The organism is Akkermansia sp. NBRC 115031 (assembly GCF_030268505.1).
Lineage (GTDB): Bacteria > Verrucomicrobiota > Verrucomicrobiia > Verrucomicrobiales > Akkermansiaceae > Akkermansia > Akkermansia massiliensis.
In genome coordinates, this window is record NZ_BSQU01000002.1 from 400,573 (window position 1) to 458,243 (window position 57,671).

At 59.2% G+C, this 57,671-nt stretch carries 45 protein-coding genes and 1 tRNA gene (2 of these 46 only partly in view); 22 read left to right on the forward strand and 24 right to left on the reverse strand.

Annotated elements, in window-relative coordinates; all coding sequences use genetic code 11:
- The 5 genes from QSJ36_RS04435 to QSJ36_RS04455 all read right to left on the reverse strand — a co-directional run.
- Positions 1 to 4,190 carry the 5' portion of an insulinase family protein gene (locus QSJ36_RS04435; protein ID WP_180972992.1) on the reverse strand. It extends 241 nt beyond the left edge of the window, so the window shows 4,190 of its 4,431 coding nt (coding positions 1-4,190); the start codon lies at positions 4,188 to 4,190; the stop codon falls past the left edge of the window.
- 107 nt (positions 4,191 to 4,297) lie between these two features.
- Positions 4,298 to 5,503, reverse strand: a complete 1,206-nt coding sequence (gene lpxK / locus QSJ36_RS04440) for a tetraacyldisaccharide 4'-kinase (RefSeq protein ID WP_102729021.1) — start codon at positions 5,501 to 5,503, stop codon at positions 4,298 to 4,300.
- A 31-nt stretch (positions 5,504 to 5,534) separates the two neighbouring features.
- On the reverse strand, positions 5,535 to 6,254 hold the full coding sequence (locus tag QSJ36_RS04445) for a C4-type zinc ribbon domain-containing protein (RefSeq protein ID WP_146021192.1): 720 nt from the start codon (positions 6,252 to 6,254) through the stop codon (positions 5,535 to 5,537).
- A gap of 457 nt (positions 6,255 to 6,711) precedes the next feature.
- Positions 6,712 to 8,019, reverse strand: coding sequence for a carbohydrate porin (locus tag QSJ36_RS04450; RefSeq protein ID WP_215443748.1), 1,308 nt, complete (start codon positions 8,017 to 8,019; stop codon positions 6,712 to 6,714).
- Positions 8,020 to 8,202: 183 nt separating this feature from the next.
- On the reverse strand, positions 8,203 to 9,261 hold the full coding sequence (locus QSJ36_RS04455; protein ID WP_180971010.1) for a ribonuclease D: 1,059 nt from the start codon (positions 9,259 to 9,261) through the stop codon (positions 8,203 to 8,205).
- 125 nt (positions 9,262 to 9,386) lie between these two features.
- Between QSJ36_RS04455 and QSJ36_RS04460 the strand changes: the two genes are divergently transcribed.
- The 3 genes from QSJ36_RS04460 to QSJ36_RS04470 all read left to right on the forward strand — a co-directional run bounded on the left by QSJ36_RS04460 (position 9,387) and on the right by QSJ36_RS04470 (position 16,685).
- A complete protein-coding gene (locus QSJ36_RS04460) occupies positions 9,387 to 9,716 on the forward strand; it encodes a hypothetical protein (protein ID WP_022397624.1) in 330 nt (109 codons plus the stop codon).
- A 275-nt stretch (positions 9,717 to 9,991) separates the two neighbouring features.
- Positions 9,992 to 10,597, forward strand: a complete 606-nt coding sequence (locus QSJ36_RS04465; RefSeq protein WP_285467207.1) for a hypothetical protein — start codon at positions 9,992 to 9,994, stop codon at positions 10,595 to 10,597.
- A gap of 184 nt (positions 10,598 to 10,781) precedes the next feature.
- Positions 10,782 to 16,685, forward strand: a complete 5,904-nt coding sequence (locus QSJ36_RS04470) for an autotransporter-associated beta strand repeat-containing protein (RefSeq protein WP_285467208.1) — start codon at positions 10,782 to 10,784, stop codon at positions 16,683 to 16,685.
- A 106-nt stretch (positions 16,686 to 16,791) separates the two neighbouring features.
- Here QSJ36_RS04470 and mazG read toward each other — a convergent pair whose 3' ends face one another.
- Positions 16,792 to 17,601: a nucleoside triphosphate pyrophosphohydrolase gene (gene mazG / locus QSJ36_RS04475; RefSeq protein WP_102729025.1), complete on the reverse strand. Its 810-nt coding sequence runs from the start codon at positions 17,599 to 17,601 to the stop codon at positions 16,792 to 16,794.
- Positions 17,602 to 17,686: 85 nt separating this feature from the next.
- Here mazG and QSJ36_RS04480 point away from each other — a divergent pair, with 85 nt between their 5' ends.
- From QSJ36_RS04480 to QSJ36_RS04495, 4 genes are all read left to right on the forward strand, one after another.
- Complete coding sequence (locus QSJ36_RS04480; RefSeq protein WP_022397620.1) at positions 17,687 to 17,989, forward strand: hypothetical protein; 303 nt, start codon at positions 17,687 to 17,689, stop codon at positions 17,987 to 17,989.
- 30 nt (positions 17,990 to 18,019) lie between these two features.
- Positions 18,020 to 18,769 carry a ComF family protein gene (locus QSJ36_RS04485; protein ID WP_285467356.1) on the forward strand — a complete coding sequence of 250 codons (750 nt, stop codon included), beginning with the start codon at positions 18,020 to 18,022 and terminating at the stop codon, positions 18,767 to 18,769.
- A gap of 39 nt (positions 18,770 to 18,808) precedes the next feature.
- Entirely contained in the window at positions 18,809 to 19,240 is a 432-nt protein-coding gene (locus QSJ36_RS04490; RefSeq protein WP_102722839.1) for a thioesterase family protein, read from the forward strand.
- 85 nt (positions 19,241 to 19,325) lie between these two features.
- A tRNA-Lys gene (locus tag QSJ36_RS04495) sits at positions 19,326 to 19,401 on the forward strand.
- A 187-nt stretch (positions 19,402 to 19,588) separates the two neighbouring features.
- Here QSJ36_RS04495 and QSJ36_RS04500 read toward each other — a convergent pair.
- The 11 genes from QSJ36_RS04500 to QSJ36_RS04550 all read right to left on the reverse strand — a co-directional run bounded on the left by QSJ36_RS04500 (position 19,589) and on the right by QSJ36_RS04550 (position 31,661).
- Positions 19,589 to 20,479 carry a hypothetical protein gene (locus tag QSJ36_RS04500; protein ID WP_022397617.1) on the reverse strand — a complete coding sequence of 297 codons (891 nt, stop codon included), beginning with the start codon at positions 20,477 to 20,479 and terminating at the stop codon, positions 19,589 to 19,591.
- Between the two features lie 625 nt (positions 20,480 to 21,104).
- A complete protein-coding gene (locus tag QSJ36_RS04505) occupies positions 21,105 to 22,676 on the reverse strand; it encodes an arylsulfatase (protein ID WP_285467213.1) in 1,572 nt (523 codons plus the stop codon).
- A 167-nt stretch (positions 22,677 to 22,843) separates the two neighbouring features.
- Positions 22,844 to 23,455 (reverse strand): hypothetical protein, encoded by a 612-nt coding sequence (locus tag QSJ36_RS04510; protein WP_102722842.1) that lies wholly within the window; start codon positions 23,453 to 23,455, stop codon positions 22,844 to 22,846.
- A 128-nt stretch (positions 23,456 to 23,583) separates the two neighbouring features.
- Positions 23,584 to 24,267, reverse strand: a complete 684-nt coding sequence (locus QSJ36_RS04515) for a prepilin-type N-terminal cleavage/methylation domain-containing protein (RefSeq protein WP_102729028.1) — start codon at positions 24,265 to 24,267, stop codon at positions 23,584 to 23,586.
- A 148-nt stretch (positions 24,268 to 24,415) separates the two neighbouring features.
- On the reverse strand, positions 24,416 to 25,180 hold the full coding sequence (gene tpiA / locus QSJ36_RS04520; protein ID WP_285467216.1) for a triose-phosphate isomerase: 765 nt from the start codon (positions 25,178 to 25,180) through the stop codon (positions 24,416 to 24,418).
- A gap of 52 nt (positions 25,181 to 25,232) precedes the next feature.
- Entirely contained in the window at positions 25,233 to 26,471 is a 1,239-nt protein-coding gene (locus QSJ36_RS04525) for a transcription antitermination factor NusB (RefSeq protein WP_022397612.1), read from the reverse strand.
- A gap of 31 nt (positions 26,472 to 26,502) precedes the next feature.
- On the reverse strand, positions 26,503 to 28,122 hold the full coding sequence (locus QSJ36_RS04530) for a sulfatase-like hydrolase/transferase (RefSeq protein ID WP_285467358.1): 1,620 nt from the start codon (positions 28,120 to 28,122) through the stop codon (positions 26,503 to 26,505).
- Between the two features lie 99 nt (positions 28,123 to 28,221).
- Entirely contained in the window at positions 28,222 to 29,514 is a 1,293-nt protein-coding gene (locus QSJ36_RS04535) for an argininosuccinate synthase (protein ID WP_250715706.1), read from the reverse strand.
- 187 nt (positions 29,515 to 29,701) lie between these two features.
- Positions 29,702 to 30,610: a hypothetical protein gene (locus tag QSJ36_RS04540; protein ID WP_022397609.1), complete on the reverse strand. Its 909-nt coding sequence runs from the start codon at positions 30,608 to 30,610 to the stop codon at positions 29,702 to 29,704.
- A gap of 14 nt (positions 30,611 to 30,624) precedes the next feature.
- Positions 30,625 to 31,227 carry a hypothetical protein gene (locus tag QSJ36_RS04545; RefSeq protein ID WP_285467220.1) on the reverse strand — a complete coding sequence of 201 codons (603 nt, stop codon included), beginning with the start codon at positions 31,225 to 31,227 and terminating at the stop codon, positions 30,625 to 30,627.
- Between the two features lie 110 nt (positions 31,228 to 31,337).
- Entirely contained in the window at positions 31,338 to 31,661 is a 324-nt protein-coding gene (locus tag QSJ36_RS04550; RefSeq protein WP_285467222.1) for a hypothetical protein, read from the reverse strand.
- A 315-nt stretch (positions 31,662 to 31,976) separates the two neighbouring features.
- Between QSJ36_RS04550 and rpsN the strand changes: the two genes are divergently transcribed.
- The 5 genes from rpsN (at position 31,977) to QSJ36_RS04575 (ending at position 35,074) form a co-directional block, all read left to right on the forward strand.
- Positions 31,977 to 32,246 carry a 30S ribosomal protein S14 gene (rpsN, locus tag QSJ36_RS04555; protein WP_022397607.1) on the forward strand — a complete coding sequence of 90 codons (270 nt, stop codon included), beginning with the start codon at positions 31,977 to 31,979 and terminating at the stop codon, positions 32,244 to 32,246.
- Positions 32,247 to 32,318: 72 nt separating this feature from the next.
- Positions 32,319 to 32,579, forward strand: a complete 261-nt coding sequence (locus tag QSJ36_RS04560; protein ID WP_022397606.1) for a regulatory protein, FmdB family — start codon at positions 32,319 to 32,321, stop codon at positions 32,577 to 32,579.
- A 54-nt stretch (positions 32,580 to 32,633) separates the two neighbouring features.
- On the forward strand, positions 32,634 to 34,046 hold the full coding sequence (locus tag QSJ36_RS04565) for a hemolysin family protein (protein ID WP_215443518.1): 1,413 nt from the start codon (positions 32,634 to 32,636) through the stop codon (positions 34,044 to 34,046).
- A gap of 28 nt (positions 34,047 to 34,074) precedes the next feature.
- Positions 34,075 to 34,689, forward strand: coding sequence for a ribonuclease HII (locus QSJ36_RS04570; RefSeq protein ID WP_249853113.1), 615 nt, complete (start codon positions 34,075 to 34,077; stop codon positions 34,687 to 34,689).
- 28 nt (positions 34,690 to 34,717) lie between these two features.
- Positions 34,718 to 35,074 carry a YraN family protein gene (locus QSJ36_RS04575; protein ID WP_102727550.1) on the forward strand — a complete coding sequence of 119 codons (357 nt, stop codon included), beginning with the start codon at positions 34,718 to 34,720 and terminating at the stop codon, positions 35,072 to 35,074.
- Here QSJ36_RS04575 and QSJ36_RS04580 read toward each other — a convergent pair.
- From QSJ36_RS04580 to QSJ36_RS04590, 3 genes are all read right to left on the reverse strand, one after another.
- Positions 35,069 to 37,441 (reverse strand): heavy metal translocating P-type ATPase, encoded by a 2,373-nt coding sequence (locus tag QSJ36_RS04580; RefSeq protein WP_285467227.1) that lies wholly within the window; start codon positions 37,439 to 37,441, stop codon positions 35,069 to 35,071. The two genes, QSJ36_RS04575 and QSJ36_RS04580, sit on opposite strands and share 6 nt — an antisense overlap.
- A 141-nt stretch (positions 37,442 to 37,582) precedes the next feature.
- A complete protein-coding gene (locus QSJ36_RS04585; RefSeq protein ID WP_022397601.1) occupies positions 37,583 to 38,368 on the reverse strand; it encodes a glycerol-3-phosphate responsive antiterminator in 786 nt (261 codons plus the stop codon).
- A 3-nt stretch (positions 38,369 to 38,371) separates the two neighbouring features.
- Positions 38,372 to 39,343 (reverse strand): uracil-DNA glycosylase, encoded by a 972-nt coding sequence (locus QSJ36_RS04590; RefSeq protein WP_285467232.1) that lies wholly within the window; start codon positions 39,341 to 39,343, stop codon positions 38,372 to 38,374.
- Between the two features lie 168 nt (positions 39,344 to 39,511).
- Between QSJ36_RS04590 and QSJ36_RS04595 the strand changes: the two genes are divergently transcribed.
- The 9 genes from QSJ36_RS04595 (at position 39,512) to QSJ36_RS04635 (ending at position 49,324) form a co-directional block, all read left to right on the forward strand.
- Positions 39,512 to 40,057: a hypothetical protein gene (locus QSJ36_RS04595; protein WP_285467234.1), complete on the forward strand. Its 546-nt coding sequence runs from the start codon at positions 39,512 to 39,514 to the stop codon at positions 40,055 to 40,057.
- A 388-nt stretch (positions 40,058 to 40,445) separates the two neighbouring features.
- Positions 40,446 to 41,117 (forward strand): 3D domain-containing protein, encoded by a 672-nt coding sequence (locus QSJ36_RS04600; protein ID WP_240454353.1) that lies wholly within the window; start codon positions 40,446 to 40,448, stop codon positions 41,115 to 41,117.
- Between the two features lie 96 nt (positions 41,118 to 41,213).
- On the forward strand, positions 41,214 to 41,852 hold the full coding sequence (nth, locus tag QSJ36_RS04605; protein WP_022397597.1) for an endonuclease III: 639 nt from the start codon (positions 41,214 to 41,216) through the stop codon (positions 41,850 to 41,852).
- A gap of 93 nt (positions 41,853 to 41,945) precedes the next feature.
- Positions 41,946 to 42,737, forward strand: a complete 792-nt coding sequence (locus QSJ36_RS04610; RefSeq protein WP_022397596.1) for a MotA/TolQ/ExbB proton channel family protein — start codon at positions 41,946 to 41,948, stop codon at positions 42,735 to 42,737.
- A 78-nt stretch (positions 42,738 to 42,815) separates the two neighbouring features.
- On the forward strand, positions 42,816 to 43,322 hold the full coding sequence (locus tag QSJ36_RS04615; protein WP_022397595.1) for a biopolymer transporter ExbD: 507 nt from the start codon (positions 42,816 to 42,818) through the stop codon (positions 43,320 to 43,322).
- An 11-nt stretch (positions 43,323 to 43,333) separates the two neighbouring features.
- Positions 43,334 to 43,792 (forward strand): biopolymer transporter ExbD, encoded by a 459-nt coding sequence (locus QSJ36_RS04620; protein ID WP_022397594.1) that lies wholly within the window; start codon positions 43,334 to 43,336, stop codon positions 43,790 to 43,792.
- Between the two features lie 79 nt (positions 43,793 to 43,871).
- The gene (locus tag QSJ36_RS04625; protein WP_285467239.1) at positions 43,872 to 44,198 is read left to right on the forward strand and encodes a hypothetical protein; all 327 of its coding nucleotides are present in this window, start codon (positions 43,872 to 43,874) and stop codon (positions 44,196 to 44,198) included.
- Between the two features lie 801 nt (positions 44,199 to 44,999).
- Positions 45,000 to 48,233 (forward strand): tetratricopeptide repeat protein, encoded by a 3,234-nt coding sequence (locus tag QSJ36_RS04630; RefSeq protein WP_022397592.1) that lies wholly within the window; start codon positions 45,000 to 45,002, stop codon positions 48,231 to 48,233.
- A 26-nt stretch (positions 48,234 to 48,259) separates the two neighbouring features.
- The gene (locus tag QSJ36_RS04635) at positions 48,260 to 49,324 is read left to right on the forward strand and encodes a hypothetical protein (RefSeq protein ID WP_253231937.1); all 1,065 of its coding nucleotides are present in this window, start codon (positions 48,260 to 48,262) and stop codon (positions 49,322 to 49,324) included.
- 766 nt (positions 49,325 to 50,090) lie between these two features.
- Here QSJ36_RS04635 and QSJ36_RS04640 read toward each other — a convergent pair.
- The 4 genes from QSJ36_RS04640 to QSJ36_RS04655 all read right to left on the reverse strand — a co-directional run bounded on the left by QSJ36_RS04640 (position 50,091) and on the right by QSJ36_RS04655 (position 55,903).
- The gene (locus QSJ36_RS04640) at positions 50,091 to 51,764 is read right to left on the reverse strand and encodes a hypothetical protein (protein ID WP_285467243.1); all 1,674 of its coding nucleotides are present in this window, start codon (positions 51,762 to 51,764) and stop codon (positions 50,091 to 50,093) included.
- Positions 51,765 to 51,895: 131 nt separating this feature from the next.
- Positions 51,896 to 53,017, reverse strand: coding sequence for an Lrp/AsnC family transcriptional regulator (locus tag QSJ36_RS04645; protein ID WP_285467245.1), 1,122 nt, complete (start codon positions 53,015 to 53,017; stop codon positions 51,896 to 51,898).
- A gap of 62 nt (positions 53,018 to 53,079) precedes the next feature.
- Positions 53,080 to 54,675 (reverse strand): Rne/Rng family ribonuclease, encoded by a 1,596-nt coding sequence (locus QSJ36_RS04650; protein ID WP_022397588.1) that lies wholly within the window; start codon positions 54,673 to 54,675, stop codon positions 53,080 to 53,082.
- Between the two features lie 196 nt (positions 54,676 to 54,871).
- Complete coding sequence (locus tag QSJ36_RS04655; protein ID WP_012419593.1) at positions 54,872 to 55,903, reverse strand: rod shape-determining protein; 1,032 nt, start codon at positions 55,901 to 55,903, stop codon at positions 54,872 to 54,874.
- Between the two features lie 275 nt (positions 55,904 to 56,178).
- Here QSJ36_RS04655 and QSJ36_RS04660 point away from each other — a divergent pair, with 275 nt between their 5' ends.
- Positions 56,179 to 57,671, forward strand: the 5' portion of a protein-coding gene (locus QSJ36_RS04660) for a glycoside hydrolase family 2 (protein ID WP_022397586.1). The gene runs 1,246 nt beyond the window's last position; only the first 1,493 of its 2,739 coding nucleotides appear in the window; it begins with the start codon at positions 56,179 to 56,181; its stop codon lies off the right edge, out of view.

Consider the following 57,671-nt stretch of genomic DNA (forward strand, 5'->3'; position numbering starts at 1 on the left):
CACGGGGACGGAGCGCGGGATTCGTCCAGGCGCGCCGTCCAGGCGGGATCCCCGTAAAAAGCCACGGTATCCCGGTCATGGATGAGGCCCATCTGGTCCTTGCCCATGCCGTAGCCGGCGGAGTTCATGCCCTTGGCAAAGTCCGGGTCGTCCTTGATGCCGTTGATGTCCGGCGCGTTAAAGTTGACGTTCATGAGCTTGGGGAAGCGGGTCATGGTTTCGTCCAGAATGAACTGGTTGTTCAGGTACCAGGCTTCCGCCAGGCTGGAGGCGTCATGGTTGCTGAACAGGAGTCCCAGCGTTCCCCAGCCGCCCTTGCCGTACCAGGAGGGGACGGTGTAGCCCACCAGCTGGTTGAAGCCGTAGTGGCTCAGGGCGGTGACGGCCATGGAATTCTTCGTTTTTTTAGTGTCCCCTACCAGGCAGTTCCCCGCGGCTACCCAGACGGCGGGAACCGGCTTGATTTCAATCTCCGGAGCCTTGATTCTCTCAAGGAAGGAGAGCAGGTCGTCCTCCTTCCCGTTGAAGATCGCGCCGCGCAGGAAGGTGGTGAATTCCTTGAACTGCTTTTTGTCCAGCACGTGGAACCGGTTGTTGCCGGAGACGATGATCCCCTTGCCGAAAGGCATTTCCAGATTGAACTGGGTGGCGTGGGAGGCCGTGACGAAGAGCTGGGGAGCGTAAAGTTCCCAGTATTCCACGAGCTTGGGCGTCACGCCCAGCGTGGTTTCATCCCCGCGGTCCTGTTCCTTCAGGCCCTTCACGTAAAAAGCGGGCGTTACCTTGCCCTTGGAATTGTGCTGTTCCAGGTACTGGAAGGGCTGCCAGTCCGTGATGCTCATGCTGTCGGTGAAACGGGAGGCGTCCACGTTGGTGGTTCCCATGGAGCGGCTGATCACGAGCGGCTGCGTTTCAGAGGCTATCCTCATGGCGTCCTGCGGGGTGTAGCCCGTGACGATGCCCCAGATGCAGTCCCCGTACGGGTCGTCGTCCAGGCGGCGGGTCAGGCGGTGCAGGTCATTGACCAGCACCCGGTCTATTTCCTCCGGTCGCGCGACCACGGCCATGAAGCGGGGAGCCATTTTCTTGAGCGTGTCCAGCTTGGCGAACATGGAGTCCTTCACGGTGACGATGGAGCCTCCGTGCTTTTCAGCCAGCTTGTCCGCCACGGCCTTCCATTCCGGCATGGCGGCGGTTTCCTCGGAGATGATGATGGCGTAGTCATTCTTGCCGGAGTCTTTTTTTATGGTTTTCACGGCAGTGGCGTGAATGCAAAAAGCCGCCGTGGAGACGGCGGCCTGGGTAGCATCGGGTTTGTCCGCCTGCTTTTCAGCAGGCGGAGCTTCCGCGGCCGGATGGTCCGGCAGGATGTTCAGGTTGAGATGTTCTCCCTTGCCGAAGATGTCTTTGGCAAGCTTGTTGACCTCTTCCACGGTGATGGCTTTCACGTCCGGAATGCTTTCCCTCTGCTGGGCCAGCCGTTCCGGTTTGGCCTGGGAATCCCTCAGCACGGAGGTCCAGTAGCCGTTGTCGCGCTGGGCGCGGTCCATGGAGTTGAGAATGGGGTTGCGGGCGCGGTCCAGTTCCTCCTGGGTGACGTTCCCCTTGCCGAGGTCGTCCGCAATCCTGGCAATCGCATTCCGCACGGCATCCTTGTTGCGCATCACGCCGGAGCTGAGGGTGATGATGTAGCCGTCGTCCGGGTAGGTTTCACTGATGTTGAGCCCGGTGGAGGGGGAGTAGGTTTCCCCCATGTCTTCGCGCAGGCCCTTGAACACGCGGTCATAGAAGACGGCCTTGAGCATGTTCAGCCTGCGGGCCAGCTTCTTGTCTTCTCCGCCGGGCGTTTTCCAGAAGAGGCAGACCAGCGTCTTGTCAATGGAGGAATCATAGGTCAGGTCCTTGGAGAAGTTGAAGTCCGCCATGGCAGGGTGGCGCAGTTTTTCATCCAGCTTCGCAGGGGCGTCCGCACGTTTGGGCACCGCGCCTACGGTGCGTTCCAGCAGGGGAATGATGTCTTCCGTCTTGAAGTCCCCCGTGACGGTCACTTCCATGTAATTGTTCTTCAGGGGGGCGTCCACCCAGTCCTGCACGTCCTTGACCTCATAGGAAGCCAGTTGTTCCTGCGCGGGGAAGGTGAAGCGGGGATTGTTCTTGTACAGGATGGCGGGCACCTGCATCTTCATGGCTCCCTGAACCTCATGGTTCAGCTTGTTGTAAAGCATGGGGATGGCGCGGCGGAGCAGGGTGACGCCGTCCTGGCGGTAGCCGGGGTACATCAGGTAGGCCGTCTGGAGCTGGAGCTGCGTTTCCAGGTCTTCCTTGCTGGTATTTCCGGAGAGCAGGAAGGAGCGGTCCGTCATGGAGAAGCCCACGCCGACTTTCTTGCCTGCCATGATGGCGGCCAGTTCGTCGTTGGAGTGGTCCTTCAAGCCGCCGCCGTTCATCACGGCGCCCGCAAAGAGTTCCAGCCCGGAGGCTTTTTCCGGCCTGCTCAGTTCCCCGCCGTCCACGGCAAAGGTGATGTTGATGGAATCCTTGTCGAACTCCGTGGGCTTCAGGTTGACGCGCACGCCGTTGGAAAGGGTGAGCTGGGTGACTCCCAGGTCAGCGGCTTCCGCGCGGGCCGTCACCTTGCCGGGTTCCCCGAATTTGTAGGAGAAGTCCTTCCGGCTGTCCGCCTGGTAGGGCTCCACCTTGGAGGCCCGGGCGTCCTGGTACGTCTTCATGATTTCAGCGCTTCCCTGGGCGTTTTCCTTGTTGGAGGTGACGATCACGCGGGGGAAGGCTCCGGTCCAGGCTTCCTTCAGAGCGGCCTGGCATTGTTCGGGCGTCAGGTTTTCCACGACTTCCCTGGAGATGGCCCAGTCTTCCTGCGGCGTGGTGAAGACCTTGTCCTGCGCGGCGCTCTGGGCGATGGCGGAGGCCACGTCTTCCGACTTGACGGTGGGCCAGGACTTGATGGCGTTTTCCGCGGCGGCAGTGATGTTGCTGCGGGCTTCCGCCAGCTCCTCCTTGTTGAAGCCGAATTCGATGGCCCGGCGCAGCTCCTGTTCAATGGCGGTCAGGGCCGGCTTCCAGTTCTTGTAGTCCGCCTGGGTCTGGATGGCGTCCACTTGCGCCGCTTCCATCACGTCCATGCGTCCGCCTTCCGCGGAAATGAAGGGGCAGTCCGCATTCTTCGCCATCTTTTCCAGACGGCGGTTCAGCATGGCGTAAGCCACGTTGAGGGGAATGTCCTCGTTGCGGTTGGCGACCGTGTCCGGCTTCTTCACGTAGGGACGGGCGATGTTGACGCTGACTTCCGTGCTGGTGGCCTCCTTGTTGGTGATCCAGTGGGCGGTGGTTTCCGTGGCCGTCTTGAGCGCGCCCCGGTCCGTCTGGAAGGAGTAATTGTCCTTCTTCATGGAGCCGAAGTATTTTTCCACCCAGGCCTTGCCCTGTTCCGGCGTGATGTCTCCGGCGATGACGAGCTGCATCTGGCTGGGGACGTAATGGGTCTGATAGTAGTTTACAAATTTTTCCCGCGGCGCGGTACGGATTACTTCCAGCGTGCCGATGGGGTAGCGGTCGGGAATCCTGGTGCCGTCAAGCATGATGGAGAAGACCTCCTTCATGACCCGGTAGCCGGCGGAATCCCGCGCCTTGTATTCACTGGTGATGATGCCGCGTTCCGCGTCAATGGCGCTTTCCTCCAGCAGGGCGCCGTCCGCAAAATCCCTCATGATGGTGAAGGCCAGGTTCACGGTGGACTCCTTCATGCTGGGCACGTCCATCATGTACACGGTTTCGTCAAAGGCGGTGTAGGCGTTCGCGTCCCCGCCCAGGCCCAGGCCTTCCTTCTGCATGGCGGGAATCATTTCCCCGCGCTTGAAATGCGTGCTTCCGTTGAAAACCATGTGTTCCAGGAAGTGGGAGATGCCCTGGATGTCGTCCGTTTCATTCAGGGAACCCGTATTGACGCGCAGGCGGATGCTGAACCGGCCCTTGGGCTCTGCGTTCGGGCGGATGAAGTAGGTCAGCCCGTTGGGGAGCTTTCCCTTGATAAGCCGGGGATCCTGCTTGGGAATGCCTGCCGCCGGTTGGACAGCGGCGGCCTGGGTCTTGTTTTCTGCTGCGGCTTCGGCCAGCGAATGGGCCGGGAGTAGGCACGCGGCAGCCAGAATGGAGGTGATGGTAAATGCCTTCATGGAAAAATACTGCCCTCTTGTTTCACACGATTTTCCGGGCAAGTCAAGCGGCCTTCTCTGCATAAAAGAGGTGAATTTCCGGAGAACCTCCGGAAACGGAAGCCATATCAAAAGGATGAGGAAGGCATCCATTCATCCCGCGGGCGCGGCTCTGAAATTCCGCAGATGCGGTCCACGCAGCGCTCCCACGCCTCCCGGCCCTGGTAGATCTCCACCTCAATGCGCAGGAAGTAAATGGGAACCTCCGGGTCTTCCTCCGGTTTTTCCAGCCGCACGGCGTCCTTCTCCGTGGTCACGATCATGTCCATGGCCCGGTCCGCGCAGCGGTCGTAGAACTCCTGCAATTCCGCTTGTTCAAACCAGTGGTGGTCCGGGAACCTGCGGCAGATTTCCACGTGGGCGCCCAGGGAGCGCAGGGAATCTTCAAAGCTTTCCGGGCGCGCGATGCCGCTGAGGCACGCCACCCATTTCCCCTGGAGGGCCTCCAGGGGAAGCCGTTCCCCCGTGAACACGTTTTCTAGGTACCGGGGGCCGTGGTCGCTCACGATGATGTCCGCCACGGGATTGTACTTCCTGATGGCGGCGATCAGATCATCCTGGGGCTTGCCGCCGCATTTGGTCAGAACGATGTAGCTGGCGCGCGCCAGGCTGCCCCTGGGCTCCCGCAGGGTGCCGCGCGGGAGCATGGCCCCGGTGCCGAAGGGCGCGCCGCAGTCCACCAGCACGATGTCCAGTTCATGAGCCAGTTTCAGGTATTGCATGCCGTCGTCCAGCAGCAGGGTGTCGCACCCCAGGTGTTCAATGGCGAAGATGCCGGACTTGATGCGGTTCTTGTCCACCAGAACCGCCACGCCGTCCAGGTTCTTGGCAAGCATGAAGGGTTCGTCTCCGGAATGCAGGGGGCCCAGGTAGCGCGTTTCCCCGTCGCTGGCGATCTTGGGCAGGTTTTCCGGCTGGCGGCCGTCCTTGTCCTTCCACTCCTGGGGCTTGTCCAGGTCCGCGCTCTTGTAGCCGCGGGTCAGGATGGCTACCTTGCGGCCGCGCTGGGTGAGGGTGCGGGCCAGCAGTTCCACCACCGGAGTCTTTCCGGTGCCCCCCACGGTGATGTTCCCCACGCTGACCACCAGCGTTCCCAGCCTGGCCTGCTTCGCGATGCTGGAGTGGAACAGGTACAGCCGCGCCAGCACCACCAGCCTGAACAGCCAGGAAGCCCCGCGCAGGACCATGCGCATCATGGAGGCGCGGAACCCCTTGGCCCGGCCGAAGATGACTTCCGTCCCCCACTCTTCAAACTCTTCCGATCTGGATTTCATGATAAGCCCGGCGGCGCGCCTGGAAACTCCGTCAGTGGAGGATGCGGTGGCAGCTGTCGCAGTAAACGGTTTCGTGGCCGCCCAGCACCTTCATGCGGGCGTTGTCCGTAATGACCATGTGGCAGCCGCCGCAGTGGCCTTTTTCATCCATCGGCACAATGACCGGGACTCCCTTGCTTTTGGTCATCCGTTCGTATTCCCCCAGGGAATCCTCCGGAACGGCGGCGGCCAGGTCCGCGCGTTCCGCATTCAAGTGGTCCAGAAGCTCCTTGTCCGTTTCCGCCGTCCGGTCAAAGCGGGCCAGCGTTTCCTCCATCTCGCGCTGGGCGTCCCGCGCGCGCCGGATTTTCTGCTCCATATCCGTTTTCGCGGCTTCCAGACGTTCCATCAGCTCCAGCTCGGAGGTTTCCAGGGCGTCAATGGCGGCTTCCGTCTTCTCCACCTCCTGAATGCACATCTGGTATTCCTCGTTTTTCCGGGTGTTGGACTGGAGGGTTTTCATCTTGCCGACGTAGGCGCGCTTGGTTTCAACGGCGGCTTCCACGTCCCGTATGCTCTTCTCAACGCTCGCGACTTCCTGCTTGGCGGCCAGGGCCTTCTGCTTGATGGCCTCCATCTGGCGCAGGAGGCGCGTTCTCTGTTCCGGCAGAGAGGCCAGCTCCTTCCGGAGTTTGGAGATCCGCACGTCCTTTTCCTGAAGGATCAGCAACTGGTCTAAATCGGCATGATTCATCGCCTGCCACCCTAGCATGCCCCGGCGGGGTGGAAAAGATTTTTTCTCGGCTCCGGGGCGGCGGCCCTTCCGTCTTTTTACGGTGCAGGGGAGCGGCGTCCCGTGTTTCGGGGAAAAGGAGGTTTTCCTGAGAAACGGCCTCCCGTTTCCCGCTGAGTATTTCAAGCAGGGCCTTCTGCTGCGCCGGAGTGCCGCCCTGTGCGGGCGGCGGCATGGAAAGTTCCGCGTACTGCCGCGCCAGTTTGTTTTTCTTCTGCCGGTTCTGCCAGAAAAGGAAGGCGCACACGGCAAGCACGCAGGCGCAGGCGGCTGCCAGGACCGTGTATGAATGGCGGTTGGAGGGCATGACGGGAGAGACTAGCCGTGCATTGTAGAGAAAGACGCTCCCCTGTTCCAGGTAAATCAACAACGGGGAAAAGAGAGTCTGCCGTGCCGCCATGGGGGCGGAAGCCTTCCGCGGCGGTTTCGGCGGCTCTTAAAACGTCAGGATGGTTTGGAGCCGGAAGACGCTGGCGTTTCCGGTGTCGTCCCGGCCCGCGGGGTTGGAAATCCACAGCAGGGAGGGCTGGATCAGGAACCAGGGAGTCACGGAAATGTTATAGTGGCATTCCATCACCACTTCCTTTTTGCTTCTGGAACGGCCTTCCGCCATGCTCCCGTCGTCCGGGCGGGTCACGGCCAGGGCAATGCCGAACTGGTTGGCTTCCCCCTCCTCGCAGACGCCCAGGTGCTGGAGAGGCTGGCTGCAAACGAAGCCGCCGGACCATTGGACGGCGGCGCCGCAGAAGTTGTCCCGCGTGGAATCGCTCCAGCCCGCGCGGCAGAAGGCCTTCCACGGGCTGCCGCCAAGCTGCTGCTCCACGTTCAGGGCGATCCCGGCCACGGTGTGGAGGTTCTTCCTTTCCTCCCCGTCCGGCAGTTCGTTGATGCGGGCCATGAAGGGGGTGAGCTTGACGGCCCCGGAATCATGCACCCACGCCAGTTCCGCCAGGACGTTGAAATTCTTGCCGTCCGTGTGTTTCAGCGGGGAGGCGTTCTGGGGGCAGCTGGTGAAGTTGCCGCCCAGCATGGCGTACCACTGCTCATGGAACTGGTGCTGGAAGATGACGCCCAGGTTGGAATCCGCCATGGGAATCACCTGGTTGTTGACGAAGGGGGAGGCGCAGAACTGGCCGAAGGAGGAATTGGCGTAGCTGTTGGTGTCAAAATAATTCGTCTGGTTCACCACGCCCGCGATTATGGCGCTTTTTCCCCGGTTGAAGGTTTGCAGGAGCGCTATTTCCGGCAGGAAGAAGATTCTTTCCCCGAAGATGTCCGTATGCGTGTCTCCCGTCAGGCCGATGGCGTCATTCATGTTGCCGCCCCTCCACGTCTTTCCGGTCAGCGCAGTGGAGCCTGAAAGCTCCAGTTTCAGCCACGTTTCCCGGTTGCTGGGCGCCTGGATGAGGCGGTAATTGGCGTGGGCGTGCAGCAGGTACCAGAGCTGGGTGCCGGGCTTGTCCGGAGCCGGGTGGTGGATGGAGTTGTAGGAAAAGGCGTTTTCCACCAGGAATTCCAGTCCGGCGCGGTGCGCTTTGGAGTGGAGGCCGGTCAGGGCCTGCGTAAGGGAATCGTTGGGGATGGGGGCCGTCTCGTCCCCGTAATCCCCGCCCAGCAAATTGATGTCCGCCAGCAGGTGGGCCGGAGGTTCCGGCTGGTCCGGGCGGAGCATTTCGGTTCCTGCCTGCCTGCCCTGGGCGGCGAAGGCTCCCAGAAGGCCGAGGATGATGAGGGGACGGTACATGTTGTCAGGTGAATAGGTAAGCGGTGCAGGGGGCGGAGGGGCCCTATCCTAAGGGATGGGGCAGGAGGAGGAAAAGCGGCAAATCACCCCCGTTGAGTCATGACGCAGCCGGCGGGGCATTTCTGACGTGGAAGGTCCGGTTCAGGGGGAAATGCCGGAAGCGCGCCGGAAAGACGGGGCCGGTTAAAAGCCCAGGGCTTCCTTCTGCCAGTTCAGCAGGGTGGAGACGCCTTTTTCCCTGTCTTCCGCAATGGCTTCCAGGGAGGCCCGGGTAATCAGGAAGGAGCCTTCCATGCCCAGTTCTTCAGCCTTTTCATCCCTGAGCTTGCACAGGCGCGCCAGATTGGCCTCAAACTGGTCGGAATGCTGGCGGCGCTGGATGCGCGGGCGGCAGGGATAGTCGTCTTCATCCAGCAGGTAAAATTTCTGGAGGGCGTCCATGAACCGGCTGCGCCTGTGGGAGTGGAAGCGGGGCGGAGGAGTCACGGTGCGCTGTTCCTGAAGGGCCAGGCTCCACTGGATGAGGTCCGCGTTGGAGCAGACCATGAACGCGGGCTTGTCCCACGCTTTAGCCTCCGCATCGCGCCATGTCCACAGTTCCCGGAGGGCGGCCAGCCCTTTCCTGTTCAGCTTGCCGCAGCCTTGGATGCGCCAGGGGTCCTGATGGCCGGCCAGATGGCGTTCCCGGGCTCGGTCCATGGAGTGCCTGCAAATCTCTTCAAACCAGCCCATGCGTCCTTTTTCCCGGAGGGCGGCCGTCAGTTTGTCCGCCATGTCCAGCATGTAATTCACGTCGTTCAGGGCATAGGTGACCATGGTCGGGGAAAGGGGGCGCCGCGCCCAGTCCGCCTTTTGGGAGGACTTGCTCAGGGCTACGCCGTGGAAATGTTCCACCAGGGCGGCCAGCCCGAACTGGCGGAAGCCCAGCAGGCGCGCCGCCGTCTGGGTATCCCAGATCATGGCGGGCAGCGTTTCCCAGGCGTTCTGGAAGAGGCTCATGTCATAATCCGCCCCGTGCATCCAGACTTCCGTTTCCTTCAGCCAGTTGTAAAACGGCCCCATGTCTTCAATGGAGAGAGGGTCGATCAGGCAGGAGCCCGTTTCATCCGCGTACTGGATCAGGCAGATCTTTTCCTGATAGCGGTGCAGGCTGTCTGCCTCCAGGTCCAGGACTACCCGTCCCGTGGGCTGTGCGGTGGCGCGCTTGCGCCATTCCAGTAATTCCTCTTTCTCGCTAATCATCTTATTGCAACAGAGCGGGATTGAACCATGTATCAGCACGCCGGGCAACTGGAAATGCAAAAAAAGTGCTGATGGGGCAATCATGTATTGCCTATTTCCCGGAAATAGGGCACGAAGAAAGGCGCATGGAAGAGGAAGCTACAGAAACCGGACGCAACCACGGAGAACAGCCTTTGGACGAATTGATGAAGCGCTGGCATCTGACCAACCACGACCTGGTGGAGATTTCCCCGGAACAGCTTACCCACAAGCAGGTTCAAAAGGCCCGGCAGGGACGCCAGCTTACCTTGAAAATGATGCAGAAGGTGTGCCGCGCCTTGAACGTGGCCATCTGGGAGCGGCTTACCCCCATGCAGAAGGAGCAGTATTTTGAATACATGCACAAGCATGTGTTCAGCTATGCCAAGGGGTATGACCCGGCCTGGAAGGATCCGAACATGGACATGATGGCCTGATTCCGGGCCTCTTTTCCGCCGCGGAGGCACGCATTCCCTTTTCCGTTTCTTGTTTCGCGCTTCCGGGGGAAACCGGGCTGCGGCAGGGAATTTTTTTACAAGGCTGGCGGTTTTTATGAAGCGTCCTGATGCCCCGTTTTTTCCCGTTTTTACGGGAGATGGGCAGATCGTCCCGGGTATGGTATTGTGTTCCAGCGGGATGGAAAAAAACAGACATTCCATTTGACAGCCAGAAAACCAGGGTGTATACGCCGCGCTCCTTTTTATCCGTCATCATGATGAATATTGCTTTTATTACCTGTTTCGTCGGTGTTCTGGGGATGTGTGCGGGAGCGTCCCTGGCCGAGGGCAAGCCGTGGTCCGGAGAAAAAGTTCCGCTGGCGGAGGACGGCGCGGTGGTTCTGGATGACAATGAATACCTGCTGAACCTGGCGGATTATGAAAAACTGGAGCAGGGAGGCGGTTTGCTGGTGCGGTATGCAGCCGGAAAGAACGGGCTCCGGGAAGACTCCGGCGCGTTCTATTTTGAAAACAGCCATGGAAAAATGGTGAGCGCCGCCGTGGAGCCGGTATCCGGAAATGCCGGAAAAACGGAACCGGAGCGTCTGGCCCTGGTCAGTCCCGCTTTCCCGCTGAATCCGGAAGGTAAGTGGAGCCTCAAGCGGAAGAGCAGGCCAGCCGAACTTTACCGGAAGAAGGTGGCCGTCTCCCACATGGACCAGGAATACACGTTCCAGAGCCACGAAGATGCGCAGGTGAAACTGGTGCACGGCGTGCTGGCAAATGCCCTGGTATCGGGAAATAACCGCTCCAAGAGTTATAACTCTTTCAAGGTAAGCCGTCCTACCCCCCCCCCCCCCCCCCCCCCCCCTTCTTTCTGACTCGCTGAAGGAAAATTCCGGTTCTTCAGACGGGGAGGAAGAGGCAAGGGAGGAGGACGGACAGGCGGAAAGCCATGGGGACCGGGAGAAGCCGGAATCCGGGCTGCATCTTGCGGAGAACGCCGTTGCGGTTTCCGGCCCCGGCAGCCTTGCCGCGGTCCCGCGCGCGGGGCAGGACATCACCGTGACCGGAGGTGGAAGCGTTGCCCTGGAGGAAGGATTTGACGGAACGGTGCGGATGGAAGGTTCCGGAGATATTTTCCTGGACAGCGTCAATGTCAGTGACGGCGGCAACAAGGAAAAGCATTACGGCCTGAATATCCGGATGGACGGCGGCCCCGGCTCCAAGGTGTATCTGGGCTTCACGAGCTCTACGGCGCGCACGGCTTTTTTAGAGGGTACCGTTTCCGGTACGGGGACGCTGGTGTTTGAGAACACCAGCCGCAGCCGGGTAAGCATTTTTGACCTGACGGGCGCGGACATGAGCGGTTTCAGCGGCGTGGTCCAGGCGGCGGCGCCGCGTTCCAGCCTCTCCTCAGAAGGGTATAATACGCCCGTCCAGCTTCAGGCGGCGGGGAATATGAACGCCACGGTCATGGACCTGTCCGTGATCCGCCAGGGCGGCAAGGACCCCGCCGGGCTGGGAGGCTGGCTGACGGGCAGTGCAGGGACTCCCTCCATGGTGATTCTGAAGCTGGAGGGGGATTTGACCATCTCCGGCCTGGAAGGGGCCACGGCCGGTTCCTCCTCCCGCGTGACGGTGGGCAATGGGACTGCCGCTACCCTGACCATTGACGGTGCGGAGAACCATGAATTCAAGGGAATGATCGGCGCCGCGGGCGCGGACGGCGGCTACTACGTGGGGACGGAGAAGAATGAGAGCTACAAGAATACCCAGCTTGTGGAGGCGGACGGCACCGGAGTCATCAATCTGGTCAAGAAGGGAAGCGGGGAGCAAACCGTTTATTCTGGCCGGCTGGGCAGTCTGGACATTCAGGGCGGCGTTTTCCGCCTGGGGGCGGATGGGGCCCTGACCGTAGGGAATTCCTTTTCCACTTCCTCCGGCGGCTTGCTGGACATTGCGGCAGGGGCCACCCTCGCGCTGGATTACCATGAAGCGGCTTCCCGGCTGGGGGGAATGAACTGGCGGTCCGCCGGAACGCTTGTCTTCAACAAGGGGCTGGTTCTGGATGTGGACGGAACGTTTCAACTGGATTCTTCCGTGCAATTTGCGGAGGGCAGCCTGCTGACGGTAATCATGCCTGGCTCCGGCATTCAATCCGGAGAATCCCGCAAGCTGGTTTCCGTGACGGAGGGGAACACCCTGTCCTTTGCGGACGCCGTGCAGCGGGAAAAGGTCAGGTACGCCACGGGCAGGGATGCCGACGGCAGCTGGATTTACCGGGAGCTGGACGTTTACAGCGGACTGACCCTGAATGTGCAGGGGGGCGGCCAATGGCAGATGCTCGTAACCGGGCTGGATTCCACTTCCCTGGAAGGCACCTATTTTGACGCGGACAAGTTCAATTACTACGTCTGGCAGGGGAACGGGTCCAAGGTTCCGGACGGCAGCGTGTGGTCCGACGGGGCGGCGGGCGCCAGCCCGTGGGAAGGCGGCCTGACGTTCCGCAACGGGGAGCGTGAAGTCTTCTTCGGCATGCAGGATTTATCCGGTCACGCCGTGGACGGCTTTGACGTCATCCTTGACGGAACGGTGCGCGTCTCCAGCCTGACGGTCTCCGTGGACAAGGAGGCGAACGGCGGCATGGGCTATGTCTTCCACGCCGCGGACGGCGGCGCAGGCAGCATTGCGGACGCCGGACCGGACCACGCGGGCGAGCTGGTCAAGGAGGGCGCAGGCATGCTTACCCTGGCTACCGGCAATACTTTTTCCGGCGGAACGGAAATCCGTGAGGGCAGTATTCTGGCCGCCCGTGAAGGAGCCCTGGGCGCCGGGGACATCCGCATGGCGGACGGAACGGAGCTGTATGTCAACTACCCCTTTGCCACGGAGCTGGATTCCTCTTACCGCAACCCCTCCATTGCCAACAACATCCGGATCGGGACGTCCTCCAAGGACACGGCGAAGGTGGTCATCGGCTACTCCCCCCTTTCCCTGGCGGAGAAGGAAGACCTGCCCGGCGCAGGTTCCTCCGGCTACCAGTGGGATTACCTAACTTCCCGCCACTGGCGCACGCTGTCCCTGACCGGCAGGCTGGACGGCTATGGGGAACTGACGCTGATGGGCTATACCTCCACGACGGCGGGCGGCCAGGACAAGTGGGTAAGCATGTTCCACATCTGCGATGAAAGCCTGGCCCCGGGGGAAAAGTCCAATTTCACCGGCACGGTCAAGCTGGACAACTACATTCTGTATTCCGAGGCGGACTCCCCCGCCAATGCGGATGCCAACAACGACATCCTGGCCATCCGGAAGCCCGGCGCCGTACAGCTCATCGTGGAAGACGATGCGCTGCGGAACGCCAAGGTGGACCTGACCCGCGCCCATACCGTGAACGCGGCGGACAACGGCACCGTTTTTGAAGGAAAGGAACGCATGGACCTTTACCACATCCTGCTGGTGCAGAAGGATGCCGTTCTGGCGGGGCTGCAAGGGGATTTGATCGGGAAAACGCAGGACAGCGAGTATTACGGCAAGACTTGCACCGTGGGGAGCGAAGTGGATACGCTGCGCGTGCTGACCAACTCCAACAGTACGCTGACGCTGGATGTGGATGGTACGGAAAAACTGTATTTTGCCGGTGTCTTCGGGACGGCATCCACGTATGGTTCCGCTACCTCCGGCAAGGTGACGGCCGCAAGCAGGGAAACCCTTTCCCTGACCAAGACGGGCACGGGAGCACAGTACATCCATACGGCCGCGGTCAACCGCCTGGTGCTCCAGGAGGGGACGCTGGGCTTCAACAGCCTCAACGTGAAAACGAGCGCCGTCCTGTACGGAGGAACCAACTTGAATCTGGGAGTGACGCGGGGCATCGCCTCCGACGGCACGGCGCAGGAGTGGGGCGCAGCGGGGGGAGGCATGACCATCAATCCCGGTTATGCGCTCCACATCGTGACGGACAGGACCGTAAACGCCGGTACGGGGGCAGGGGCCGTTGCGGTTCCTGAAACGGCGGTGGTGAACGGTTCCGTGACGGTATCTGATTCCTCCTTCCTGTATTTTGACTGCTCCATCCTGCCCTCCGAGCTGCAGGAGCATCCCCTGCTGGCCGTCAAGGGGCTGGAGGACATCGCTGATTCCGGCAGGTTGAACCTGAACGGCGATATTCTGGTGCGTTTCGGGGGATACGATTTTGGAGAAGCGGACACGGTTGACAAAAAATACTACCTGGCGACGACGGAAAGCGGCATTTACGTGGACGGGGCGCTGGGCGGCTTTCAAACCCGCACGATTTCCATCGGGAACGGGTGGTTCGGCATCATCAAGGTTTCCGGGGACAACATGAACCTGGTCATGACGGTGACCAATACGCCCATCCGCACCTGGTACAACGGGGAAAACCGGAGCGAGGGGGAATACGTGGCCGCCACGGACAACGTCTGGTTTGCCAATGAATTGCCCGAAGGGGAGGGGACCGACCGCAACCACTGGCTGGAGGGCCTGGACAAAAATCTGGGCCTTAACGGCTTTTACCGGGATACCTACCATGTGGCCTTCGGCGCGGAAGGAGCCGGGAAAACAGGAATGGTGGAAAGGGAGGAAGGAAAGGATTACAACGTGGTGCTCATCAGGGGGGAAGTGCGCCCCGCCTCCATCCGCGTGAAGGATGACGTCAACTACATCTTCCGCGCCCATGCGGACGGGGGCCTGATTGCGGACGGGGAGCTTCCGGATGACTATGAAACCAGCAACTGGAAAACCATTCTGACCAAGGACGGAGCCGGAACCCTGGTGATGGAGACGGCCAACACGTATTCCGGCGGAACGGAAATCAACGGCGGCAGGGTAGTCATGAGGGATGCCGGAGCCCTGGGGACCGGGGAAATCCGGATGTTTGACGGCACCTCCCTGGCGCTGGACTACCAGAGCGGGGGCTTTATCCAGAAGGTGGCTCTGCTGAATAACCTGCTGACGGTGGCGGAGGATTCCGTGGTGACGGTGTCCCATACGGACAGGGTGATCGGTGGCGTCATTTCCACGGTCCGGGGGGATTCCACCGCCAACCTTGTCCTGCAGCATGCCAACGGCAGCGGCCAGACCGTTTTCCAGCTGGATGACGGCTCCAAATTCCATGGAAAGATCAGCATGAGCGGGACGCAGAACGGCCAGGGAACGGTGCAGGCCTGTCTGGACCGGAACACGTGGGAAGAAGCCGGTTTTGATTTAAGCCTGAATGGTGTACAGAGCACGATACTGCATCTTGATTCCGTGGAGGACGTCCATCACATCACCCTGGCCGGCATCATGGGGCAGGATGAGGCTTCCTTTGTGACCACGGAAGCCAGCGCGGGGCGCGATTCCTCCACCACCCTTTTCCTGGCGGTGGGGACGCAGGACCGGATTTATTGCGGCAATGTGGGCTTTGGGCAGTACATCGACATGTATGATACGGGCCTGAGCCATGATTCCGGCTACATCAGCCTGGTGAAGACGGGCATCTTTTCCCAGACGGTGGGGAATGCGCGCCTGGCTTCCCTGCAAATTGACGCGGGTTCCCTCAAGGTGGTAAACACTCTTCTGCTGGCCGGGGAATTGAGCGTGGCGCAGGATGGCAACCTGGTGGTGGGCCATGACGAATGGCAGGGGCTGTACGATTATGACGTGCAGGTCAACGACGGCGGCGTTCTGCGCCTGGGCTCCGGCTTTGGTTCCCTGACCGGGACTCCCTACACGGAAGACGGAGTTCAGAAAACCGGCAATACGATTCTTCTGAACGGCGGAGGCGTGCTGGGCATGCTGGACGCGGACTGGAGCAATGAGAATGAAATGGTGGTGAACGCCGGAGGGAAGGCCTTTGTGCTGGATACGACGGGTTACGATCCGGACTCCATGACGGCCTCCGGAAACAGCCATGTCATGACGCTCAACGGAACCGTCAAGCCCGGCGGCGCCTCCGGGATCATCATCGTCAAGAACGGCAATGCGGGCAAAAACGGCCGCGTGGTGCTGGGCGCGGCCAACACCTGGGACGGGGTCTACCAGGTAACGGACCATGCCGCGCTGGAGCTGGCGCATGCGGGCGCGCTCAATACGAAAGCCGGAGTCGAACTCCAGGGAGCGGCTTCCCGCCTGGACGTGAAGGCCGGAACGGTTTCCTACGCCGCTTCCGTGAAGCTGGCGGGAGCGGGAGCCTCCGTCAATACGCTGAATTCTTCCTCCCTCTCCGATATTTCCGTGGCGGTGACGGCCCGCACCGGGGCCGCCTCCTCCACGGTGGAGCGGGCTTTTCTAGGTTCTTCCGCCGGAACGGGAATCGTGCAGGGAGCAGGCTCCGCGGCCCGCGCCCTGTTCAACGGCGTCAACGTGAACGTCAGGACGGGAGCGGCGCTGGCCCATACGGAATTCTCCGGCTCCGTGCTGGAGGTGGCCGCAGGGCAGGAGGCCCGCGTGACGGACATGCTCATTCATGCGGCGGATTCCGGCATCAGGCTGGGCGCGTTTTCCTCCCTGGCCGTCACTGGCGTTTCCACAACGGATGCCGTGCCGAACCTGAACATCAGCTATGCGGACGGCAACTTTTCCATGACAGCTCCCGATGCGTGGACGACCAATGCGCTGATTACCGGGGCCGGGCAGGCCTCCGTGGACTTCTCCGGCGGCGTGAACCTGCTGCTGACGGAGTGCTCCGGCAGCCTGATTGAAAAACTGGTGGAAGCCCGTGTGAGCACCATCAACTTTGTGCTGTATGACGGCTCCCTCACCAATGCCTTCAGCGGGGATTACTCCCTGGCCTCCGTCCTTTATGACGCCGCCCTGAAAAACGCCGGCTTCATCCTGGCAAACGGGGACTCCTGGATGCGCGACGGCGTGGTGACGCTGGTGCGCACGGTTCCCGAACCCGGCACGGCCTCCGTGGCCTTGCTGGGCCTGGGCGCGCTGCTGCTGCGCCGCCGCAGGAGCTGAACTCCTGAAAAACATTCCGGCGCCGCGCGCATGAATCATGCAGACGGCGCCGGAAAAGGCAAAGCGGAGAACCGGAACAAGGCCCGGTCCGGGAAATGGAAATACTTTATTGGGCGGACTTCGCCTGCTGCCAGCGTTCCTCCATGGCGTCCAGGGAGGCTTCTTCCAGGGAAAGGCCGTCTTTGGCAAGCAGGCGTTCCATTTCATTGAAACGCCGTTCAAACTTCCTGTTCGCCCCGGCCATGGCCGTTTCCGGGTCTATTCCCTTCTTCCGGCACAGGTTGACTACGGAAAACAGGAGGTCCCCCAGTTCCTCCGTGACGTGCGGATCTTCCTCCGGCACGGGAAGGATTTCCTCACACTCCGCGGTTTCCTCCTTCACTTTATCCAGGGCGCCCTGGGCGTCCGGCCAGTCAAACCCCGCTTTGGCGGCTTTTTTCTGGAGCTTCCAGGCGCGGAGCATGGGAGGCAGTCCCTTGCCCGTTCCATGAAGGTACGGGGTGGTCTCCGCGCCTTTTTCCTGGCGTTTGATCTTGTCCCACTGGGTCAGCACGGCATCCGTCGTGTCCGCCGTGGACTGGGCAAACACGTGGGGATGGCGGCGGACGAGCTTTTCACTCACTTCCGCGGCCACATCGTTGAAATTGAAACGTCCGGCTTCCTGGGCGATCTCCGCATGAAAAACCACTTGAAGCAGAACGTCGCCCAGCTCCTCCCGCATCTGCTCCCAGTCATCCCTCTGGATGGTGTCCACCACCTCGTAGGCTTCCTCAATCATGTTGGAAATCAGGGAGTGGTGGGTCTGTTCCGCATCCCAGGGACAGCCCTGGGGAGCGCGCAGGCGTTTCATGATGGCGATGAGGCGCTGCATTTGAAGGGCAGGCTCGCGGCATTCGATCATTTCAGTGTCGTTCATGACGGAGCCATACTAATCGCGCAAGGGCGGATGACTAGCAAAAATTCCTCTTTACCCGGAACGGTTCTTCCCTACACTCGCCCCCATGGAAGTTCACACGTGGAAAGAACGCACGGAAGAAGGTACCCTGGTATACAGGGCATGCCACCACGCCAGCAAATGGAAGCTGGAATGCGCCCCCAAGGTGGGCCGTGCGGAACGTGACGATGTGGAGTGGGAACACGTGGAATTCACGCGGGCGCACTGGGTGACCCTGCGCGACGTGCTCTGGCGCAAGTACCAGCGCAAACGCTGCCCGTGGCGTTTTATTGAAGCCATAGACAAGCTTCTGGAAGACATGCCGGAAGAGGAGGAAACCGGTTCTCCCCATGGGGAGGACGGGCGGTAGGAACGCCCTTCAACTTCTGCCGTGCCGGGGATGCTGGGAGCGGTTTTCAGGGAATGGCTCTCCTGGGTGTACCCTTTCGTCTGCGAGTTGTGCGGACGGGGCGGACTGGACGGCTGTCATGTTTGTCCGGAATGCCGGGAGCGTTTCGTGCCCATTGAACCACCCTGCTGCGCCGTTTGCGGAGAACCTGCGGAAGGTTCCTTCATCCCGTCCGGGTTATGCGCCCGCTGTGCGGAAACGGCTCCGTCCTTTGAGGAAGCCCGCGCCGCATACGTGAACGAAGGGGTATTGAGGGAGCTTCTGCTGGCCTTCAAATATGCGGGGGCCGTTCATCTGGCCGGAACCTTCGCGCGGATGATGGCGGAGGCCGTGCGCGGAAATCCCCACTGGTTCGGAGGAAAAAAGCGCCTGCTCGTTCCCGTGCCCATGCACCGCCGCAAGCTGGTGCGGAGGGGGTACAACCAGGCGCAGGAACTGGCGGCGCTGCTGGGGAGAGAACTGGGCTGGCCCTGTGCCGGGGTGCTGAAACGCCTGCCTGACCGGCTGCCCCAGGCCAGCCTGGCGCGGAAGCAGCGGCTCAGGCACGCCCGCAGGATTTATGCCGCGGATGAAAAAAGAATCAAACGTCATCCCGTCGCGGGAAGGGACGTGCTGCTGGTGGATGACGTTTTTACGACCGGGGCCACGGCGGACGCCTGCGCGCATCTGCTGCTCCGGGCCGGGGCGGCTTCCGTTTGCGTGCTGACGCTGGCGCGGACGCACCATGCATGGCATGGCTGAACCGGAATTTCCTTTCAGCTTCACCGTTTCCTTCCTACAATGGCAGTCATGAATCCGGAGCTGATGTTTCATACGGAAGACGAAGTCATGTTTTATGATACGGACTGCGGCGGAGTGGTTCATAACCTGGCCTACCTGCGCATGATTGAAGCCTGCCGCACCAAGCTGGGAGCCAAATTGGGCATGGATTACAAAACCATGAGCGATTTGCAGCAGTTCGCCGTGGTGGTCCGCCATGAAATCGACTACGTACGCCCCGCCGTGCTGGGGGACACCATTCTGACGACGGGATGGCTGCAATCCGTGGAACGGGCCCGGTTCTGGTGCGATTTTGAAATGCGCCGCGCCTCCAACAACGATCTTCTGGTGAGGGCCCATCAACAGCTGGCCCTGGTCCGGATGCCCCAGGGGCGCCCCGCGCGCATTCCAGCTGAATGGCGTGCGCGGTGGCAGGAATACATGGAATCCTGATCTTTTTTTGTCCGTCTTCCATTTTGCGCTTGCCATGAAAGGGGGCGTGGTGTTTACTGCCTCCGCCCTTCCAGCAAGGGTAAGTGCTTGGGTAGCTCAGTTGGTAGAGCAGTAGACTTTTAATCTATTGGTCCCGGGTTCGAGTCCCGGTCCAAGTACCATTCCCTTTCATACGTTGAAACTCCGCAGGAAGTATTTCCGGGCGGAGTTTCTTTTTTGAGGTAGCCGGAAAACGGGCGGGAACGTGGTGTTCCACCATCCAATGAGCATGGGAATGGGTATTGCCGTGCTGCCCGGTCCGTGAGGCCGCCGGCGGAACGGAAAGACGGAACCGGGCGGGGATGTCCATCAGGGCAAATCATGCCGGACGGCGCGTTCTATTTCATGGAACAGCAGGAAATGGTCTTTCAAATGGTACAGCCATGATCGGATGTCGGCCAGTTCGTGGGTTTCCAGCATGACCACCGGGAAGATGAACGGATTTTTTTTAACGGAGACTTCAATGAGGCCGATGATTTCATTCCTCCTGCTCAGGACGGGGATGGCGAGGTATTGCATGTATTTTTCCTCCGGGGGCTGGTTGCGCTTCCGGAAGAAGCTGCGCCGCACTTCCGCCGGGCCGGAGAGGACTACGGGGCTGAGATGGCGTTCAGCGAACAATTGTTCATCCAGCATGGAGGGAGTTCCCGTCACGGGCCGCGGAGGCTGGGCCAGCAGGGACGGGATGTCGTTATTGTGTTCTCCCTGCGCGTAGCCTGTGACGCGCAGGAAGGTCTGGCCCTGCTGCCGCTCCGCCTGGATGTAAAGCACTTCAAAGATGAGGGAGCTTTTATATTCGGCCAGGGCTGCGGCGATGGTGGAACACAGGAACAGGCAGGCGGAGTTGAAGCTTTCCGTCGTTGCGCGGGAGCCGTCCGCTTTTTTCTCCCGGCGGTCTTCTCCATTCAGCTTGTTGGCGAAGTTTTCATATTCCCCGCTGAGGGCGGCGTAGGTTTTTTTGTAAAGAGCCGCACTGCGGTTTTTCAGGGTGCAGGCCTGTTTCTTCATCTCCCGGTTCCTGTTGATCAGCCTCTGGCATTCCACGTGCCACACGATGAAAGCGGCGCCCAGGATAACCAGCAGGACGATTTTTCCCGTGTTGGCGCCTTCCATGGGCGTCCCTCCGATGATGGAGATCACAACGACCAGGATGGGCTGGAACAGGTTTGCTTTTTTGAGGAAGGAGGGCTCTTTGAACATAAGAAAGATGCGGGAGAAAGGTTGGTTGAAAAGAAGGTGATGCTGTACAAGTCTTGTTAAAGGTGTGTTATTTGTTGATTATCAAAAATATTCCATATTGAAGGTTGAAATGGTGCGGAATGAAAGCAGGAAGCGGAGAGGTTTTTTCTTATGCCATCTTAAATTAAGTTTATTTATAATCAATGAGTTTTTTGTTAATTTAGAAGCATTCTAATACGATATTTCTTTGAATGATAAGGCTTCCTTTGTTCCAATAATTGTTAGGAAAAAATAAGAGTTTTCCATTTGGGAAACGATTTGTTAAATCGCAGTGTTTTGATGTGTTTTATTTTGATTCATGGAATATCTTTGTTTACAGGGTAAAAGCATGGAGAGCCGGAGCAAGCTCCGTCCGGAGGGCCGGACTCCTTGCGGAATTGTCCGTCAATATCCGGATGGGGAAAAGGAATGGTGAATGGGCCCCCGGATATCAAGGGGGGAACAAATATTATTCCGGCTTTTTACCGGAAATGATGCGGGTTTCGGCTCCGGTGGCTGCGGTGCCGGAACGTCAGGGCTTGCCCCTGGAAAAACCCTGCCGCGGTAATGTTCCGTGCGCGCCTGCCAGGCTACCCGCCGTGCCGCATTATTCGGCATGGTTTTCTTCTGCCCACTTCCTGTACTGTGCGGACAGTTGTTCAATAAGCGGCTGGTGCCTGGAAGCGAGGTTTTTTTGTTCCGTCCTGTCCCTGATGTCGTATACCTGCCAGGGGCCGCGGTTGGGAGCCACCAGCTTGAATTGGCTGGTCAGGGCCGCGCGGTTCCTCTGGTGCTCCCAGAAAATGGTGCGGGAAGGGCAGGTGCCGGGAATGTAGTCCCATACCCTGGACGGAGGAAGCTTTCCGGGATTGGCCCAGTAGGCGTTGAGCGGCTTGCCGTCCATGTGGACGGGAACCGGAAGCTGGGCCCACGCCAGGCAGGTGGGGGCGAGATCCTGAAGCAGGAAGGGGGAGTGATAGCGCGCGCCGGGACGGATTCTGGAAGGGTAGCGGATGATGAAAGGCGCGGACAAGCCGCCGTCAAAGGTCTCAATCTTATACTGGCGGTAGGGAGTGTTGGACACGGCCGCCCACATGGGGCCGTACCCGTCCCGGCAGCCGGCTTCCCCCAGCGGACCGATGGGAAGAACGGTTTTCTTGTTCCTGTTGTTCTGGGGCATTTCCGCCGTTGCGCCGTTGTCTGACAGGAACATGACGATCGTGTTGCCGCTGAGGCGGTGGCGGTCCAGGGACGCAAGGATGCGGCCTATGCCGCGGTCCATGATGGAGATTTGGGCGGCGTAGGTGGCCATGCACCTGGAAAGGTAGTCCTTGCGCTCTGCTGTGGCCTTTTCATAGCCGGAAGGATTGAATTTTCCTGCCATGCCCAGCTTGGCGGAGGGAGGGACGATTCCGAGCTGTTTTTGTTTTTCCAGCCTCTTGGAGGCGATGGCATGCGGAGATTTTCCGCGGTAGGACGGCAGCATTTTTTCTATTTCCTCCCGGGGGGCCTGAAGGGGGGTGTGCGGGGCCGTGTAAGCTACGTAGAGGAAGAAGGGTTTTTTGCTTTTGGCGGCGTCGTCAATGTAGGCCAGGGCCGTTTGGGTGATGTCTTCCGTCATGTAGAAATCCTCCGGCAGGTCCTCCGGCCGGAGCAATTTTCCGTCTTCTCCGAAGGGGCGGTCCGGCATGGGCTTGTAGTAATCCGCCGCGCCTCCCAGCAGGCCGCGGGAACGGTCGAAGCCGCGGTCCCAGGGGTAGGTTCCGCGGACTTTCCCCAGATGCCATTTTCCGGAAAGGTAGGTACGGTATCCCGCTTTTTTCAGGAGTTCAGGGAGGGTGGGGATATCCGGATTCAGCCGCCCGCGGTAGCCGGGGCGTCTGCTGTCGTCGTCCAGCAGCCCTACATCCACCTTGTGGGGCTCGCAACCGGTCATGATGGAGGCGCGGGAGGGGGAGCAGCGGGAAGCCGTGTAGCACCGTGTAGCCAGCATGCCCTGTGCGGCGAGGGAGTCCAGATGGGGAGTGGGGATTTCCGAGCCGTAGCAGCCCAGGTCGGACCATCCCATGTCGTCAGCCAGGATGAGGACGATGTTGGGCTTGTCCGCCGGGGAGGGAACAGGGGAGAGCAGCCAGAGGGCCATGCAGGCCAGGAGGGGGAAACTTGGAATGAAACGCATGGGAGGAACGGGGTGTATGATAAAGCAGGCAGGCCCGCGGACGGATCCTGCCCGGAGGCTGGAAAAGGAAAGCTGTCTTCCCTGTTGGCCCGGACAGCTTGCGCGACCGGGAATTCCTCCGGAAAAAGCCGGGTGGGCGGATATGGTGCGCCGGAAAAATGCGTCTGCTACCACCACAGGACGGCGCAGAGCAGAATGGCGGCTCCGTAGGCCATGCCGCCCAGGCAGAGGGGCGTCCACCAGGCCGGTTTGGAGCATATCTTGTTCACCATGTCACGGTACAGGTAGGGCTTGCCTATCCAGAGGAGGGAAAGGAAAATGACAATGTAGCACCAGATGGGGATGAGCAGCCTGGTGACCGGATCCTGGAGGAAGGCCGCGCTGAGAAGAGGGGCCGCCACCATCAGGCCGAAGATGCCGAGCGCCCGCGGAAAGAGCAGGTTTTTCACCTGGGTGACCATCAGCACCAGGAAAACGGGACACGCAAGCTGGAGCAGCCAGCGGATGCCTTCAAACTCCGCCAGTCCTACCCGGAAATAACTCAGCACGCCCAGCCCTTCCGGAGCCACCAGCAGGAAGAACCAGAACAGGCCGATGGCCAGCAGAACCTGGGCCAGCAGGTGGTTGCGCGGGGAGGCCAGCAGAAAGGCCTGCACCTGCTGCCTTTTTACCAGTGCGTAAAGGTGAACCAGCAGCAGAACGGCGCCCAGGACATATCCCGCCACGGGCAACGGTATCATTCCATCATACGGATGCAGGAAGGGAGCGTGCTGGTTCATCTGAACGCTAACCTTAATGATTATCCCGGCTTCGTAAAGGCGAATCAGCGGGAGAGAGAAGAAAATTCCATCGGATTCCCGGCGTCAGGCCGCTGGAATTCCCCCGCAGCCGGCGGAGGAACGCAGGCTCAGGAGCCTTGGGTGACTTTTTCAAACGTGGGATCCTCCACAGGGGTGATTTTCCCGTCCGCGTAAAGCACCATGATGCCTCCCTGATGGCGTTCCAGGGCCGGGACCACGATTTCCTCAAAGTCCTGTTCCGTGATGACGCTGCGCCCGTCAAGCGGAATGCCGTCGCTGATCCAGGGCTTGCCGCGCAGGGCCTGACCGCGCGCCACGTTCATGGGGCGTCCCTTCCGGTTATCCAGCCAGCTAGTGTAGGAAATGGTGTCCGGGCTGGCGGGAAGGATGGAATCTTCCGCCGCGAGGATTTCCGGCCGGTTGTCATTCTTGCAGCGGAAGGTGTCCGGAAGCATGTTCGGCTCCTTGTCGTTCCGGGCGATCAGGTCGGGCTGTTCTGCGTTCACGATGGGGGCCAGGGCGTCCCACCAGTTCCGGCACTCCCTGGCGGTCAGAAGGCTGTCCTTCATGCCGCTGGAGGGCAGCTTCCCGCCGTTCTGGCCTGCGAATTCCTTGCCCCAGTCGCTGATGCGGCGCAGGTTGTCCGTGCAGCGCGTTCTGGCCGCAGTCTCCGTAGCATGGGAATAAATACTGTAGGATACGCCAGCCAGCAGGGCGATGATGGCGATGACCACGAGAACTTCAATAAGCGTGAAACCTTTGCTGCGTGAGGGGAGTAAGCGGGCTTTCATGATTTCCCGCCATTATGCACGATTGCCGCCGCTTGAAAAGGCAGAAACTGCGCCCTGGGGCGGAAAAGCGCCGGACGGAGCTCCGGAAACGAAAAGGGCCGGTCCCGTGAAGGACCGGCCCGCAGGAAAGGAAATGGCTGGATTGCGCTTACTTGGCGGAAGTGACCAGCGTGGCGAAGGATTCCGGCTTCAGGGAAGCGCCGCCCACCAGGGCGCCGTCAATGTCCGGCTGGGCCATGAGCTCCACCACGTTTTCCGGCTTTACGGAACCGCCGTACTGGATGCGCACCCTGGCGGCGGTGTCCGCGCCGAAGACGTCGGAAATGACCTTGCGGATGAAGGCGTGGGCTTCCTGCGCTTCCTTGGAGGTGGCGGTCAGGCCGGTGCCGATGGCCCAGACGGGTTCATAGGCGATGACCAGGTTGGCCACTTCTTCCGGGGTGAGATCCTTGAGACCGCCCTTGAGCTGGATTTCCAGCACGGGTTCCAGAATGCCGCCCAGGCGTTCATCCTTCGTTTCACCGATGCAGAAAATCGGGGTGATGCCGGCGGCGATGGCCTTCTTGATCTTGGCGTTGATGATGGCGTCCGTTTCTCCGAAGTACTGGCGGCGTTCGCTGTGGCCGAGCACGACGTACTTGAGACCCAGTTCATTCAGCATGCTGGTGGAGATTTCCCCGGTGTAGGCTCCGTTGTCATACTGGGAGACGTTCTGGGCGCCTACGGCAGTGCAGGAGCAGCCGTTCAGGGCGTTCAGCACGGAGGGGATGGTGGTGAAGGGGGGAATGACGACCACGTCGCATGCGACGTCTTTTCCCTTAACGAGGTTTTTGAAGCTTTCGATGAATTGGGCGCCTTCGGCGGGGCCGATGTTCATCTTCCAGTTGGCGGCAATGATGGGTTTGCGGGACATAGTGGAATGAGATTAATCAGGAGCACGCATTGTTGCCAAATTGGGGCCGAGGTCAAGCACAGATCAAAAGGGCCGCATACGCGCCGTCCGATTTTTCCTCATGGGGAAGGATGAGTTTTTCCTCCTTCAGGGTCCATTCCGGGTGGTTTTGCAGAAAATCCCTGACCACCAGGCCGTCTTCCTCCGCGTCAATGGAACAGGTGGAATAAACCAGCCTGCCGCCCGGCTTGACGGCCTGGGAGGCGTTTTCAAGAATGCTCCTCTGGAGGGCGGCCAGGCGGCGGATTTCCTGCGGGGTCAGGCGCCAGCGCACGTCCACGCGGCGCTGGATGACCCCGGTGTTGGAACAGGGCACGTCCAGAAGCACGGCGTCAAAACGGCGTTCCCATTCCGGAGGGCAGGGGAGGGACCAGTCCGCCTGCGCCGTCCGGACGGAGGAGGAACCCTGCCTGTCCAGGTTTTCCTTCAAGGTGGGCAGACGGTGTTCATGGAGGTCCGTGGCGGTCAGGCGCGCCTTGCCTCCGGTAGCGGCGATGATGGCGGCGGATTTGCCGCCGGGGGCGGCGCAGGCGTCCAGGATTTCCTCGCCGGGCCGGGGAGCCAGCAGGTCGATGGCGTAGCGGGTGGAGGGGTCCGCCACGTAAAGGGAGCCCGCTTTGATCTCTTCCAGCGGCAGGGCGCCGTCTACGGAGAACCAGCCGGGAGCGCGGTCCAGCGGAGCCAGGGAGGCTGGCATGCCGTTCACGGGGACCAGCGGATTGGCGCGGACGTACAGGCGCGGCGTGGTGTTGTTCCAGTGGAGCAGGGCGCGGACCGTTTGCGGCTCCATCTGCTGCGTCCACCGCTGCACCAGCCACGCCGGGGTGGAATAAAGAACGGGAAGCGGCAGTTTTTCCCGTTCCTCCAGGATGGCTTTCTCCCGCCGAAGCGCGTTGCGCAGGATGGCGTTGACAAGCCCCCGCAGGCGTGCGGGCGCAAGATTGACGGTTTCATACACGGCGGCGTGGTCTGCCATCCCCAGCAGGAAAAGCTGGCACAGCCCCAGTTGGAGGATAAGGCGCATTTCCAGGTCCAGCCTGCCTTTCCGCAGGGAGTCGATCACATGGTCCAGCCAGGTCTGGTTGCGCAGCACGCCGAAGACGAGGGCCTGCACCAGATGCCTGTCCGCCGTGGAAAGCGCAGCCCGCGAACATTCCCGGTCCACGAGGGTTTCCGCAAAGGAGCGGCCTTCATGCCAGCGCATCAGGCAGGTCAGGGCTGTCTGGCGGGAGGTGGGGGGATTGTTCTTCACCGGGGAACTCTACATGCGGAACGTTCAAGTTTCAACCTGCAAAAGCAAGCGGCGGAAAAAGGGCGGTTTTCCGGGGTTGTTCCGGCTTTTGCCTGTCTTTTCTGGGGCTTCCCGCTTCCTTCCTGTAAATGGCCTGGAGCCTTTCCAACTGGTCTTTCCTTGTTTCCGCCAGATTGTGCCTTTCCTCCGGGTCGCTGCTGATTTGAAAAAGGAGCCACTTGTCCTGCTTGTGCGTGAGCTTCCAGCCGTCCCCCGTGATGACCGTGTGGTCCGCCACTACGTAATCGCGCTGGCTGGAAGGTTTGCCGAAGAGCATGTTTTTATAGGAAACGGAATCCTTGCCTTCCGGCATGCCCACTCCCGCCAGCTCGGCAAAGGTGGCCATATGGTCGTAGCTGGCTACCAGGCTGCGGCAAACCTTCCCGTGCGGCACGGTCCCGGGCCAGGAGACGATGAGGGGAATGCGGATGCCCCCTTCATGGTTGGTCCATTTCAACCCGGCCAGGTTGACCATGGCGTTCTTTTGGCCGATGAGCCCGCGGCTGCCGCGGAAAACGTCCAGCAGCTCCCCGGTACCGTCCAGAACGCCGCCGTGGCAGTTGAGGCCGCGGCCCCGCTCCTTGTCCGTGCGGTAGTAAAGTTCATGCCCGTTGTCGGAGCTGAAAACGATGATGGTGCGCTTCTCCAGTCCCAGCTTGTGCACCTGGGCCAGGATGGCGCCCACCTGCCTGTCCAGCTTGTCCACCATGGAGGCGTATTCCTCCGCCGCCCCGGCGCATTCCCTGTTGCCGCCCGCGGCGCCCGCATAGGCCTGGCGGATGGCTGGATGACCGGCATACTTGTTCTCTGCGGGGGGAATATCCACCGGGCCGTGGGGCAGGTTGGTGGAGAAGAGGATGAACATGGGCCTGTTCCGGTTTTCCTCCATGAACTTGAGGGTCTCCGCCAGCATGGCGTCCGGAGCGTACGTCACTTTTCCGTCCCGGTTTCCTCTCCGTTTTTCCGTGGCTCCCGGCCCGTAAATCTCCGGGGTCTTGCCGCCGTCGGCATGCGTGTTGCCCGGAAGGGGAAGGCGTTCGCCGTCTTTCCAGAGGAAGGAGGGATAATAGCCGTGGGCCCGCTGATGGTCCATGTATCCCACGTAACGGTCCCATCCGTGCCTTTTCAACTCTCCGTGCCAGGTGGTGAAGCCCCACTCCAGCTTTCCGAACTGGCCCGTGACGTATCCTGCCTTTTTCAGCAGTTCCGGAAGGAAAACCTCTCCCCCGGAAGGCTTGATGCGGGCCGCCCTGGCCGCTTTCTTTTCCAGTTCCTCGTTGGACCAGCCTTGTTGTTCCGCCGTGATGACCAGGCCGCCGTTTGTCTGGGTGTAGGAGCGGGAGTGGCTGTCATGCACGCCCATGAGCAGGGAGGCGCGCGCCGGGCAGCAGTATTGGCTGCTGTAGCACCGGGTGAACATGATGCCCTGTTTGGCCAGGCGGTCGATGTTGGGCGTTTTCACGATCTCCTGGCCGTAGCAGCCCAGCATGCCCATGCCCAGGTCATCCGCATAAATCAGAATGATGTTGGGCCTGGAAGCGGCAGTGGCCGGGACCGGACAGAACGCCAGCGCTGAAACAACTGCCAGAAATGTGCATGATATAAATCCCATCACGGGCAGTACGTGGAAAAGGAAAGGATTGTTGCAAAGAAAAAACCGTCCGGAACTGGTATTCCGGACGGTTGATTGAAAACGTTGTGTTGCGGGGGCTTAGTTGCCGTAGGGCTTGTTGACGCGGCTGAACTGCTTCAGGCGCAATCCATTGAGGTGGATGAAGCCTTCCGCGTCGTCCTGGTTGTACAGTTCCTCATGGCCGCCTTCCATCGTGGCGATTTCTTCGGAATACAGGGACTGCGGGGAACGGCGTCCGGCGTACATGACGTTGCCCTTGTAAAGCTTCAGGCGCACTTCCCCGTTGACGGTTTCCTGGGACTTGGTCACCAGAGCCTGGATGGCTTCACGTTCCGGCGCAAACCAGAAGCCGTTGTAAACCAGCGTGGCGTATTCCGGAATGAGGGAATCGCGCACCTTCTGCACTTCACGGTCAATGGTGATGGTTTCAATGTCGCGGTGGGCCGCCAGCAGGATGGTGCCGCCGGGGGTTTCATAAATGCCGCGGCTTTTCATGCCCACGAAACGGTTTTCCACAATGTCCACGCGGCCGATGCCGTGCTTGCCGCCCAGGGCGTTCAGCACGTACATGACGCCCAGCGGGCTGAGCAGGGTATAGCCGTCGCGTTCCCCCTTCGGGGTGACGTCCAGTTCTTTCAGCAGGGCGTCAAGGCCGTCGTACTTGATGCCGATGGCATCGCCCTTTTCATACAGGATCTGAATGTATTCGGCCTGGTCCGGAGCGTCTTCCGGGGAAACGGAAAGCTTGTACATCTCACGGTCGGCGGGGGTGGTGCCATCGTACCAGGTATCTTCCAGCATCCCTGCTTCAAAGGAAATGTGGAGCAGGTTGCGGTCCATGGAATAAGGCTTTTTCAGCGACTGGCGGATCGGGATGCCGTGGGATTCCGCGTAGGCGATCATTTCCGTACGGCCCGGGAACTGCTTGCGGAATTCGGGGTCGCGCCAGGGGGCGATGACCTTGATGTTCGGGGCCAGGGCATTGACGGCCAGTTCAAAGCGCACCTGGTCGTTCCCCTTGCCGGTGGCGCCGTGGGCGATGGCGTCCGCTCCTTCACGGATGGCCAGGTCCACCATGTCCTTGGAAATGCAGGGGCGCGCGATGGAGGTGCCCAGCAGGTAGCGGCCTTCGTAAAGGGCGTTGGCCTGCATCATGGGGAAGATGTAGTTGGCGGCGAAGTCTTCCTTGAGGTCGCCGATGAAGCACTTGGAGGCTCCCGTAGCCAGGGCCTTGGCTTCCAGGCCGTCCAGTTCTTCCGCCTGGCCTACGTCTGCGCAGTAGGCGATGATTTCGGCATTGTATTTTTCCTTGAGCCACTTCAGAAGAACAGAGGTGTCAAGGCCGCCAGAGTATGCAACTACGATTTTCATGTACGTCAATGATTAGTGTGCGGCGGCATGATGCCCCATTCCCCCCCCGGAGGAAAGGACAAAATCATGTTTAACCACGGGCTTTTTCCCGGAACTGTCCGGAGCGGCTTCCCCGGGATGGTTCCTGAACAAAAACGAGTGGAGGTTCGTCAGGATTCGTTCTCCGCATAAGCCCGGAAAGCTGCTTTTAATTCTTTTTCTTGCCTCCTCTATACAGAAACTCCGTCTCCTTGGCGCGTCCCAACGTCCGGTCCACCAGTCCGTTGATTTCCCGGTCTTCGTATCCCGCCATCCGGATGTACTGGCGCGCTTCCGCCGCACGGCCGGGAAAGTATCCAACCAGGATGCGAATTAAATCTTCCTCCAGCCATTCTTCTATCTCATATTTCATATCATCATTTCTGCCTTGGGCCACGATGAACTGGTCTTCCCAGCCAAAAACACGTCCCTCCCGGTGCACCTTCCACGTGTTCTTTTCCCCTTCCTTCCATCGCTTCCTCAGCTTTTCTTCGGAAGTCGCCTGGTGCTCCTTCCGGAATCCTTTTAAAATTACCGCTGTATATAACGCGCTGAACTTTCCGATCTCCTTCTGGTTCACGTTCATGCGTCCGGCAGATTCTTTTTTTATAATACGGCTTAGGCATGAAACGGCTACCCTCTTCGTATCCATATCTCCCGTCCTTCTTCCGTATTCCCACGGATGCTCTCCGCTGAAGTCCACCTGGTAGAACGGCGCCGCCGTCACCAGACCGCACAAGTGGTACAGTTCTCGGCATTGTCTTCCCCTCAGGTCATCAATATGGATCACACAATAGATTTGGAACAGACGGGCTGTGCACATGTAGAACAGTTCCAGCTCGTTCTTTTTGAGCATTTCCTGCAGGTGCCAGAGCGGAGGATACGGTTCCTTCACCGGCAGGTACATCCATCCCATCTCCGCCAGCATGCGGTAGCCCGGATACTCGCGGGGCTGGGCCGTTTCCGGATAAGCCAGGGGAAGGCGAGACCCCGGGAGCGTGGCGGCTCCCTGCACCCGGGGCGTGATGCCGGAGCAAAGAAGGATGAGCGGGAGGACGAGGTGGAATGTTTTCATCATTATTGTGGGGATCATTATTTGTTGTCTTGCGGGGAAAACGCATGGGTTCCCTGCTGGGAGTCGCGTTCCACCTGGCATTCAAATTTGGAAATCCATGCATGGACGGCTTTTCTGGTCCTGGGGTCCGTCCACCGGACCTTGAAGCTTTGCGTCACGGTATTGAGCATGTAAACATCCCGGTGCAGAATAGACTGCACGTAACGTTTACATGCCCAATCCCATTTCTGTTCCGGGGCATCCGGACTCAATCCGCCTTTCACCTCATTCATCGTCTTTTTCCATGCTATGGTGTCAATGACCCTGTTGCCGGGATCAATCTGGGACCATGTTTCTCCGGGCCGGTGCCTGCCTCCCAGGGGAGGAAAAGTTTTGTCGCTGGCGTCCGCGTCTTTTTCAATCACATGGATATTCTGGAAATTAACTTTCGTGGGATGGATCGTCAATTCCAGCTGGGCGGAAGCTCCGGGTTTGCCCCGGTCCTGTGCGTGATCCGTGGGAAAACCGGGAAACTTCCCAGCGTCCGCAATCATTCCCCTGCCGCCTCCTTCCTTTTTCCTGTGCTTCCCGGTGATGTGGGTAGGGAGGCACACTTCTAGTTTGAGCGGTTTATCGGGCATCTGCTGCGTTTTTGAACCATATGCCCAGACTTTGATCGTGTTATTATTTCCGACGGTCTTCGGACTCAAATCCTCATTGATCAACAATGTTACTTCTCGTTCCCCATCAGTTATGCCGTTAAAGCTGCCCAAATGCCTCCCGTCCGCCAGGCTCCACCTGATATCCTTATCCTCTCCGATGAGCTCCTGCTTCCCGTCAACGTCAAGGTAACCTTCTCGCCCATGCCCACGCAGGTCCTTTTTTTATCCTCGTCCTCGTCCGGATTCTGTCCTTCTTCCTTGGCGATGTGGTAATCCGCGGAATACTCATGCGTTTTCGATTCAATCTTCAGACCTTGCATGGGTTCCTCCTCTTCCGCCGTCACACGGCAGGGGCATGCAAGAAGTGCGCCAAAGACGCAGATCTTCATAACAACCTTGTTTTTCAACAACATTCTTGAAAAAGTTTTCCAAAAATACGATTGAAGTCAAGGGAATTCCCATTTTATGCTGATGCCTTGCAGATATGATCCCGTTCCGCCGGGGAAGAAATGATTAGGAAGAGTTAAATAATCGACTGCTTCCGTTCCGCCGGAAACGCCTGTGAGGCTTTTCCTGATGGTGCCGCTTGCGGAAGAAACAGGCGTTCAAGCCGATGTGCGGAAGCCGCCAAAAAGGACGGATGACATTGAAAACGGCTTGAATTTGATGAAATTGAAAAAAAGCGCTTGATTTTTCATCCCCGGCCCTCTACTTATTCCGCCGAACTTATGGCTAAGAAGAGCTGGATCGCAAGAGACAAGAAAAAGGCTGACACCGTCAAGCGCTACGCGGAACTGCGTACGCAATTGAAGGCTGAGAAGGATTATATCGGTTTAACCATGCTGCCCCGCAATGCAAGCCCGACCCGTACGGTCAACCGCTGCCTTGTTTCCGGCCGCCGCCGCGCATTTATCCGCCGTTTCAAGCTTTCCCGTATTTCCTTCCGCGAACTGGCCAACGCCGGCATGATCCCCGGTGTGACCAAGTCCAGCTGGTAAGGGCTGGGAAAGGTTGCAGCCTTATAAAGATTTTGACGCTAGGCTGATTTTTATTTAGCCTAGCGTTTTACTATGCCCATATACGAGTATATTTCCGAAAACCCTGACGACCCCGGCCAGTCCTGCCCGGTGTGCCGCCGCGGTTTTGAATTGCGGCGGCCGGTGGACCGTGCGCCGCTTGAAAAGTGCCTGGTGTGCAAGCACCCGGTGCGCAAGGTCATTAGCCGGATCAATGTGCCGGAGGCGACCAAGCCCCTTTCCGTTTCCGACGCCAAGGCAGCCGGGTTCACCGTGCTGGAGCGCCGGGACAAGGGCGTTTATGAAAAACTGTAACACAAAAGCCGGGAAACATTCCGGCCTCCTTTCCCGTATACTACTTGAAACAGAATGAATGATCCGGACCCTCTGAGTATTCTTGCGGCCTTCGGGGCCGCTGAAGCGCCCGACGCTGTTCCGGCGCTGGGTGGAATGACGCTGGCGATTGCCGGCTTTATCCTTTTTTTACTGCTGAACGCGTTTTTTGTGGCGGCCGAGTTCGCCCTGATGAAGGTTCGCGAAAGCCAGCTGCACGCCGGGGATGGCGTTCCGGCGCGTACCCGTAGGAAGCTGGCCCGGGCACGGAAGGCGGTCAAGCACCTTGACCTGTATCTGGCCGCCTGCCAGGCGGGCATTACCCTTTCTTCTCTGGCGCTGGGATTTCTGGGCACGTTTTTCGTGGCGGAGCTGACGGCTCCCTTCCTTGTTTCCTTGGGGCTGGGCGGTAAGGTTCCCGTTTACGGCATTGCCCTGGCCGTTACGTTTATTTTCTTTGCCTGCTGCCAGGTTATTTTTGGAGAGTTTATTCCCAAGGCCATGGCGGTGCGCCATCCGGACAGGGCGGCTCTGGCGACGGTCCCGCTGCTGCATTTCTTTTACACGGTGTTCAAATATACGGGCATTCTTGGACTGACGGACGGAATTGCCCGGTTTGTGCTGAAGTACCTGCTGGGTATCGATCCCCGCTCCACGGCCTGCACGGTTCACAGCACGGATGAACTGATGTACCTGGTGGAGGAAAGCGAACGTTCCCGAGAGCTGACGAAGCAGGAGGCGGAGATCTCCAAGAATGCCCTTGAACTGAACGACATGTGCGTCAAGGACGTGATGACGCCGCGTTCCGAAGTGGACGTGATGGATTTGACGGCCCCCTTTGAGGAGAACTGGGAACTTGCCCGGAAGTCCCGCCATACCCGTTTCCCCCTGGTGGAGGGCGACCATCTGGACGAGGTGAAGGGCTGGGTGCACGTCAAGGATCTGCTCAAGCTGGTAGGGCAGGAAAATCCGGACCTTAGAAGCGTGCGGCGTGAGTTGCGCGTGGTGCCGGATACGATGCCTCTGGACAGCCTTCTGACGTTCTTCCTGAAAGAGCATGCCCATTTTGCCCTGGTGGTGGATGAGTTTGGTGATTCCATCGGCCTGGTGTTCCTGGACGATGTGCTGGAACAGATCGTGGGGGACGACATTCAGGATGAGTTTGACCAGGAGGAAATGCGGGAATTCGTCAAGACCGGCAAGGATACGTATGCCGTGAACGGAGCCGTTACCCTGTTTGACTTGGCGGATTACCTGCCTGAAATGGACCTGGATTGCCCGGGCGTCACCACCCTGGGCGGTTACGTGATCAGCCGGCTGGGTTACATTCCGGAAGAAGGGGAGGAATTGAAGATTGGCCGCTACCGGGCCGTAGTGACGGGGTCGGACGGCAGAAGAATCACGCAGATTCTGCTGACCCGCCTTCCGGAAGAACAGGAGGAGGAATGAGGCCATGACGGAAAAGTCACACCCGGATATGAGTTTTGAAAGGGAGGCCCGTTCCTCCGGTTTTCTTTATGTGGCCGGGGTGGATGAAGCCGGCCGCGGCCCTTTGGCCGGCCCCGTGGTGGCCGGGGCCGTCATTCTGCCTGAACTGCCGGAGGAACTGTCCGGGTTGAATGATTCCAAGCAATTGACCGCGGCTAAGAGGGAACGCCTATTCCTGGCTCTGCTGGATTGCGAACAGGTGGCCTGCTCCGTGGGAATGGCTTCCGTGGAGGAAATAGACCGTCTCAACATCCTGAGAGCCACTCATCTGGCCATGGCGCGCGCCGTGGAAGGACTGGCCCCGCATGCGGATTTCTGCCTGGTGGACGGCTTGCCCGTCAAGGGGCTTCCCGTTCCGCACCGCGCTATCGTGAAGGGAGACGGCAGGAGCCTTTCCATTGCCGCCGCCAGCGTGCTGGCCAAGGTGACGAGGGACCGCATGATGACGGAGGCGGATGCCTCCTATCCGCAGTACGGTTTTGCAAAACACAAGGGATATGGCACGAAAGCCCACATGGAAGCCCTGCGGAGGCATGGGCCCTGTCCGCTTCATCGCCGCTCGTTTGCGCCGGTTTCACAAATGGAACTGTCCATTCCTGAATAGGAAGGAGCGGGATACGGCATGGCTGGGAATGTACGGGGAACTGGCAGCGGCCTCTTTCCTGCGTGGGGAAGGGTTTTCCGTTTTAAGGAGGAATTGGCGTCCCGTCAGGGGCGGGGAACTGGACCTCGTGTGCCGGGACGGGAACTGCCTGGTTTTTGTGGAAGTGAAAACCCGTACGGGAAACGGTTACGGGGGAGCCCGCCGCGCCGTGGACGCCCGCAAAAGGGCGCTGATACGGCGGGGAGCGGCGGAATGGCTCCGCCAGCTTCCGGAACCGGTTCCCTCCCGTTACGATATTGTGGAAGTCCTGTACCGGGAGGGGAAGCCCCCGGAATTCAGGCATATACGCGGAGCGTTCAGGGAGAAGGATTTGCCCGCTTCATGAAAAGCGCCGCAGGCGCAGGGCGTTCAGAATGACGGATACGGAGCTCAGGCACATGGCCCCTGCCGCAATGACGGGAGAAAGCAGGATGCCCCAGAAGGGATAGAGGATGCCGGCGGCTATGGGGATTCCCAGAGCGTTGTACACGAAGGCGAAACCCAGGTTGGATTTCATGTTTTTCACGGTGGCGGTGGAAAGGGCGAAAGCCTTGGAAATCACCAGCAGGTTCCCCTTCACCAGGGTGACGCCGCAGCTCTGCATGGCTACGTCCGATCCCGTTCCCATGGCGATGCCCACATCCGCTTCCGCCAGTGCGGGAGCGTCGTTAACGCCGTCCCCCGCCATGGCGACCACGGCGTTCCCGCTTTTCAGGGAGGCGATGAGCGCCTGCTTGTCCGCCGGTGTCATTCCTCCGTGGAATTCGGAAATGCCCAGATCCCTCGCCACGGCTTCCACCGTCGCGGGCGCGTCCCCGGAGGCAATGATGATGCGGATGCCGCGCGCAGTAAGGTCCGCCAGGGCCTGGCGCGTGTTTTCTCGGATTTTATCCGCCAGGGAGAAGGCTCCCGCCGCCTGGCCGTCCACCGCGGCAAAGACGGTAACACGGCCCTGTCTCCGCTGTTCTTCCACCCACGGAGCCAGGGAGGAGATGTCTACGCCCCGCTTCTGCATCATGTCTGCGGTGCCTACGCAAACCTTGCTGCCCTGGAAAGTCCCGGCCACGCCGCCGCCCGGGAAGGACTGGAAATCCTCAATGGGCGACAGGGTGAGCTTTTCCTCCGCCGCCTTCTGGAGGAAAGCGCGCGCGATGGGGTGTTCGCTGTTCTGCTCCAGAGAGGCGCACTGGGCGAGCAGCGCGTCCATATTCACGTTGTTCCCCGTGGTTACGTTGACCAGGGATGGCCTGCCTTCCGTGAGGGTGCCTGTCTTGTCCATCACCAGGATATTGACCTTGTGCATGGTTTCCAGAGCGGCCGCGTCCCGGAAAAGGATGCCCAGGGAGGCCGCCTTTCCGGAAGCCACCATCATGGACATGGGAGTAGCTAGGCCAAGCGCGCAGGGGCAGGCTACGATCAGGACGGCGACGGCGTTCACCAGCCCGTGCGGCCAGGATGGCTGCGGCCCCCAGAATCCCCAGGCGAAAAACGTGAGAACGGCAATGAGCACCACCGCAAGCACAAAGTAGCGCGCCACCTTGTCCGCCAGCCTTTGCATGGGGGCCTTGGTCCGCTGGGCCTGGGCCACCAGGTTGACGATACGCGCCAGGACGGTGTCATTCCCCACGTTCTGCGCCGTCATGGTGAAGGTGCCTGTGGTGTTCAGCGTGGCGCCGATCAGCTTGTCGCCGGGAACGTGGGAGACGGGAATGGGTTCTCCGGTCAGCATGGACTCGTCTACATCGCTTCCCCCGTCCTTCAGGACGCCGTCTACCGGAATCTTTTCTCCCGGTTTCACTCTCAGCACGTCGCCGGTCTGCACGTCCTTCAGGGGAATGTCGCTTTCCACCCCGTTGGGGAGTACCAGATGGGCGGTGGCGGGGGCCAGATTCATCAGGGCCCTGATGGCTTCCGCCGTACGGGACCTGGCTTTCAGTTCCAGCACCTGGCCCAGAAGGCTGAGGGAGATGATGATGGCCGCCGCCTCATAATAAACGGGAACATGCCCGTCATGGATAAAAACGGCGGGAAACCAGCCGGGCACGATGGTAGCGGCCAGGCTGTACAGAAAGGCGATGGAGGTTCCGGCGCCGATCAGCGTCCACATATTGGGATTGCGGGTCTTGATGGAATCCCATCCCCGGACCAGGAGCGGCTCTCCCGCCCACAGGACCACGGGGATGGCCAGGAACAGTTCCACCCAGTTCTGGACTCCGGCGTTCATCCAGCGCGCAAGATGGCCGCCCATGGAAATAATGAAGATCAGGACGACGAAAGGCAGGGAAAAATAAAAACGCCTGCGGAAGTCATTCAGCTCCGTATCGTCCCGGGCGTTTGCGGAAGGGAGCAGCGGTTCAAGCGTCATGCCGCAGATGGGGCATGCTCCGGGATGATTCTGCCGGATTTGAGGGTGCATGGGACAGGTGTACACCGTACCGGGAGCGGCGGCCGCAGACTCCATGGCAGAGGAATGGTCCATGTCTTCATGGTGGTGCATGGGCATGTCCATGCCGTGTCCGGCGTCCGGAGGGTGGGCAAGAGCTTCTTCCGGCGCTGCCGTGAATTTATCCCGGCAGGAACGGCTGCAGAAAAAATAGGTTTTCCCCTGATAGCCGGCCTTCCAGGGAGTATCTTCCCCGACTTGCGCTCCGCAGACGGGGTCCGTGTGTCCGGAAGCTCCATGCCGGGCATGCGGGCTGTTGGTCATATCCATACGGAAAGTGAGACAATTCCGGGACCCTTTCCGTTCCGGGACAGCCATGATTGGAAAAACCGCGGAAGCGGCTTCAAGCCCGCATTTCTCCATGCGGGCACAGATTGCGCCTGTCTATTATATATAGTGCAGGAGGAAAAATCATTCCGCCCTGAGCGCCAGAATGGCTTCCATGAAATCCTGGGGAATATCCATGCGGGCCAGTTCGTCCTGAAGAATGACGCCGTTGGCCCCGGCGTCCAGCATGCGGCGCGCGTCTTCCACGGTGCGGATGCCTCCTGCGGCCAGGACGGTGACGGAGGCGGGAATTTCTTCAATGAGTTTTTCCGTAACCGCCGGATTGGCCTGGAGGGTATGCGGGTCCGCATTGTTGATGCAGACGAATTCCGCTTCCAGGTCCATGGCGGTTTCAAGCTCATTCAGGGTATGGACTTCCATCATCACGTCCAGTCCCAGCCCGGAGGCCATGCGGTACAGGTCTTCCAGGTCCTTTTCCGGCAGGGCGGCCGCCACCAGGTTGACGGCGTCCGCTCCCGAGACGATGGCCTGGCAGATCATGGCGGGATGGATGAAAACGTCGCGCGCCATGACGGGGACAGTGCTGATTCTGGAAATGGTGGAAACCATGTCCCAGGAACCGCCGTATACCTCCGGTTCCACGGCGATGGAAATGCCCTGCGCGCCGCCCTGGATGAACATGCCGTACAGGTGGCGGAGGTCCTGGTTTGACTCCCGGAGGTTGAGGACGGGATGGACCCTGGACATTTCCGGGACGACGGAAAGACGGTTTTCCCCAAGGTCCACCGCCGTGCGGAATCCCGCATAGTCATTCCTCTGGATGGCGGAGGCCCGCAATTTCCCTTCCAGGGGAAGGATTTTTTTCAAGTCGGCGCGTTTGCGCTCCAGAATGCTGTTTAAATAATCCATATGTTACTTTTTGGGCAGGAAATAGGAACGTTGCTTTTCGGAAATGGAGAGGCCGGCCTGTTCCATGACGCACAGCATGTCTTCCCAAACCTTTCGTTTTTCTGAAATATCCTCCGTGCGGAGGAGGTAGCTGGGATTGTAAGTAACGCGTACGGGCGTGTCGAAAGCCGTGTGGAACGTCCCCCTCAGGGCGGAAAGCGGCGTCTCTCCGGATTGGAGAATGCCCCTGGCCGCGATGGCGCCCAGGGCTACCACCACTTTCGGGCGCACCAGCATGATTTCCTCCCGGAGAATGGGGAGGGATACCTCTATCTCCCGGTCCGTGGGCGGCCGGTTGTTGGTAAGCTGGCGCGGGAGGGCGGGGCGGTACTTGACCAGATGGGTCAGGTAAATGTCCGTACGGGAAAGCCCCATGGCTTTCAGCATGGCGTCCAGCTTCTGTCCGGAGGGGCCGGCCAGGGGGATGCCCTGCTTTTCTTCATACAGGCCGGGGGCGTCCGTGACCATCATGATGTCCGCCCTGGGACTGCCGGAGGAAAAGACGGGCGTGTCCCGCAGGGACTCCATATTCCGAAGCGGCGGCCAGTTGACGACCAGTTCCCGGAGGGAGGACAGTTTCTCTTCCTCCGTTTCACCTTCCAGGGCAAAGGAAATATGGCGGGGCAGCGTGGCTTCCTCCTCCGTTCTGCCCGGCTGTACTCCGTTGAGGATGTCCCGGAGTTCGTTGCCGAAGGAAACTTCATCCACGGAGTCCGGCGGCTGGCCTGGAATTTCCGGCGGCGGCTGCGTTTCTCCGGAAACAGAGGGGGCGGAAACGGAAGAGGGGATTTCCCCCCTGGCGATCCGCCGTGCGTCCATGACCCATTTCCTCAAGACCGTTCTGGCCTCCTCCGTGACGGCAACCTTCTCCACGCCCCGGGATAACAGGGCGCGCAGGTAGTCCAGCGTGAGGTGTTGGGGCAGGCCGGCAGACATGTTCGTTCCGGAGTGTAATCTATTTCCGGAGGGATGCAACAGCCCATTGGGTGTGCGCCCGGCCGCCGGGAGCAGGAGGCTTGGCGTCATCTGAAGAGCGTCGCAGGAAAGAGGGGAAAGAGAAAAAAGGAAGGGCGGCTATGAAATTTCCCCCCCTCTTGTCCATGAATGCCGTTCAACGGGGCAACGCCCGCCTGCAAGCGGGCATGCTTGTTCCGGGACCGTTTTACAGGAGGCAGGGAATTGATTCGTTCGCCTTCCGGCTTTCCTTGCTCTTCAGGGTTGAAGCTTCGTTTTCCGTCCAACCGGGCTTTTCCGGTTCCCGCTCCGGAAAAATTACAGGAGAAAACGGAAGGATTCCTTTCCTGCGCAGAGCGGGCTGTTCCCCGCATCTTTCTTTTTCTTGGCATGGAAGTTTCTCCAGAATTTGAAAAACTGCTGCAAGACGGGTTACGGGATGTTTTTTCAATCAGGCCTGCATGCCTTTTTTTCTATAGCTTTCCCATGGCCGGAGCATGCCCCGGTAAAAATCCCGTGTCCCGAATCCTTATTGCCGGGAAATGTTCTTCCCAACCTCTTCCCGAACCCTGCATTGCGGCATATTGGGAAGCAGGAAGGGCGCAGATAAGGAAACGGGAAAGGAAAAATTCACGTGGAAGCCTGAACAGCAAAGGGAAATTCGTTCAAGGGGAGACGCGATTTTTCCATCCATGACGGCCTTCCGGAATTTGGCCCATTGAACTTTTTTAGGGAATCTTTTGAAGGATTGAGGTCGATTTTCTCTTATATCATATTTATAGTAAGCAAGATGTATTAAAAATAAAAAAGTGTGTCGTGATGTGATAGAAAAAGATGTTTCGTGAAGTATATTATTTGTCATGATATGACAAAAATGCGGCATGTTTTATATATTGCTTATTTTTAGCGTTTTATATTAATAGGTTTTCCTTGTTTGGAAGGGGGTCGGTGAAAAAAAAGGATTGCCAAGGCAGAAATTATTTCGTACCCAAGAGCCGCCGTTGCCGATTTTTCGGCTTCCGCACATGGCCTGAAGGTTCTGCCGGAGTGACTGCCATGTGTATGGCGCCTAACCTCATACCGCATGAATTTAAGAATAATTGCCACCCTGTCTTGTGCCGTCGCGGCCATGTTTGTCAGCAGCTGCTCGACAAACGGAGCTGTAACCGGCATGGGGAAATCCAGTAGTGACGCCCTTGTTTTGGCCCGTGTAGGTGAAAATGCCCAGGGATTTGTTCAGCCCCTGGCGCCGAGCCGTTCGGCAGTGCCTTCTTCCAAGCTCCCCAAACTGGGGCGCGACAAACACAAGATGCCGTTTTACCACCCCGCCCAGCGCACTCGTGTAGTACGCACCACGGCTTATACCCATTCCGAACGTGACCATCTGGCCTACGGACCCCGGAATGCCGTTGGCACGACGCTGAAATACACTTCTTCCGTGCGCAGCGCCGCTGCGGACTGGTCCGTTTACCCTCTGGGAACAACCTTCCGCATCAAGGGGCAGCCCTATCTCTACGTCGTTGACGATTACGGGAGCGCCCTGGTCGGGACCGGAACCATTGACATTTACCAGCCTAACAAGAAGCTGATGAAGGAATGGGGCCGCCGCTATGTGGAACTGACCATCGTCCGCTGGGGAGACCCCGCCAACAGTCTGGAAGTGCTCGGCAGCCGCCGCGGCTACAGGCACTGCCGCGCCATGTATGCGGCCCTGCAGCACCGCGTGTCCAAGGGGCTTTACGCCAAGGCTGACTGACCGGATTCCTGAACCCTTTAACCCGGGCGCCGCCATTCATCACATGGCGGCGCTTTTTTATTTTCCGGCGTGCGTGCAGGATGGTAATCTGGCGGCATGGATACGAAAAAACGGGCTTCCATTGTCCGGGAGGAACTCATGTCCCTGTATGGGAACCCTCCCATTCCCCTGGCGCACCGCGACGCCTACACCCTGCTGGTGGCGGTTCTTCTGTCCGCCCAGTGCACGGACAAGCGCGTAAACCTGGTGACCCCGGCCCTGTTCGCCCTGGCTTCCACTCCGGAGGAAATGGCCCGGCAGGATGTGGAAGCGGTCCGGGAAATCGTGCGGCCCTGCGGCCTCTCGGAAAGGAAGGCGTCCGCCATCGTGAACCTCAGCCGCATCCTGGTGGAAAAATACCAGGGGCAGGTTCCCTGCGACTTTGCGGCCCTGGAATCCCTTCCTGGGGTAGGGCATAAAACGGCCTCCGTCGTCATGACTCAGGCCTTCGGCGTTCCTGCCTTTCCGGTGGATACGCACATTTTCCGCCTTTCCCGGTTGTGGGGGCTGAGCAAGGGGAAAACGGTGGAAGCCGTGGAACGTGACTTGAAAAGCCTTTTCCCTGAAAATTCATGGGGGGATCTTCATCTGCGCATCGTCTTGTACGGGCGTGAATACTGCTCTGCGCGGGGTTGCGGAGGGCGCTGTCCGATCTGCAGCCGGCTGGCCCGGGAAGACGGTTCCGCGGGTGTCTGAATTTTTGCCAGGGCCCGAAATGAATGCTTGCAAGTCTGAATTTGCATGCTTTAATACACCAGTATCTTTTCGAACAACCATATAACTTAAATTATGAAGAACCTTTTTAGACTGGGTTTCCGTTTCGCCGCATTTGCTTCCGTCCTGATGGCCGCGTTTTCTACATCCGCCTTTGCTCAGGAAGCTGCCGAAGCCGCTGTTCCGCAGGAACAGACCATGCTTGACAAATGGATCATCGCCGGTGGTTGGACCATGATCCCGATTATGCTGGTGGAAGCCTTCATCGTTTTCCTGGTAATCTACAACATGGTGGCTCTGAAAAAGGAAAAATTCTGTCCGGAAGACCTCAAGGTCACCCTGTTGCAGCTGATGGCCGAATGCCGCATCCGCTCCGCCATTGAAGTGGCAGCCGGCAGCCCCACCTATCTGGGCCGCCTGGTTGCGTATGCCCTGCCGAATGTGGACGCCACCCGTCCGGAAGACCTTGGCAAGGACGCCATTGAAGACGCCGTAGCCGACTTTACGGCCAATGAAAGCCGTTCCGTATTCAAATGGATTAACATGCTGGCCCTTTGCGCGCAGATTTCCCCCATGCTCGGCCTCTTCGGTACGGTGCAGGGGATGGTGGGCGCGTTCGGCACGCTGTCAAGCGCCGGACAGGCAGACCCCACCCAGCTTGCCGGTGACATCTCCGTGGCTCTTCTGACGACCTTCTGGGGCTTGATCAACGCCATTATCGCCACGCCGTTCTTCTTCTTCCAGAAGGGCATCGCCAACGCCCATATTGCCGAATGCGTAGGCACCGTGCAGGAAATGGTGAACACCTCCATCAACGTGGTGAACGCCGAAGCCCAGCTTGCCCGCATTCCCGAAGGCCTGGCCTGATCGCCGGGAAAGACGGTCTGGTCCGGAAGTTTCCGCCCAGGCGGAGCCGGGCCGGAGAATCTCAACCAAATGTAGCTTATGGGTAAGAAAAAAGCCAATGTAGCGGCCGACGAAGAGAGCGGGGAAATGGATATGTCCCCCATGATCGACATGGTTTTCCTCCTGTTGATCTTCTTCGTGGTGAACGCTACGGCCATTACCGTTAAAAAGGATAAGAACATTCAAATGCCCACGGCCAGCAGTTCCGGTGAAGTGAAATCCGCCAACGGCTGCATCGTGGTGAATGTGTACGGTGAAGGGGATGGAAAGCGTCCCGCCGGCATGGATCCCAACGTTCGCTGGGCTTCCGATGTCAGTGCGCCGCTCAACTCTCCGGATGAACTGAAGGAATATATCAAAAACCTTGCGGAACGCTTCAAGGACAAGCAGGACTTTGAAACCCGCCTGTATCTGCGCGGTGACCAGAAGGCCCTGTTCAAGGGCTCGCGGGAAGTGATTCGCGTGGCTGCGGAATGTGGCGTGGTCAAGGTGATCTTTGCCGTATTGCCTGCCAAAAATTCCTCTGCTGCAAACAAGGACGAATAACATTACGCGCTATGGCAAGACATAAAAAATTGGAGATGGTTGAGGATGAAGATCCCAAGCTGGATATTTCCTCCCTTATCGACGTGTGCTTCCTTCTGTTGATTTACTTCCTTGTGGCGACCTCCCTGATTCAGGAACGCAAGCTGGACATGTCCATGCCGGGGCAATCCGTGAGCGATACCGCCTCCCAGATTGAACCGGCGCTGATTCGCATCATCAAGGACGGCACCATTTACTGGGGCAAGGACAACAGCCTGATGATTGACAATGACATGAACAACCATAACCTGGCGACCCTCGTGCAGCAGCTGGAAGCCAAGAAACAGGAAGCCAGCGCCGTAGGCACCAAGCCGGTAGTTCAGTTGTGGGTGGAGGGCGATGTTCCCCACCAGCGCGTCATTGACGTCATGAACGCTTTGACGGAAGCAGGAATTACCACGGTGGCCCTGACCGACCTCAAGGACGACTAAGCCATTCACGGATGGACCGTGTTATTGATGTTCAGCTTCCCTGCAAGAGTGTGGAAGTGGCCTGCTGTCTTTTTTTCTTATGGTCCGGTCAAATCATGCAGCCCGGTGGGGGGCAATCCTGATCGTCTTCTCGAACGCCGTTCTGGCATTACCGTTGAAGGCGTCTCAGGAATCGGGCGCCTGCCGCAGCATCCCGGTTTCCGAGACGGCAGGATGTAGTGCGCGGCGGGGAGAGGAAGGCCTTCAGATGCGGGAAGATGAACATTCCGGAGAAATCAGGTCATCCTTCGGCAACATCGTGATCAATGTGTATGGCAAAAAGGAGGACAGGCGTCGGAAGGTATTGATTCCAGTATCCGCTGGGGATCCGGCTCCCATGAGCCTCTCCATTCCCCGGAAGAACTAAAGAAACATATCAAGAAGCAGGCAGAACAGCTGAGGGTAAAGGGCTGTAAGGAGCCTTTCCTCTATCTGCGCGGTGACCGGAGGGCTCTCTTCACGGATTCCCGCGAAGTTATACAGGTTGCCGCAGAATGCAATGTGAAGAGGGTTCGTTTTTCCGGACCTCCTGTTGCAGCAGTTCCAGGCATTCCTGAAAGGCCGCAGAGCGGGACGGTTTCATCAATGCCATCCGCTTCCATTTTTCTTCTTCCGCATGCTCTCTTTTACGGTAACGGGAATGGCCTTTTTTATCCTCTGGTGGAGGAGAAAGGGAGCCTGGGGGTTATCGTCGAGTGGCTGAAAAACAAAAAGCGGAGCGCAGGGAGGGCGGGAGGCCGGGTAGTGGTTCAGTTAATGGTGGCTGGAGATGTTCCCAATCAGCGCGCCGCAGCTGTCATGGATGTTTTGATGAGAGCCGGGATGGACTCAGTGGTCCTGAAAACTTTCAAGGATAGTTGAGAGAGGGGCGTTCATTTCGTTAATGGCCGGAATTTGCTCCGGCTCGGAATGCCGGATCTTTTTTTGAAAGAGCAGGATTCTCAGAGATAAAAAGGCCTTTTTGGTTCCAAACCCAATCCTCCCCTAAGGGAACGCGAGCAGGAAGAACTTTCTTGCAAGGATGACTAAAAATACAGAACTTTCTGCTTTAGAGTTTGCAGCATCCTGTTAGAATGACGCAATCCATTACAGATAGGTGCATTCCGTGCATTTGCACAGATATTGTACCTATTCTATTATCTCTTCTGTTTCAACGAATTTTAAACACATGATCAAATCAAACTATACTACTGCACTGGCTGCAGGCCTGGTTTCCGTGGTGAGCATTGGGGCGGCGCTCCCGTCCAGTGCCCAGCATGGCCCGCGCGATTACCAGCGCACGGCCCTGACCGCCATGAAGGAAGGCAAGTGGCAGGAAGCCCTGGATGCCGTGGACCGCTGCATCCGCGTTTATGAACCCCGTATCAAGACGCTGGGGCTGGATGACGGCTTCGGCTGGTTCTATTACCAGAAGGGCGTCTGCCTGGCCCAATTGAAGCAATACAAGGAAGCTGTGGAAGCGTTCAAGGCGTGTTACACCAAGTTTCCGAGCGCCAAGAACCAGCTCGTGAAAATGGCCCTGTTCCGCGAGGGGGAAAACTATTGCCGCCTTGGGGATTTTGCCAAGGGCGCGGAGCTGCTGGAGAAATTCCTGAAGGAATACCGCAGCGACCCTGTAGCCCGGAATGTCAATGCCGGTGAAGTGCAGGGACTGCTGGCCCAGTGTTATTTCAAGATGGATCCGCCCGCCTTTGAGAAAGGGTTGGAAAACCTTACCTCCTGCGTCACCTCCCGCTACAAGGGGCGCCGCATTACGGATGCCGTCATCACCAACGGCTTCCTGGCGATGGTGGATGCCGCCATCAAGACCGGCAAATGCCAGGAAACGGTGAAATTTGTGGAAGCCCATCCTTCCGTGATGAACATCAGCCCCACCCGCGTGGCGCTGTACGCTCCCCGGCTGGTGAGCTACATTGCGGAAGTGCTGGAAAAATCCCGCGCCCTTCTCCAGGAAGGAAAGCAGAAGGAGTCTGAAGACTACGCCTCCCTGGCAATGGTGCTGATGGGCCTCCTGCCCGACCAGGCCGGAGTGCTGGCGGACGCCAACCATTCCCTGGACCGCCTGGGACGCGCCAACGGCGCCGTGCCCGGCGTGACGGACCTCTCCCATACGCTGGACAGGACGAAGGTGACCGCCCTGATTGACCAGTTCAACAAGATGAAGGAGGAAGGGAAGGTCATGGACGCCTTCACGTTCAGTTTTATGGGCAACCAGGCCCTGGTGCATGGTTCCCAGCGGGTCGCCCGCGCCGCTTACCAGCTTATCAATGAATCCTATCCGGACGCCCCGGGCAGGGAGGACAACCTCTATTACCTGGCCATGACTACCTGGCAGTTGGGAGAAGCGGACAAGGGCGGCGAGCTTGTGGCGCAGCACCTGAAGGAATTCCCGAATTCCAAGTATGCCCCCATGCTGAACACCCTATCCCTGGAAGGACTGCTGAAGGACAAAAAATTCGATCTCTGCGTCCAGCAGGCGGACAAGGTCATGGAGCTGCACAAGGACGACCCCACCCACAAATTCTATGAACTGGCCCTGTACTGCAAAGGCGCCTCCCTGTTCAACCTGGGGGCTGCGGACGCCGCCCGCTACAAGGAAGCGGTGCCGGTGCTGGAACGCTTCGTGAAGGAATACCGTGACAGCACCTACCTGAAAACGGCCATGTACCTGCTGGGTGAAACCTACACGAACCTGGGCAATACGGATGAAGCCATCCAGGCCTTCACCAATTACATTGCGCGTTTCCCGGACAAGAATGACGCCAATATGGCCGCCGTGCTTTATGACCGTGCCTTCAACTACCTGAACCGCAAGAACCCCGGAGACGAGGAGCTTGCCACGAAGGATGCGAAGGAAATCGTGGACAACTTCAAGGAGCACCGCCTGTTCCCGTATGCCAACAACCTGCTGGCGAACCTGTATGCCGGCAGCAAGGAGCATGAACAGGAAGCGGAAGGCTATTTCCTGGCCGCTCTGGAATCCGCCAAAAAGCTGGGCGACAAGCGCCCCGCCGCGGAAGCCGTGTACAACCTGCTCATCAATGCCACCAAGAAACCTCTCCCCGTAGAACCGAAGGAAGCCGTGGAAGCGGCCAGGACGGCGCGACGGGACGAAGTCAAGAAGTGGTATGACGAGTACTGGAAGAACAGCGACCAGCCCGGCAGCCGCTACAGCCTCCAGCTGGCTGCCGCCGCCATGGACTTCTTCAAGGACGACAAGGAGATGTTTGACCCCGCGTCCGTCAAGATGCAGGAAGTCATTGTGAGGGAAGGCAAGAAGGACGATCCCAAGATGACCGTTCTTCTGGAGGAAGCCGTGAACTCCTACACCAAGACGTACATGGCCGGCAATCAGGCGCTGGGCCGCAATCTGGACGCCAACGCCATGCGCAACCACTTCTACCGGTTCCCCGGCGTGGACAATGACAAGGACAAGACGCTGAGCGCCATGCTCCGCATGGCCGTCATTGCCCAGACGCAGGAACGGTATGAAAAGGCTCCCACGGAAACGGACGAACAGCGTGCCGAGAAGGCCGCTCTGGAAGGTCTGGTCAAGCAGCTCTTCGTGGAGCTGAAGCGGGACTTCAAACCTTCCGACCTGCCTCCGTACACGCTCGTGAAGCTGGGTGTCCACCTGGCCAATACGTCCCAGCCGGAAGAAAGCATCGCCTACTTTGATGAAATCCTGGACCCGTCGGAACCTGATCCGGTGCGCAAGAAGGCCCGCATCAACGGCATGTCCAAATACCGCAAGAATGCGGTCTTCGGGAAGGCCGTTGCTCTGGGCCGCAGCAAGGATAACGCCAAGGTGGAAACCGCCATCAAGATGATGAAGGATGAACTCAGCAAGGAGGAATCCAGCGCCAACCCGGACCGCAAGGCCATGGAAGACGCCCAGTACAACCTGGTCAAGTTCACCTCCGCCCGCCAGGACTGGCCGTCCGTCATTGCCGCCGCCGACAAGTACCGCGAGAACAAGTCCTACAAGAAGAATCTGCCGGAAGTCCTCTACCTGCAAGGTGAAGCCTACCTGAAGCAGAACGAGCTGGACAAGGCCCTGATCAACTTCATGAACATCACGGGCACGTACAAGGGCCTCGTGAAGTGGTCCGCTCCCGCCGTGCTTGCACAGATGGATACGCTGTGGAAGAGGAACACGATGTCCCAGGGGGCGGGCAAGCAGCCGTCCGACAGGTATATCGCCTGGAAGGCCGGCAGCCAGTATGTGCAACTGCTGGATACTCCCGCCAACCGCAAGAAGATGACGGCAGAAGACAGTGCCCTGGTCAACGAGGTGAAGGATAAGACGGCCAAGTTCGGCTCCGATCCCGCCGTCAGCCAGGAACGGGCGGACATCGCCGCCTATGAAGCCGCCATACGCGCCGCCAAAGGCCAGAAGTAACAACAAAAGGTTTAGCAATCAACAATATGAAAGCACTTTCAGTAATAATGGTATTGGCCGGCTTGTCCACCCTGGTTCCGGCTATGGCTCAGAATGCCCAGAATCCCCAGCGCCTGCGCGCCAGGGCTGCCGCTCCGGCCATCAAGAATGGCCGCCCGACGGATATTTACATTCTTTCCGCCAACGGCCCCATGGTCCAGTTCGTGGAAAGCAGGGAATCCCAGGAAGTCCTCCAGCAGATGGCCAGCGCCTTCAAAACGCTGTACATCTTTGAAACGGATGATTTCGTGGACGCCAAGGTGGCTATGGAAAACCGGAAATACCAGGACGCCCGCAACAAATTCCACGCCCTGGTGAACAAATATGCCTCCACGCTTTCCATCAAGGACAGCCTGTCCGCCCGGGCGGCCGTCTATGAATTGGAGTGCGCCATGCGCATGATGGACTGGGCCGGGGTCAAAGGCCTGCTGGCCAAGTTCCCCGTAAGGGGTTCCAATCTGTCTCCCTCCGCCCAGGATGATCTGGAGGTTGCCAAAATCATGGCCCTGATTCCGGACAAGGACTGGAACGGCGTGAAAAGCCGTGCCGCCTCTTTCCTGGCCACCAAGAAAAATGCCACCCGCCTTCAGCAGGCGCGGATGAAGTATGCTCTTGGGGCCGCCGCCATGGTAGCCCAGGATTGGAACAAGGCTCTGGATTACTTTGCGGAAGCCCTGGTGCTGCTGCACGGTTCCGATGAAGAACTGGCCTCCGCCTGCGTGGTGCGTTCCCTGGACTCCTACCTGCACATGCCGGATGTGGCCAAGTTCCTGGAGGATTCCGCCGTGACGGCTGCCGTGGAAGCCAGAAAACACAATCCTGAAACCGTGATTCCCGACTTGCAGATGAAGGCCCGTCCCGCGCACGTCAAGGAAGCGGCCGCGCTGTACCGCCTGCATGAACTGATGCTCCCGGACAGGAAGCTGCCGGCCAAGTACGACGGGTTTGCGGTTTCCTACAAGCATCCCGCTGCCGTTGCTCCGGCCCAGACTTCCGCTCAGGCGCCTGCCCAAGCCCCGGCACAGGCTCCCGCCCAGCCGGAGAAAAAGTAGTAACGAACTGACGCGGCAGGTTTTCTGCCAGCCGCCTTCCATTCAACAAGGACTGTCTCCCCTTCACAGGGAGACAGTCCTTTTTTGTACTTCGTTCCCTCATGAGGGTACCGCATCCCTACTGTCCGGAATGGCTGCCGCGCCTTAGGGGACGCTGCACGTTTTCCGGAGATATTTTTTCATTGGGAAAATGCGGAAGAGCCGCTGGCAGGGAGAGAACAAGAGCGGTTAAAAAACGGTGCGTACCGTAGGGAGGGGCTCTCTTGAGCGCAGACTTGCGGAAAAATATGAGGTGGCGGCTGCGGACGCGTGTTCCACAAGGAAGAAAAGACAGTTTTTTGCAGATGATGCAGTTTCCGGGACTTTGTGCGGAGATGCCTGGAAAGCCATATTCCGTATGTTTTGCCCTGGCGCGGGGAAGGAGAAACGGCTTTGTTGATGATAGGGGGCCGGAACAGGGAAACCGGTGCGGCTGTTGCGGCTTCCATGGCGGTTTGGGGTTTGCCTCCCCCTCAAGCTGGAAGCCGGGAATGAAGAATTCCGCATGGACGGCCAGCCGGCCACTCAACGCCGGAGCGGGAACAGGGGGCAGGAAGGCCGTTGCGCGGCGCTGTCCTCCGTTAGAAGGTATCCTTTTGTTGGTTTTCTGCCCCCATGTACGGAACGCCCCTGCGTCCGGGAAAAAAGCTCGTCTTTTCAGAAGCTTTATTTTTCCCGTGCAGGGTCATTTCCTGTTGGAGGATTTGGGAGGTCCGGAAGAATGATGTCAGGCCGCAGTGCGCCGGCGCCGCAGCATGGAGAGGGAAAAGCCGAACAGGCCCAGGGCAGCGGCAGCCGGTTCCGGCGTGTTGAAATTGACGCCTACGTAGCCATCCCGGCTCATATCCAGCTCATACCCTCCTTCCGTCCGTACTTCCAGCCCTTCCAGGCTGATGCCGTTCCCTGCCAGTTTGAAGTAAACCATGCCGGACCCATCCACCGGAAGAGCGTCCGGAGTTCCCATCAATTGAAGGATTACATTGTTGAATAAAAGAGAGCCGGAGGCTGTGGAATTCCCCTCCAGGCTGAACAGGGGCTTGTCCTGGCTCAGGGAGGCCATATCTACGGTAATGGTCAGGTTTTCCAGGGTGACGGAAGCGCCCGGGGAAAGGGATGAGCCCTGGATGCTGATGGAATGGAAGTTTTTCAAATCGCTTGAAAACGTGAGGTCCGTCTCCGCCGGTTGGAAGACCATGGTGTTGAAGCCTGTTCCTCCGTCCACGCTGCCGTTCACTGTTCCGCCGGAATAGGAAAAAACATCGTCGCCGGAACCCATGACCACCGCCTGGCCGCTGCCTCCTGTAATGGTTCCTCCTTCCATGAAGATGCAGTTCTCCCTGTCGCTGACAATCCTGATGCCCACGCCGTTGGCGCCTGTTCCCTCAATGGTGCCGCTGTTGGTGATCCGGATGGCTTCAAAGGCATTGCCGCCGTCGGAATCATCCACCAGAATGCCGTAGGCCTGGCCGTTCGTGTTGGAATTGGAAGCCGTGATGGTCCCGGTATTGGTTACGACGCCCCCGCCGATGGCAAGGCCGTCCGCACTGCCGAAGGAGTCCTTGGCAATAATCGTGCCGGAATTGGTCAGGTTTACGATGTAATCCACGTCCACGCCGTCGCCGTCCAGGGTGGTTGCGTCTCCGGTGCCGCTGATGACGCCGTCTTTGCCGTTAACCACGGTGACCACGTACTTGTCGTCCTGCTGGAGGGCGGCGTTCCAGTCCCAGTTCAGGCCGGAACCTCCCCTGCCTTCAATCCTGCCGTTATTGCTGATGGCGGCTTTCCCTTCTCCGGTAACTCCGTGTTTCATGCCGGTGATTTTCCCTCCGCTGTTGTTGGCAAGATCCAGGCCATGGGCAAAGGTGTCAATGCCGTCGTCTTCCGGATCGTAATGCTTGGCCGTGATGCCGTTTTCCCCCGCAGCCGTGGTTTCAATCGTGCCGTTGTTGATCACAGTGGCGTTATTGCCCAGTTTGACGGCTCCTTTCTGACCGGCGGAAATGGTACCGTTGTTGGTGATGGTGGCGGACGTGTTGATCATGTAGCGCAGGTCGATGGCCTGTTTTTCCGTTCCGGTCATCGTGCCGGAATTGGTCACGCTGATCAACTGTCCCGTTATTCCGTTTTCCATGCCCTGGTCCAGGACAAGGGCGCTTTTTCCGGAAATCCTGCCTCCTTCCATTACCTCGATCTCAAGGGCGGACTGGATGGGGTCTTTCAGGTTGACGGCATTTTTGGCGACGTTCAGGAATCCGGTTCCCGTGACGGTCAGTTTGCCCTCCGTCATGTTGACGGCCTTGGTCTGGGTGTCGCTGATGGTCTGGTCCGCAAGGGAGGGCGCGGCAAGCAGAACCGCCGTGGCTAGGGTCGTGGCTGTGGAATAAAGATGGTGTGCCTTCATGGTGACAAGCTCCGCAGGTTAACGGGAGCGACGCCACCATGCCAGAACGGACGCGCGGGAGGGAAACCCGTTCGTGCAACAAGTTTGCCACGGGGAATGGCGCGAAGCAGGGAGGAAAGGAAGAAGGCCGCCTACCGCAGGACGGGGGCGCTTTTCACTTCCTCCGTCCATTTCCTGTACAGGTCCGGGGAAATTTCGGAGGGCTTGATTTCCGAGCGTTCGCCCCAGAAGACGGCCGTATGCAGGACGGGAATGCCTGAGGCGTCCAGATGGCGGTCAATCGCCGCCTTGTGTTCCAGCACGGCGTTTTTTTCCAGGCCGTGCACCACGCCCATGATCTGCGCTCCGCCGAAGATGTCCCCTCCGGTTCTCCAATAGCAGTGGGTCATGCAGATGTGGCGTCCGCATTCCGCTCCCGCCCGGATTTCCATGCCGGCGGGAACCGTCCAGTGGAACAGTCCGTTGTATTTGGTGACGGGGCCGTCGTTCGTTTTGGTCCGTACATGTTCCAAAAAGGTGGCGAAGCGGCCGATGACCTGCTTCCGGTCCAGCTCTTCCGCCGTGCGGCAGTATTCCTCCGGTTCCAGGCCAGCCTGGGCGGCGCGGAGGGCCCAGGGGTCTTCCACCATTTCCTCCGGCCTGAGCTGTTCCTTGACGGAGAGGAGCACCTTCCATTCCAGCCCGGAGAGGGAGACGGTTTTCGTTTCCTGCATGGGGGCCGGTTCCGGAGTCTTGTCTCCGGGCCGGAGGCCCCTGCGGCGCATGTGCCCCACGCCCAGCGCAAAAACGCCGCGGGCGGGCAGCAGGACATAGTCGTCCGCGCCGATGTGGCGTTTCAGTATCTCGCAGTGTTCCTCCAGCGTGCCGCAGCCCACAGGCACCTTGACCGTGGTCCAGAGCCTGTATTGGGCGCCGGGATTGGCCGCATCCGTGTTGCGGAGCACCACGTGGCCCGTGAAGGGGTCGTGCTCCTTCATCCAGTCAAAGGCCGCATCCAGGTTCTTCTCCGGCAGGGACCATGCCACCAGGGCCCCCTGGGCGAGCTTGGTAGCCAGCAGCGTCTGGCGCACGCGGCGCACCACTCCGGCTTCCATCATGGCTTTCAGGCGCTGGATGACTACCGGGACCGGGTGGCCGCATTGCTCGGAAATGGCATGGAAGGGGAAGCGCCGGAAGCCCTTGACGCGGTCTTCCGCCACCATCAGGATGTCCGTGTTGACGGGATCGTTCGGAGAGGAGGGAATGCTGTTCATGACGGGTCAAAAAAAGGCCGGGCGATGGTGTCGCCCGGCCCGGAAAGCCGGAGTTGGTTTAGCTACTGCCCGGATTGGTACAGCGGCTTGTTGTCGTACCGGGCGTCGTAAATGGCGAAGGATTCGCGGTGCTGGTTGTGGTCGCCGCGGAAGATCAGCCTTCCGCTGTGCTGGCGTTCCAGTTCCATGAGCAGGCTGGCGTCTTCATTCTTGAAGCGGGAGAGCACCTCCGAGTTTACGACGATGACCATGTCCCCGATGGTTTCCCTGTATTTCTGGATGCAGGCGTAGATCTGCCGCTGGATTTCCACGCTCATGGTCATCACGGATTTGACGCGGCCCCGGCCTCCGCAGTACGGGCACGGGTCATGAACGGATTCCCGGAGGCTTTCATTGAGCCGCTGGCGGGTCATTTCCATCAGGCCGATGGGGGTGATCTGCAGTACCTGGGTCTTGGCCTTGTCGCGCTTCAGGCGGTCCTTCATGGCTTTGTACACGGCCTGCTGGTCCTTCCTGTGGCGCATGTCGATGAAGTCCACCACCACCAGGCCGCCGATGTTGCGCAGGCGGAGCTGTCTGGCGATTTCATAGGCGGCTTCCAGGTTGGTGTCCAGAATGGTCTTGTCCAGGTCCTTGGTGCCCTTGTTGCGTCCGGTATTCACGTCAATGGCGATCAGGGCTTCCGTCTCGTCAATCACCAGGTAGCCGCCGCAGGGCAGGAGCACCTGGCGCTGGAAGGCTTCGTTGATTTGTTTTTCAATCCCCAGTTCTTCAAAGATGGGCGTGCGCACGGGGAAGTGCTGGATGTGGCGCTTGGCGCGGCGGGAGATTTTTCCCGCAATGGAGCGCATGTGCTCCGTGGTTTCCGCGTCGTCGCAGATGATGTTGTCCACAGTGTCCGTCAGGAAGTCCCGTGCCGTGCGTTCGATCAGGTCGGGTTCCCGGTACACGCAGACGGGGGCGGGGTTGGCCTCCTTTTTTTCCTCCACGCCGTACCATTGCTCCAGCAGCATGGCGAGGTCGCGGACAAAGTGGCGGTAGCGCTGTCCCTGGGCCACCGTGCGCATGATGATGCCCATGCCGTCCGGCACGTTCAGCTTCTGCATGATCTGGCGCAGGCGCAGGCGTTCCTTGGGGTCTTCAATCTTGCGGGAGATGCCGAACTGGTCCGTGAAGGGCATCAGGACCAGGTAGCGTCCCGCCAGGGAGACGTTTGTGGTGACGCGGGGGCCCTTGGTGCCGATCGGGCCCTTGGTGACCTGCACCATGATTTCGGAGCCGATGGGGTAGATATCCGGAATGTCCTTGGACGTGATTTTGCGCTGCTGCTTCTTTGGCCGTCCTTCGCGTTCGATTTCTTCCAGGCTGGAGTCCAGCGCGGCGGGCAGAGCGTCCCAGAAGTGGAGGAAGGCGTTCTTTTCCTGGCCGATGTCCACGAACATGGCCTTGAGGCCCGGTTCGATGTTTTTGACGCGGCCCTTGAAGATGCCGCCTACGATGTTGTCTTCGCCTTCGCGCTCGATGGTGTATTCTTCCAGTACGCCGTTTTCCAGAAGGGCTACGCGGCGTTCGAGTTTCTCGGCATTGATGATGATGGTGGAGCCTTCCATGGGATCACAGGATCCGAAGCCGAAGGCTCGTTTAATTTTTTTAAGCATTTTTGTAAACACGGGGTGTGAATAAGCTAGGGTGTGCTATTGCCCGCAATGTTCCCGGAGGGCCGCCTCCCGGCAGGAGCGGCTGGATTTCAAGCTGTGGAGATGGCCGGAAAGGAATCATGCAGGCAGATGCGTTGATGTGATGCGGCAGTACGGCAGGCGCAAGGCCGGAGCGCTGGCTCCGGAGGTTCCGTCTTCAGTCTTCCGCGTCAGTAACATTAGTGAAGAAGTCCAGTTCCTGAAGGGCTTTTCCGGTACCTTCCGCAACGGCGCTGAGCGGGTCTTCCGCAATGTGGATGGGCAGGCCGGTCTGCTCATGAAGGAGCTGGTCCAGTCCGCGCAGCAGGGCGCCTCCGCCGGCTAGAACGATCCCCCGGTCCACGAGGTCGGCGGCCAGTTCGGGGGGGCAGCGTTCCAAAGTCGTCCGCACGGCGTCAACAATTGTGTTGAGTTGTTCCGTGAGCGCTTCGCGCACTTCTTCTGATCGGATTGTCACTGTCTTGGGCAGGCCCGCGACCAGGTCGCGGCCCTTGACCTCGATAGAGAGTTCCTGGGGCAGGGGATAGGCGGAGCCGATGCGGATTTTAATGTCCTCGGCGGTGCGTTCCCCGACCATAAGATTGTAGGTTCTCCTCATGTAGGAGATAATGGCGTCATCCAGCTCGTCCCCGGCGCAGCGGACGGAACGGCTGTAAACGATGCCGGAGAGGGAAATAAGTGCCACTTCCGTGGTGCCCCCGCCGATGTCCACGATCATGTTGCCGGCGGCTTCCTGGACTGGAAGGCCCACGCCGATGGCGGCGGCCATCGGCTCCTCAATCAGGTGCACGCGGCGCGCTCCCGCCGCTTCCGCGGATTCCTTGACGGCCCTGCGTTCCACTTCCGTAATGCCGGAGGGAATGGCGATGAGCACGCGCGGCTTGATCAGGTAATACCTGGCCGTGGCTTTTTTAATGAAGTAACGGAGCATTTCCTCCGTGATGTAGAAGTCGGCGATGACGCCGTCCTTCAGCGGCCGGATGGCCGTGACGGAGCCGGGGGTGCGGCCCAGCATTCGCTTGGCTTCGTCCCCCACGGCCAGAACCTTGTCTCCCTTGACGGCGACGACCGAGGGCTCTCGCAGAACGATGCCCTGGTCCTTGACGTTGACCAGCGTGTTGGCGGTGCCCAGGTCAATGCCAATGTCATAGGAGAAAAGTTTGACAATTTTCTGAAAGAAAGATGACATAAAAAACTAGTGGATAAAGGCGTAGCCCTGAAACAGCCGGGGGGAGGAACGCCACACTTTTTCCTTTTCACGGGACTGAAAGCCTGGCACCCGGACCGGGGCTGCGGGATAATCCCGTACAGGACGAATCGACTATGAAAAAACATGCCTTCCAGGTCAAGCGGAAGATGCGGGATGACATATGTATTTGCATTATCAGCAAGGATGTACTATATGAATGAAAGATGGCGGCAGTGTTTCCCCGTATATCCAAATTACATTCACCTATTCCATTTATGAAAGTCACTACTATCCTGACGGCGGCGGCATGCCTGGCTGGTTCTTTCTCTCTTTATGCGGACCCGGCTGCGGACAGGGAAGAAGCTGCGTCATCCACGGGAGCCTATTCCGTAGCAGGAGCCCTCCGCCTGCCTGAAAATACGACCAAGAGGGATGTCTACGGCATGAACGTGGGCTGGAAGCTGTTCAAGGGCAAAAATGCCCCGGAAGGAGTGAACAGTCCGGACTTTAATGATTCTTCCTGGGAATCCGTGAATCTTCCCAACGGCATTGAGCTTCTTCCGGAGGAGGCCAGCGGCTGCTCCAATTACCAGGGGCCGGTGTGGTACCGGAAGACGTTCACGGCCCCGGAGAAGCTGAAAGGCAGGAGGAATACCCTGTATTTTGAAGGCATCATGGGGAAGAGCGAGGTTTGGGTGAACGGGGAGAAGGCCGCGGAGCATTTCGGGGGTTATCTTCCCGTCATCGTGAATCTGGACAAGTGGCTGAAGCCGGGCCAGAAGAACGTGATCGTCGTGAAGGCGGACAATTCCAACGACGGGTCCTATCCTCCCGGCAAGCCCCAGGAAAGCCTGGATTTCGCCTACTTCGGAGGCATTTACCGTGACGTTTACCTGATTTCCACCGGTCCTGTCTATATCACGGACCCGAACGAGGCCGGAACCGTTGCCGGCGGCGGAGTTTTCTTCCGGACGGAATCCCTTGACCCCCGTACCCGCAAAGGCAGGGTGGGAGTGAAGGTGCAGGTGGCCAACGATACGGACAAGGAACAGAAGGTGCGCGTGCAGGCGCTGATGACGGACCCCAAGGGCGTGGACCCCGTCGGAGAGACCGCCCCGCTGGTCATTCCGCCCCATTCCACGGGTGAAGTGGATATTCCCCTGGTGATCTCCAATGTGAAGCCGTGGTCGCCGGACAATCCCAACCTGTACACCCTGAGCGTGGAGGTATGGAACGCCGCCGGAGGGAACAATGCCAAGAATCCGGCCCATCTGCTGGACAACCGCTCCATGAGGGTGGGCGTCCGGACCGTGGAGATTACGGAAAAGGGGCTGGTGCTGAATGGCTCCCTGTTCCCTGAAAAGCTGATTGGCGGCAACAGGCACCAGGATTTCGCCCGGCTGGGGAATGCAGTTCCCAACAACTTGCAATGGCAGGACGCCGTGAAGCTGAGGAAGGCCGGCATGCGTGTAATCCGGAGCGCCCATTATCCGCAGGATCCGGCCTTCATGGACGCCTGCGACCGCCTGGGCCTTTTCGTCATCGTCGCTACGCCGGGCTGGCAGTTCTGGGGCAAGGGGCCTTTTGCGGACCGGGTTTATGACGACATCCGCCAGATGGTGCGCCGGGACAGGAACCATCCCTCCGTGATGATGTGGGAGCCCATTTTGAACGAGACCCATTACCCGGCGGATTTCGCCAAGAAGGCCCGCGACCTGGTGCATGAGGAATACCCGTATAAGGGCTGTTACACCGCTTGCGACGCGGT

What these genes read in the sequence shown, in the direction of transcription:
- QSJ36_RS04510 (WP_102722842.1), bottom strand. Translation starts at nt 23,455, where the DNA reads ATGAACCAGCACGCTCCCTTCCTGCATCCGTATGATGGAATGATACCG.
- QSJ36_RS04640 (WP_285467243.1), bottom strand. Translation starts at nt 51,764, where the DNA reads ATGAAGGCACACCATCTTTATTCCACAGCCACGACCCTAGCCACGGCG.
- QSJ36_RS04585 (WP_022397601.1), bottom strand. Translation starts at nt 38,368, where the DNA reads ATGGATTATTTAAACAGCATTCTGGAGCGCAAACGCGCCGACTTGAAA.
- QSJ36_RS04635 (WP_253231937.1), top strand. Translation starts at nt 48,260, where the DNA reads ATGAAAGCACTTTCAGTAATAATGGTATTGGCCGGCTTGTCCACCCTG.
- QSJ36_RS04560 (WP_022397606.1), top strand. Translation starts at nt 32,319, where the DNA reads ATGCCCATATACGAGTATATTTCCGAAAACCCTGACGACCCCGGCCAG.
- QSJ36_RS04625 (WP_285467239.1), top strand. Translation starts at nt 43,872, where the DNA reads ATGGTCCGGTCAAATCATGCAGCCCGGTGGGGGGCAATCCTGATCGTC.
- lpxK (WP_102729021.1), bottom strand. Translation starts at nt 5,503, where the DNA reads ATGAAATCCAGATCGGAAGAGTTTGAAGAGTGGGGGACGGAAGTCATC.
- QSJ36_RS04580 (WP_285467227.1), bottom strand. Translation starts at nt 37,441, where the DNA reads ATGGATATGACCAACAGCCCGCATGCCCGGCATGGAGCTTCCGGACAC.
- rpsN (WP_022397607.1), top strand. Translation starts at nt 31,977, where the DNA reads ATGGCTAAGAAGAGCTGGATCGCAAGAGACAAGAAAAAGGCTGACACC.
- QSJ36_RS04540 (WP_022397609.1), bottom strand. Translation starts at nt 30,610, where the DNA reads ATGATGAAAACATTCCACCTCGTCCTCCCGCTCATCCTTCTTTGCTCC.
- QSJ36_RS04545 (WP_285467220.1), bottom strand. Translation starts at nt 31,227, where the DNA reads ATGCCCGATAAACCGCTCAAACTAGAAGTGTGCCTCCCTACCCACATC.
- QSJ36_RS04610 (WP_022397596.1), top strand. Translation starts at nt 41,946, where the DNA reads ATGAAGAACCTTTTTAGACTGGGTTTCCGTTTCGCCGCATTTGCTTCC.
- QSJ36_RS04645 (WP_285467245.1), bottom strand. Translation starts at nt 53,017, where the DNA reads ATGAACAGCATTCCCTCCTCTCCGAACGATCCCGTCAACACGGACATC.
- QSJ36_RS04500 (WP_022397617.1), bottom strand. Translation starts at nt 20,479, where the DNA reads ATGTTCAAAGAGCCCTCCTTCCTCAAAAAAGCAAACCTGTTCCAGCCC.
- QSJ36_RS04575 (WP_102727550.1), top strand. Translation starts at nt 34,718, where the DNA reads ATGTACGGGGAACTGGCAGCGGCCTCTTTCCTGCGTGGGGAAGGGTTT.
- QSJ36_RS04655 (WP_012419593.1), bottom strand. Translation starts at nt 55,903, where the DNA reads ATGTCATCTTTCTTTCAGAAAATTGTCAAACTTTTCTCCTATGACATT.
- QSJ36_RS04535 (WP_250715706.1), bottom strand. Translation starts at nt 29,514, where the DNA reads ATGAAAATCGTAGTTGCATACTCTGGCGGCCTTGACACCTCTGTTCTT.
- QSJ36_RS04445 (WP_146021192.1), bottom strand. Translation starts at nt 6,254, where the DNA reads ATGCTAGGGTGGCAGGCGATGAATCATGCCGATTTAGACCAGTTGCTG.
- nth (WP_022397597.1), top strand. Translation starts at nt 41,214, where the DNA reads ATGGATACGAAAAAACGGGCTTCCATTGTCCGGGAGGAACTCATGTCC.
- QSJ36_RS04490 (WP_102722839.1), top strand. Translation starts at nt 18,809, where the DNA reads ATGGCAGTCATGAATCCGGAGCTGATGTTTCATACGGAAGACGAAGTC.
- mazG (WP_102729025.1), bottom strand. Translation starts at nt 17,601, where the DNA reads ATGAACGACACTGAAATGATCGAATGCCGCGAGCCTGCCCTTCAAATG.
- QSJ36_RS04550 (WP_285467222.1), bottom strand. Translation starts at nt 31,661, where the DNA reads ATGTTGTTGAAAAACAAGGTTGTTATGAAGATCTGCGTCTTTGGCGCA.
- QSJ36_RS04530 (WP_285467358.1), bottom strand. Translation starts at nt 28,122, where the DNA reads ATGGGATTTATATCATGCACATTTCTGGCAGTTGTTTCAGCGCTGGCG.
- tpiA (WP_285467216.1), bottom strand. Translation starts at nt 25,180, where the DNA reads ATGTCCCGCAAACCCATCATTGCCGCCAACTGGAAGATGAACATCGGC.
- QSJ36_RS04460 (WP_022397624.1), top strand. Translation starts at nt 9,387, where the DNA reads ATGGAAGAGGAAGCTACAGAAACCGGACGCAACCACGGAGAACAGCCT.
- QSJ36_RS04485 (WP_285467356.1), top strand. Translation starts at nt 18,020, where the DNA reads ATGCTGGGAGCGGTTTTCAGGGAATGGCTCTCCTGGGTGTACCCTTTC.
- QSJ36_RS04480 (WP_022397620.1), top strand. Translation starts at nt 17,687, where the DNA reads ATGGAAGTTCACACGTGGAAAGAACGCACGGAAGAAGGTACCCTGGTA.
- QSJ36_RS04515 (WP_102729028.1), bottom strand. Translation starts at nt 24,267, where the DNA reads ATGAAAGCCCGCTTACTCCCCTCACGCAGCAAAGGTTTCACGCTTATT.
- QSJ36_RS04565 (WP_215443518.1), top strand. Translation starts at nt 32,634, where the DNA reads ATGAATGATCCGGACCCTCTGAGTATTCTTGCGGCCTTCGGGGCCGCT.
- QSJ36_RS04630 (WP_022397592.1), top strand. Translation starts at nt 45,000, where the DNA reads ATGATCAAATCAAACTATACTACTGCACTGGCTGCAGGCCTGGTTTCC.
- QSJ36_RS04465 (WP_285467207.1), top strand. Translation starts at nt 9,992, where the DNA reads ATGATGAATATTGCTTTTATTACCTGTTTCGTCGGTGTTCTGGGGATG.
- QSJ36_RS04650 (WP_022397588.1), bottom strand. Translation starts at nt 54,675, where the DNA reads ATGCTTAAAAAAATTAAACGAGCCTTCGGCTTCGGATCCTGTGATCCC.
- QSJ36_RS04595 (WP_285467234.1), top strand. Translation starts at nt 39,512, where the DNA reads ATGCCGTTCAACGGGGCAACGCCCGCCTGCAAGCGGGCATGCTTGTTC.
- QSJ36_RS04600 (WP_240454353.1), top strand. Translation starts at nt 40,446, where the DNA reads ATGAATTTAAGAATAATTGCCACCCTGTCTTGTGCCGTCGCGGCCATG.
- QSJ36_RS04590 (WP_285467232.1), bottom strand. Translation starts at nt 39,343, where the DNA reads ATGTCTGCCGGCCTGCCCCAACACCTCACGCTGGACTACCTGCGCGCC.
- QSJ36_RS04505 (WP_285467213.1), bottom strand. Translation starts at nt 22,676, where the DNA reads ATGCGTTTCATTCCAAGTTTCCCCCTCCTGGCCTGCATGGCCCTCTGG.
- QSJ36_RS04450 (WP_215443748.1), bottom strand. Translation starts at nt 8,019, where the DNA reads ATGTACCGTCCCCTCATCATCCTCGGCCTTCTGGGAGCCTTCGCCGCC.
- QSJ36_RS04615 (WP_022397595.1), top strand. Translation starts at nt 42,816, where the DNA reads ATGGGTAAGAAAAAAGCCAATGTAGCGGCCGACGAAGAGAGCGGGGAA.
- QSJ36_RS04620 (WP_022397594.1), top strand. Translation starts at nt 43,334, where the DNA reads ATGGCAAGACATAAAAAATTGGAGATGGTTGAGGATGAAGATCCCAAG.
- QSJ36_RS04570 (WP_249853113.1), top strand. Translation starts at nt 34,075, where the DNA reads ATGAGTTTTGAAAGGGAGGCCCGTTCCTCCGGTTTTCTTTATGTGGCC.
- QSJ36_RS04455 (WP_180971010.1), bottom strand. Translation starts at nt 9,261, where the DNA reads ATGATTAGCGAGAAAGAGGAATTACTGGAATGGCGCAAGCGCGCCACC.